At 57.7% G+C, this 57,219-nt stretch carries 52 protein-coding genes and 1 pseudogene (2 of these 53 running past the window's edge); 28 read left to right on the top strand and 25 right to left on the bottom strand.

Annotated features, from left to right (window positions below; translation table 11 throughout):
• Both AP059_RS20265 and AP059_RS20270 read right to left on the bottom strand, forming a co-directional pair.
• Positions 1–2,789, bottom strand: the 5' portion of a protein-coding gene (locus AP059_RS20265; RefSeq protein ID WP_059765736.1) for an RHS repeat-associated core domain-containing protein. 139 nt of this gene lie to the left of the window's left edge; only the first 2,789 of its 2,928 coding nucleotides appear in the window; its start codon is at positions 2,787–2,789; the stop codon falls past the left edge of the window.
• Between the two features lie 107 nt (positions 2,790–2,896).
• A complete protein-coding gene (locus tag AP059_RS20270; RefSeq protein WP_059765738.1) occupies positions 2,897–3,901 on the bottom strand; it encodes an LLM class flavin-dependent oxidoreductase in 1,005 nt (334 codons plus the stop codon).
• Between the two features lie 216 nt (positions 3,902–4,117).
• On the opposite strand from AP059_RS20270, the gene AP059_RS20275 reads away from it, so the two are divergent.
• Positions 4,118–4,549 carry an OsmC family protein gene (locus tag AP059_RS20275; protein ID WP_059765740.1) on the top strand — a complete coding sequence of 144 codons (432 nt, stop codon included), beginning with the start codon at positions 4,118–4,120 and terminating at the stop codon, positions 4,547–4,549.
• 158 nt (positions 4,550–4,707) lie between these two features.
• Complete coding sequence (locus AP059_RS20280) at positions 4,708–4,941, top strand: DUF1161 domain-containing protein (RefSeq protein ID WP_048363943.1); 234 nt, start codon at positions 4,708–4,710, stop codon at positions 4,939–4,941.
• Positions 4,942–4,944: 3 nt separating this feature from the next.
• On the opposite strand, the gene AP059_RS20285 is transcribed toward AP059_RS20280, so the two are convergent.
• Positions 4,945–5,361: a PA0061/PA0062 family lipoprotein gene (locus tag AP059_RS20285; RefSeq protein WP_059765742.1), complete on the bottom strand. Its 417-nt coding sequence runs from the start codon at positions 5,359–5,361 to the stop codon at positions 4,945–4,947.
• A 111-nt stretch (positions 5,362–5,472) separates the two neighbouring features.
• Here AP059_RS20285 and AP059_RS20290 point away from each other — a divergent pair, with 111 nt between their 5' ends.
• Complete coding sequence (locus AP059_RS20290; protein WP_059765744.1) at positions 5,473–6,534, top strand: aminopeptidase; 1,062 nt, start codon at positions 5,473–5,475, stop codon at positions 6,532–6,534.
• Positions 6,535–6,538: 4 nt separating this feature from the next.
• Here AP059_RS20290 and AP059_RS20295 read toward each other — a convergent pair whose 3' ends face one another.
• Positions 6,539–7,180: a dual specificity protein phosphatase family protein gene (locus tag AP059_RS20295; protein ID WP_059765746.1), complete on the bottom strand. Its 642-nt coding sequence runs from the start codon at positions 7,178–7,180 to the stop codon at positions 6,539–6,541.
• Positions 7,181–7,480: 300 nt separating this feature from the next.
• On the opposite strand from AP059_RS20295, the gene AP059_RS20300 reads away from it, so the two are divergent.
• The 3 genes from AP059_RS20300 to AP059_RS20310 are packed head-to-tail and all read left to right on the top strand — an operon-like array spanning position 7,481 to position 11,286.
• The gene (locus tag AP059_RS20300) at positions 7,481–8,227 is read left to right on the top strand and encodes a gluconate 2-dehydrogenase subunit 3 family protein (RefSeq protein ID WP_059765749.1); all 747 of its coding nucleotides are present in this window, start codon (positions 7,481–7,483) and stop codon (positions 8,225–8,227) included.
• Positions 8,228–8,229: 2 nt separating this feature from the next.
• Positions 8,230–10,014: a GMC family oxidoreductase gene (locus AP059_RS20305; protein ID WP_059765751.1), complete on the top strand. Its 1,785-nt coding sequence runs from the start codon at positions 8,230–8,232 to the stop codon at positions 10,012–10,014.
• A 12-nt stretch (positions 10,015–10,026) separates the two neighbouring features.
• A complete protein-coding gene (locus AP059_RS20310; protein WP_059765754.1) occupies positions 10,027–11,286 on the top strand; it encodes a c-type cytochrome in 1,260 nt (419 codons plus the stop codon).
• A gap of 38 nt (positions 11,287–11,324) precedes the next feature.
• Here AP059_RS20310 and AP059_RS20315 read toward each other — a convergent pair whose 3' ends face one another.
• The 4 genes from AP059_RS20315 to AP059_RS20330 form a co-directional block, all read right to left on the bottom strand.
• Positions 11,325–12,065, bottom strand: coding sequence for an SDR family oxidoreductase (locus AP059_RS20315; protein WP_059765756.1), 741 nt, complete (start codon positions 12,063–12,065; stop codon positions 11,325–11,327).
• A gap of 165 nt (positions 12,066–12,230) precedes the next feature.
• Entirely contained in the window at positions 12,231–15,293 is a 3,063-nt protein-coding gene (locus AP059_RS20320; RefSeq protein ID WP_059765758.1) for an efflux RND transporter permease subunit, read from the bottom strand.
• Positions 15,290–16,357: an efflux RND transporter periplasmic adaptor subunit gene (locus AP059_RS20325; RefSeq protein WP_059765760.1), complete on the bottom strand. Its 1,068-nt coding sequence runs from the start codon at positions 16,355–16,357 to the stop codon at positions 15,290–15,292. The genes AP059_RS20320 and AP059_RS20325 overlap by 4 nt, the downstream gene beginning before the upstream one ends.
• On the bottom strand, positions 16,354–17,445 hold the full coding sequence (locus AP059_RS20330; protein ID WP_059765762.1) for an efflux RND transporter periplasmic adaptor subunit: 1,092 nt from the start codon (positions 17,443–17,445) through the stop codon (positions 16,354–16,356). Before AP059_RS20330 ends, AP059_RS20325 begins: the two co-directional genes overlap by 4 nt.
• 186 nt (positions 17,446–17,631) lie before the next feature.
• Here AP059_RS20330 and AP059_RS20335 point away from each other — a divergent pair, with 186 nt between their 5' ends.
• Positions 17,632–18,795 (top strand): AAA family ATPase, encoded by a 1,164-nt coding sequence (locus AP059_RS20335; RefSeq protein WP_059765764.1) that lies wholly within the window; start codon positions 17,632–17,634, stop codon positions 18,793–18,795.
• A 51-nt stretch (positions 18,796–18,846) separates the two neighbouring features.
• Here AP059_RS20335 and AP059_RS20340 read toward each other — a convergent pair whose 3' ends face one another.
• From AP059_RS20340 to AP059_RS20360, 5 genes are all read right to left on the bottom strand, one after another.
• Positions 18,847–19,629: a MetQ/NlpA family ABC transporter substrate-binding protein gene (locus tag AP059_RS20340; RefSeq protein ID WP_059765767.1), complete on the bottom strand. Its 783-nt coding sequence runs from the start codon at positions 19,627–19,629 to the stop codon at positions 18,847–18,849.
• Positions 19,630–19,771: 142 nt separating this feature from the next.
• Entirely contained in the window at positions 19,772–20,665 is an 894-nt protein-coding gene (locus AP059_RS20345; protein ID WP_059765769.1) for a sigma 54-interacting transcriptional regulator, read from the bottom strand.
• 50 nt (positions 20,666–20,715) lie between these two features.
• On the bottom strand, positions 20,716–21,297 hold the full coding sequence (locus AP059_RS20350) for an alpha/beta hydrolase (RefSeq protein WP_059765771.1): 582 nt from the start codon (positions 21,295–21,297) through the stop codon (positions 20,716–20,718).
• 217 nt (positions 21,298–21,514) lie between these two features.
• Positions 21,515–22,465 (bottom strand): homoserine kinase, encoded by a 951-nt coding sequence (locus tag AP059_RS20355; RefSeq protein WP_059765773.1) that lies wholly within the window; start codon positions 22,463–22,465, stop codon positions 21,515–21,517.
• 58 nt (positions 22,466–22,523) lie between these two features.
• Positions 22,524–22,814 (bottom strand): DUF2782 domain-containing protein, encoded by a 291-nt coding sequence (locus tag AP059_RS20360; RefSeq protein ID WP_059765775.1) that lies wholly within the window; start codon positions 22,812–22,814, stop codon positions 22,524–22,526.
• Positions 22,815–22,888: 74 nt separating this feature from the next.
• Between AP059_RS20360 and polA the strand changes: the two genes are divergently transcribed.
• The gene (polA, locus tag AP059_RS20365; protein WP_059765777.1) at positions 22,889–25,657 is read left to right on the top strand and encodes a DNA polymerase I; all 2,769 of its coding nucleotides are present in this window, start codon (positions 22,889–22,891) and stop codon (positions 25,655–25,657) included.
• 268 nt (positions 25,658–25,925) lie between these two features.
• Here polA and yihA read toward each other — a convergent pair whose 3' ends face one another.
• Positions 25,926–26,570 carry a ribosome biogenesis GTP-binding protein YihA/YsxC gene (gene yihA / locus AP059_RS20370; RefSeq protein WP_048402049.1) on the bottom strand — a complete coding sequence of 215 codons (645 nt, stop codon included), beginning with the start codon at positions 26,568–26,570 and terminating at the stop codon, positions 25,926–25,928.
• A gap of 190 nt (positions 26,571–26,760) precedes the next feature.
• On the opposite strand from yihA, the pseudogene AP059_RS20375 reads away from it, so the two are divergent.
• From AP059_RS20375 to AP059_RS20415, 9 genes and pseudogenes are all read left to right on the top strand, one after another.
• Positions 26,761–27,039 (top strand): annotated as a pseudogene (locus AP059_RS20375) (c-type cytochrome).
• Between the two features lie 54 nt (positions 27,040–27,093).
• Positions 27,094–27,714, top strand: coding sequence for a c-type cytochrome (locus tag AP059_RS20380; protein ID WP_048363923.1), 621 nt, complete (start codon positions 27,094–27,096; stop codon positions 27,712–27,714).
• 200 nt (positions 27,715–27,914) lie between these two features.
• A complete protein-coding gene (gene dsbA / locus AP059_RS20385) occupies positions 27,915–28,559 on the top strand; it encodes a thiol:disulfide interchange protein DsbA (protein ID WP_059765780.1) in 645 nt (214 codons plus the stop codon).
• A 15-nt stretch (positions 28,560–28,574) separates the two neighbouring features.
• On the top strand, positions 28,575–29,453 hold the full coding sequence (locus tag AP059_RS20390) for an endonuclease/exonuclease/phosphatase family protein (RefSeq protein ID WP_048402050.1): 879 nt from the start codon (positions 28,575–28,577) through the stop codon (positions 29,451–29,453).
• Positions 29,450–31,483: a GGDEF domain-containing protein gene (locus tag AP059_RS20395; RefSeq protein ID WP_059765782.1), complete on the top strand. Its 2,034-nt coding sequence runs from the start codon at positions 29,450–29,452 to the stop codon at positions 31,481–31,483. The genes AP059_RS20390 and AP059_RS20395 overlap by 4 nt, the downstream gene beginning before the upstream one ends.
• Positions 31,484–31,973: 490 nt before the next feature.
• The gene (locus AP059_RS20400; protein ID WP_059765785.1) at positions 31,974–32,402 is read left to right on the top strand and encodes a hypothetical protein; all 429 of its coding nucleotides are present in this window, start codon (positions 31,974–31,976) and stop codon (positions 32,400–32,402) included.
• Positions 32,403–33,012: 610 nt separating this feature from the next.
• Entirely contained in the window at positions 33,013–33,414 is a 402-nt protein-coding gene (locus AP059_RS20405) for a hypothetical protein (protein ID WP_059765787.1), read from the top strand.
• Positions 33,415–33,517: 103 nt separating this feature from the next.
• Positions 33,518–34,294, top strand: coding sequence for an N-acetylmuramoyl-L-alanine amidase (locus AP059_RS20410; RefSeq protein WP_059765789.1), 777 nt, complete (start codon positions 33,518–33,520; stop codon positions 34,292–34,294).
• Between the two features lie 51 nt (positions 34,295–34,345).
• Positions 34,346–35,983, top strand: coding sequence for an EAL domain-containing protein (locus tag AP059_RS20415; protein WP_256209969.1), 1,638 nt, complete (start codon positions 34,346–34,348; stop codon positions 35,981–35,983).
• A gap of 7 nt (positions 35,984–35,990) precedes the next feature.
• Here AP059_RS20415 and AP059_RS20420 read toward each other — a convergent pair whose 3' ends face one another.
• Together AP059_RS20420 and algB are read right to left on the bottom strand one after the other, a co-directional pair.
• Positions 35,991–37,778 carry a KinB sensor domain-containing domain gene (locus tag AP059_RS20420; protein WP_059765791.1) on the bottom strand — a complete coding sequence of 596 codons (1,788 nt, stop codon included), beginning with the start codon at positions 37,776–37,778 and terminating at the stop codon, positions 35,991–35,993.
• Between the two features lie 10 nt (positions 37,779–37,788).
• Positions 37,789–39,135 carry a sigma-54-dependent response regulator transcription factor AlgB gene (gene algB, locus AP059_RS20425; protein ID WP_059765794.1) on the bottom strand — a complete coding sequence of 449 codons (1,347 nt, stop codon included), beginning with the start codon at positions 39,133–39,135 and terminating at the stop codon, positions 37,789–37,791.
• A gap of 433 nt (positions 39,136–39,568) precedes the next feature.
• Here algB and AP059_RS20430 point away from each other — a divergent pair, with 433 nt between their 5' ends.
• The 5 genes from AP059_RS20430 to AP059_RS20445 all read left to right on the top strand — a co-directional run bounded on the left by AP059_RS20430 (position 39,569) and on the right by AP059_RS20445 (position 43,783).
• Positions 39,569–39,853 (top strand): hypothetical protein, encoded by a 285-nt coding sequence (locus AP059_RS20430; RefSeq protein ID WP_059765796.1) that lies wholly within the window; start codon positions 39,569–39,571, stop codon positions 39,851–39,853.
• 86 nt (positions 39,854–39,939) lie between these two features.
• Entirely contained in the window at positions 39,940–40,104 is a 165-nt protein-coding gene (locus tag AP059_RS22150; RefSeq protein ID WP_019828122.1) for a DUF1328 domain-containing protein, read from the top strand.
• A gap of 2 nt (positions 40,105–40,106) precedes the next feature.
• The gene (locus tag AP059_RS20435; protein WP_059765798.1) at positions 40,107–40,571 is read left to right on the top strand and encodes an inhibitor of vertebrate lysozyme family protein; all 465 of its coding nucleotides are present in this window, start codon (positions 40,107–40,109) and stop codon (positions 40,569–40,571) included.
• Between the two features lie 558 nt (positions 40,572–41,129).
• Positions 41,130–42,449 (top strand): glutamate/aspartate:proton symporter GltP, encoded by a 1,320-nt coding sequence (gltP, locus tag AP059_RS20440; RefSeq protein ID WP_048402053.1) that lies wholly within the window; start codon positions 41,130–41,132, stop codon positions 42,447–42,449.
• 104 nt (positions 42,450–42,553) lie between these two features.
• Positions 42,554–43,783 carry a nucleoside recognition domain-containing protein gene (locus AP059_RS20445; protein WP_059765800.1) on the top strand — a complete coding sequence of 410 codons (1,230 nt, stop codon included), beginning with the start codon at positions 42,554–42,556 and terminating at the stop codon, positions 43,781–43,783.
• Positions 43,784–43,875: 92 nt separating this feature from the next.
• Here the strand turns inward: AP059_RS20445 and AP059_RS20450 are convergent, their stop codons facing one another.
• The 7 genes from AP059_RS20450 to AP059_RS20480 form a co-directional block, all read right to left on the bottom strand.
• Positions 43,876–44,502: an ABC-type transport auxiliary lipoprotein family protein gene (locus AP059_RS20450; RefSeq protein ID WP_059765802.1), complete on the bottom strand. Its 627-nt coding sequence runs from the start codon at positions 44,500–44,502 to the stop codon at positions 43,876–43,878.
• Entirely contained in the window at positions 44,499–45,437 is a 939-nt protein-coding gene (locus AP059_RS20455) for an MlaD family protein (protein ID WP_059765806.1), read from the bottom strand. Before AP059_RS20455 ends, AP059_RS20450 begins: the two co-directional genes overlap by 4 nt.
• A gap of 1 nt (position 45,438) precedes the next feature.
• Positions 45,439–46,230: an ABC transporter ATP-binding protein gene (locus tag AP059_RS20460; RefSeq protein ID WP_162207803.1), complete on the bottom strand. Its 792-nt coding sequence runs from the start codon at positions 46,228–46,230 to the stop codon at positions 45,439–45,441.
• 8 nt (positions 46,231–46,238) lie between these two features.
• Positions 46,239–47,387 (bottom strand): ABC transporter permease, encoded by a 1,149-nt coding sequence (locus AP059_RS20465; protein WP_059766210.1) that lies wholly within the window; start codon positions 47,385–47,387, stop codon positions 46,239–46,241.
• 51 nt (positions 47,388–47,438) lie between these two features.
• On the bottom strand, positions 47,439–48,482 hold the full coding sequence (locus AP059_RS20470) for a DUF5924 family protein (RefSeq protein ID WP_059765808.1): 1,044 nt from the start codon (positions 48,480–48,482) through the stop codon (positions 47,439–47,441).
• A 145-nt stretch (positions 48,483–48,627) separates the two neighbouring features.
• Positions 48,628–49,293, bottom strand: a complete 666-nt coding sequence (locus AP059_RS20475; RefSeq protein ID WP_059765810.1) for a fumarylacetoacetate hydrolase family protein — start codon at positions 49,291–49,293, stop codon at positions 48,628–48,630.
• Positions 49,294–49,425: 132 nt separating this feature from the next.
• A complete protein-coding gene (locus AP059_RS20480) occupies positions 49,426–50,820 on the bottom strand; it encodes an FAD-binding oxidoreductase (protein ID WP_059765813.1) in 1,395 nt (464 codons plus the stop codon).
• A gap of 206 nt (positions 50,821–51,026) precedes the next feature.
• On the opposite strand from AP059_RS20480, the gene serA reads away from it, so the two are divergent.
• Positions 51,027–52,256, top strand: a complete 1,230-nt coding sequence (gene serA / locus AP059_RS20485; protein WP_048363906.1) for a phosphoglycerate dehydrogenase — start codon at positions 51,027–51,029, stop codon at positions 52,254–52,256.
• Between the two features lie 63 nt (positions 52,257–52,319).
• Here serA and AP059_RS20490 read toward each other — a convergent pair whose 3' ends face one another.
• Positions 52,320–52,745: a DUF4399 domain-containing protein gene (locus AP059_RS20490; protein ID WP_059765815.1), complete on the bottom strand. Its 426-nt coding sequence runs from the start codon at positions 52,743–52,745 to the stop codon at positions 52,320–52,322.
• Positions 52,746–52,881: 136 nt separating this feature from the next.
• On the opposite strand from AP059_RS20490, the gene AP059_RS20495 reads away from it, so the two are divergent.
• The gene (locus AP059_RS20495; protein WP_059765817.1) at positions 52,882–53,523 is read left to right on the top strand and encodes a transporter substrate-binding domain-containing protein; all 642 of its coding nucleotides are present in this window, start codon (positions 52,882–52,884) and stop codon (positions 53,521–53,523) included.
• A 91-nt stretch (positions 53,524–53,614) separates the two neighbouring features.
• Here AP059_RS20495 and AP059_RS20500 read toward each other — a convergent pair whose 3' ends face one another.
• Entirely contained in the window at positions 53,615–54,535 is a 921-nt protein-coding gene (locus AP059_RS20500; protein WP_048364281.1) for a zinc ABC transporter substrate-binding protein, read from the bottom strand.
• Between the two features lie 66 nt (positions 54,536–54,601).
• On the opposite strand from AP059_RS20500, the gene AP059_RS20505 reads away from it, so the two are divergent.
• The 4 genes in view from AP059_RS20505 to AP059_RS20520 are tightly spaced (at most 37 nt apart) and all read left to right on the top strand, a layout consistent with a single transcriptional unit that may run on beyond the window.
• Positions 54,602–55,084 carry a Fur family transcriptional regulator gene (locus AP059_RS20505; RefSeq protein WP_048363903.1) on the top strand — a complete coding sequence of 161 codons (483 nt, stop codon included), beginning with the start codon at positions 54,602–54,604 and terminating at the stop codon, positions 55,082–55,084.
• The gene (znuC, locus tag AP059_RS20510) at positions 55,084–55,872 is read left to right on the top strand and encodes a zinc ABC transporter ATP-binding protein ZnuC (protein ID WP_048402058.1); all 789 of its coding nucleotides are present in this window, start codon (positions 55,084–55,086) and stop codon (positions 55,870–55,872) included. The genes AP059_RS20505 and znuC overlap by 1 nt, the downstream gene beginning before the upstream one ends.
• Positions 55,865–56,653: a zinc ABC transporter permease subunit ZnuB gene (gene znuB / locus AP059_RS20515; RefSeq protein ID WP_059765820.1), complete on the top strand. Its 789-nt coding sequence runs from the start codon at positions 55,865–55,867 to the stop codon at positions 56,651–56,653. Before znuC ends, znuB begins: the two co-directional genes overlap by 8 nt.
• Positions 56,654–56,690: 37 nt before the next feature.
• A protein-coding gene (locus AP059_RS20520) for a PA5502 family lipoprotein (protein ID WP_059765823.1) crosses the window boundary here: on the top strand, positions 56,691–57,219 show its 5' portion. Its footprint extends 188 nt past the window's final position; the window shows 529 of its 717 coding nt (coding positions 1–529); its start codon is at positions 56,691–56,693; its stop codon lies off the right edge, out of view.

Raw genomic sequence — 57,219 nt, forward strand, 5'->3', positions numbered from 1 at the left:
GGCCTGATGGTGAAGGTTGTCTTCAGCGCAAATACCCGCTCGGCTTCATCCACCGGTGCGTTCACAACCATCGCACTCGTCCCCTTTACTGTCAGCATGACGGGGTGCAACGGCCCTTGGCGCGAGTCATAGGTGCCCAGGGCAAACGATCGGGCCACGCTGATTTTGTCGCTGACGGACAAAAACTGCTCAGTGCGCAGGGTTTTGCCTTCACGGGCCTGAGCGGTCAAAGCTTTCAAGCCCATATCGCTCACTCTGTGGCCTCGATAAGTGGTCGCCTGCCCTTCGGGATTACTTTTTATCAACCTGTTGAACAAGCTGACCGCTGCCGCCGGGGGGAGACTCAAAGCATCGCTCATACCCGAGCGCTCCGGGTCATAGGCTGACCAATCATCAGGCCGCATTTTTTCATACTTGCTTACAATCTCATGCGATCCCAACTGCATCTCCGGCTCGGGATTAATCGCAGGGTTGGTCAGCCAGCGAGCGGTTTCGTTGAAGTAGCTGGACGACGCAATATAAATATCGCTCAGCCCCTCCATGATATTGGCCGGTCGGGTGGCGCGAATATTTAAAGACGTGTTGTACATTTTAATGTCTTCGTAGCTATAGCCTTGAGCCAGCACCGCATCGAGGACCTGCGCATGTGGCCCGGTGTATGCCGTGTATCGGTGATCAAATGCGTCCAGGGTTTGTAGATAGGTGCCGGGGAAGCTGTCTCGCAAGAAACGGTCCAGCGCTTGAACGCGCTCGGGCCTGGTGTCCGCAAAAGCACCATTCAAACCGAAATTATCGGTTTGGGAGACTGGATTATTGGACACCATGGCGTACACGTTGAGCCCTTCTATATCTCCCGCGGGGTCTGGGCTGACCCAACGTTGCAACCACGGGGCGTAATACCTGAAACCGTAGTAATACAGCCCGCTGGCATCGCGCTCCTTACCTGCATACCGGATCGTTTTGTACGCGGCCTCAGCCTTGTTTTTGGCCGCCCACCACGCGGTGGCACCAAAGGGGTAATAACTCTCCTGGCTCAGTAATTGCGCCTGACCATTGAGTTCCAGAGTGCTGCTGCCCACCTGATCCGTCAGGCTAAAGCGCTGCTGATGATCGGGAATGGCCTGCTCACGATGCTGGTCCCACTGCAACACCCTCACTGAGCACCGCCCTGCCTGAGCGGTAATGACATTCAATTGCTCACCCGTCGCGGTGTCATGGCGCACTTGCAGGCCAGGCAAGTAAAGCACTTGCTGCGTGTGGGAGCGCTGACCGGCCAGGGTTGTACGCACCTTGCGGGCACGCTGCCCGGCTGCGTCATACCCGTAGACTTCTTCGTCGTCACGGCCGTGGTCGCGGCGCACGAGCGTGACCCTGGCCAATTGATTGGCAACTGTCCAATGCATCGTTTGCCCGGCCAGCAACGCGTGCTGGTTGCCATTCAAATCAAACCCGCTGCCCAACCCCGGATTAACTGGCGTGTGTGCAGGATCGATATTGAGCAGCCCATGATTGCTGCCCGCGGCCACTTCCAGGGTGCGGCTATAGCCTTGCCCCGAACTCACTTGATGCTGCAAGTGCGTCAAGTTCCCGGCCTCGTCATAGCGGTAGTTTTGCGTATAACGACGCCACACGCTGTCGTCCGTTGCGCCAAAGCCCACATATGGCGCTAGCGCAGGGCCGGCCCCGTTATGCGCGTTTTCTCGACCCGTGGCGCGGATCAGTTGATACAGCGAGTCATACACATAGGTGCTGTCAGGACTGACTTGCGTGTTGCTCGACCAGCGCACCGGTTGGGCGTCGTCGCTGATGTGCGTGATATTACCGACGTGATCGTATTCATAAGCCAGCGCTTGCAACGGCGCATGCGACTGACCCGCACGGTATGCCACCAAACGCTCCAGACGCTCATCGAACGCACAATAGTGTGCAACCGTCATCACGTTGTTGCCCGCGCGCTCCGACTGGACCCGACCGCTGGCGTTACACACACGTTGATCGAGCAACACTTGGCGCACACCGTCTTTGAGGGTCAGGGCACTCTCACGCACCAACCCGTCAATGCCGTAAACGGTGTGCTGGCAATGGCCCTTGGCATCGATTTGCGCCACCACGTCACCCAACGCATTGTATTGCCACGTCGTGGTGAAGCGCTGTGCGTGCAGGGCCTCATCGCGTTCAAACACTGAGAGCGGCCAGTCCACAGGGTCTAGGGCGCGACGAAATGTGCGCTGCTCGCTCAACAGCGACCCCATGAACGCATAGTGGTCGTAGTGCAAGGTGCCGCACGCGTCATCGTGACGGATCAAACGGCCACAACGGTTGGCGGCCAGGTCCTGGGCGGTACTGCCTGCATAAGACAGTGCCTCGACACAACGCTCCCGCGCTTCGTGTGCGCCGTGTTCAAAGGTCGACGTTAGCCTTAACGCTTGATCGAACTCATAACGTTGCCGCCCGCCACGCGAGTCCCAACGCGTCAGCACATGCCCCGCCGCCCCACGTAAAAACCAGCGCCGACCCGCATCGACACTGCGGGTGAGTAGCAGGTGCCCGCCGAGGCTGAAATGGCTGCCTTGATTTGCGCGGGTGTGTGGTTCGCGCTGGCGTAAGCGATGCAAGCGCGGGTCCCACTGTTCGAGCAGAAACCCGCTGCTCCCATACACCTGACAGCTGACACGCGCTTGGATCTGATCTTCAGATGAGAGTCGGTGATACGCCACGCTGCGAACGTTCAACCCGCGAGGGTCAAAGGCCGCCAGAGCCGGCGTGTGATGGTGCAGGGAAGAAGGCATGCTCATGACCAGAGGAGAACAAGGTCATGCCAGCCTGACGACCCCGAGGGGTCATCAGGTGGTAAATAGTTATCGCTTGAAGGACGAGCTATAAAAACCAGCCGCGTTTAACCCTGCTTCATGACCTGCGCCAGCAATTCATAAGAATGAATGCGGTCGGCGTGCTCATAGAGATCAGAGGTAAAAATCAGTTCATCCGCTCCCGTCTGCTCAATCAGAACGGCCAGTTTGGCGCGGATTTTTTCAGGGCTACCGACCATGGCCAAACCGAGAAAACTCATCACCGCGTCTTTCTCATGGGGCAGCCATAGGCCGTCCATCGTATCGACGGGCGCACGCTGCACCAGACTTTGCCCACGCATCAACGCCAGAATGCGCTGATACACCGACGTCGCCAGATACTGCGCCTGCTCATCCGTGTCAGCGGCCACTAAGGGTACGCCGAGCATCACGTAGGGTTTATCGAGTACGGCTGAAGGTTTGAAGTGATTGCGGTAAACGCGGATAGCCTCGTGCATCAGGCGGGGCGCGAAATGTGAGGCGAACGCGTAAGGCAAGCCGCGCTCACCTGCCAGTTGCGCACTGAACAAACTGGAACCGAGCAACCAGACCGGCACATTGGTCCCAGTGCCAGGCATGGCAATCACGCGCTGATCCGGGGTGCGGGGGCCTAAATAACGCACCAGCTCGGCCACATCTTCGGGGAAGTCATCGGCGCTTCCCGACCGTTCCCGGCGCAGTGCGCGCGCCGTCATTTGGTCGGAACCCGGCGCACGCCCCAGACCGAGGTCGATTCTGCCCGGATAGAGACTTTCAAGGGTGCCAAATTGTTCAGCAATGACCAGCGGCGCATGGTTGGGCAGCATGACGCCGCCCGACCCAACACGAATGGTCGACGTACCGCCCGCCAGATAGCCAATCAGCACCGAAGTGGCCGAGCTGGCGATGCCGTCCATGTTGTGGTGTTCAGCCACCCAAAAACGGTTGTAGCCGAACTTTTCAACATGCTGCGCCAGATCCAGCGAATTGCGCAGCGCTTGCGCAGGGCTGCCACCTTCACGCACAGGCACCAGGTCAAGGGTCGAGAATTTGATGTCGGACAGGGTTGTCATCAGCCAGCTACTCCTAGTGGGACGCAGGCCAAGACGCTCGCCAAAACCTGCCAGTGTTCTTTGCAATATGGGCATATACCCGAGTTTCAATAGCAACCTATGAAATGAGCTACTAAAAAAGACGATTGGTCTGACAGGATGAACTTTGTGCCGCCGACTAACCTCACAACTCTACATAAGGCGTGAAACCTTCACGCCGCTCTTCAGGAGGCACGCATGAGTATTAAAAAGACAGCATCGGCTCATTGGGCAGGCGATCTTAAAACCGGCATCGGCTCCATCTCCACTGAAACCGGCGTATTGCGTGACGCGCCCTACGGCTTCAAGGCCCGATTTGAAGGCGGCAAAGGCACCAACCCGGAGGAACTGATCGGCGCCGCCCATGCCGGCTGTTTCTCGATGGCTTTGTCAATGATTCTTGGCGATGCCGGCCTCACAGCCGACAGCATCGACACCACGGCCGAAGTCACACTGGATCAAGTCGAGGGTGGGTTTGCCATCACTGCCGTGCATTTGGTGCTCAAAGCCAAAGTGCCGGGCGCCACCCAGGAAAAATTCGCCGAATTGACCACCAAGGCTAAAGAAGGCTGCCCGGTGTCGAAGGTTCTCAACGCAAAAATCACCCTCGACGCAACCTTGCTGAGCTGATTGGACATGGCGCCATCGGCCCGCCTGCTAGGGTACGGGCCGATGACGACATGGCTTGCGATGCCTTGGATCAGTCATAGATGTTGCCAAATGTGATCGAATGAGCCGCATTGGCGTCAACCTATGACGTTGCATTTTGCTATCAAGGGAGTCTCACCATGAAACGTATTGCTCTGGCTGTCATCTGTAGCGCCTTGGCCACTTCCGTATGGGCAGCACCCAAGCCTTGCGAAGAATTGAAAGCGGAGATCGAGGCCAAGATCCAGGCCAACAATGTGCCCTCTTACACGCTTGAAATCGTGAGCAATGAAGAGGTCCACGATCAGAACATGGTGGTCGGGACCTGCGAAAACGGCACCAAAAAAATTATCTACCAAAAGAACGACAATTGATCGCTACGGCAAGCAGTTGACCAGCCGCTCTTGTGCCAACACCTTGCCCTCGGCGCTGTAGAGCCGGGCGTAGGAGTTGAACCCCAAAGAGCGCGCTTGCAAACGGTAGCGCTGGCCAGGCTGGAAGTCGGCGTAATTGAGCGTGATGTAGCACAGCCGTTCTTGTGGGTTACTGAACTGGCTCATCCCCCCGATAAACACCTCGTAATCAAAGCGCACCATCAGCTCATGGCTACCTGGTGAAACCTGAAAATAGCGGCCGTCGGTCATGCGTTGATGATCCAGGCGTTCAGCCATCACCAGCCTGCCGGTTTGCGTTTCGAGGTCAACCCACGCCAGGCTCGGGTCCGGCTTGGGCAGTGGCGTACTGACACACGCACTCAGCAGACAAGCCATCCCCAGCAACAAATACGTGCGCATAGTCATTTTCCATAAGGGATTGAAGTGCCAGCATAGCGCCGATCCGCAATGCTGTGGCGTGCAGCCCTGCTCAGGCGCTAGGCTTGCGGCAGTCTTCTTCTGGATTGTTGTATGACACCACTTGCTCGCCGTGCGCTGACCCTCGTTGCACTGGCCTTACTCAATGGCTGCTCCAGCCTGGGCTACTACTCGCAACTGGCCAGCGGCCAACTGCACGTTTTGCAGGCCCGCGAACCGGTGGCCAAGGTGATCGCAGACCCGCAACGCCCTGCGGCCCTGCGTCAGCAACTGGTCAAAGCCCAGGCAGCGCGCACCTTTGCCAGTCAACACTTGCACCTGCCAGACAACCCGAGCTATCGCGTGTACGCCGACCTCAAACGGCCCTATGTGGTGTGGAACGTGTTCGCCACGCCGCCGTTTTCACTCAACCCCGTGACCCATTGCTTCCCGATTGCCGGGTGCGTGGCCTACCGTGGTTATTACTCCGTGGGCGGCGCGCGGGGAGAAGCCGCCCTGCAAAACCAACAAGGCATGGACGTATTTGTGGGGGGCGTTGAAGCGTACTCAACGCTGGGCTGGTTTGATGACCCCATCCTCAACACCATGCTCAGTTGGGGCGATGAGCGCCTTGCCAGCGTGATATTTCACGAACTGGCGCACCAGCGTTTTTATGTCAAAGACGACACTGAATTCAACGAGTCCTTCGCCACCTTCGTCGAGCAAGAGGGCACCCGCCAATGGCGTGCCCGGCAAGGCTTACCTTCGCCAGATATGCGCGCAGTGCAGCAACGTGATCAATTCATTGGCCTGGTGCTGCAAACCCGACAACGTTTGCAGCAGCTTTACGCTCAGCCATTAACAGCCCCGCAGATGCGCCAACGTAAAGCTGAAGAATTTGAGCGAATGCGCGAAGCCTACCGTCAGTTACGTGATCAGCAGTGGGGGGGTAACACGCGCTTTGACGCGTGGGTCTATGCCCCTATGAATAACGCCAAGTTGCTGCCTTTCGGCCTCTACGACCAGTGGGTGTCAGGCTTCGCAGCCTTGTTTAAAAACAGTGATGGCGACTGGCAAACGTTTTATCACGCGGTTGAACAGCTGGCGAAACTGCCCGCTGAGCAGCGTAAAGCCACGTTGCGCCAGCTGGCAGCCGCCCAATCTGCAACGTCCTGAAGCCTCACGCCTTGCCCGGCTTTAACCAATTCATGACCACGCACGAAGCAAACGGGCTGGTGCTGCAAGCACCACTGCTCAAAGCAGAACGCAGTTGGGGAATGTCGGCGCTCATCATGTAGTTGGCCCCGTCCTTGTAATGCGAGTTGTCTCCAAAGCCGCCTTGCGTCATTTCTTTGAGAGCGTCTTCCTTGCTCCAGTCCTGCACCACCACCCGGTACATCGCCGACATCAAACCTGTGCGGTCAGCGCCATGCTTGCAGTGCATCAACACCGGGCCCTGTGCCTGGGCCGTTTGAATCGCCCGTAAAGCCGCCAACACGTCTTGGTCGTCCACATGGTTGGTGCGATAAGGCAACTGCACTTGATTGACGCCGGGGGTTTTCAACCAGGTGCTATCAGCCTCGGGCAAGAAATTGATCACGGTCGCAATCTGCAACGTTTCCAGCAGGGGCTGGGCAGCGCTGTCGGGCAATGCGCTGCGGTACAGCGTGGGAGACATTTGATACAGGTTGTACTGCGTGGCAACGGGTTGCGCCCATTGTTGCGGCCGTAGCACCGGACTTTCATCCGCCTGAGCCTGTGGCTGTGCTCCAAGCACCAGGAAGGTCAGGCACAACGCAGGGAAAATCCGTTTTTTCGCCATATCAGTTCGACCGTTTTTATAGGGATCAGGGAAAGTACGGCGATCGTGCGTTAAACCGGATAAAAACTCTGTGAGCCATTTGTCAAAAAAACGTCATGACGCAAACACTTAAAATCAATTGGCCATGGGTGCGGCAAAATTACGCACGAAACGGTTCATCAAGGCGAATGGCCTGTTAGAATTTGTAACCAATTTTTGCCTGCGTGTTTTTTTTAGGTTGTTTTCGACCCCGTACCGCCTGCCAAAACGAGAAGCTGCCCATGAGCAGCTGTAATCCGTGACTGCCTGATGAGGTGCCTCATGTCTGAGCAAGACAACCCGCGGCGTGAGTTTCTGCGCAAAACCCTGACCCTGATTCCTGTTGTAACGGTGGCCAGCACCAGCCTTGGCGGCTCTGTGCTCATGGCCACCGCCAACGCTGACGCACAGACCGCTTCGCCGGCTGAGGGCCGCACGCCGGCGCCCGGCAAAGCCTATGAACCGACATATTTCACCGCTGAAGAATGGGCGTTTGTGAATGCTGCCGTGGCGCGTTTGATCCCGGCCGACGAACAAGGCCCCGGTGCTCTGGAAGCAGGCGTGCCGGAATACATCGACCGCCAAATGAATACACCTTATGCCAGCGGCGCGCTGTGGTTCATGCAAGGCCCGTTCAATGCTGACGCCCCTGCCGAGATGGGCTGGCAGAGCAAATTGGTGCCCAACCAGATTTATCGCCTGGGCATTGCCGCTACGGATGAGCACTGCAAAAAGGTACATGGTTCAGTATTTGCTGGCCTAGACAGCGCTACCCGAGACGAAGTACTCAAACAGCTGGAAGCAGGCGCCCCGCAATTCGAGAGTGTCCCGGCCAAGATGTTCTTCAGCTTTTTGCTGCAAAACACCAAAGAAGGCTTTTTCTGCGACCCGATTCACGGGGGCAACAAAGGCATGGTCGGCTGGACCTTGATCGGCTTTCCCGGCGCGCGCGCTGATTTCATGGACTGGGTTGAACGCAACGAACCGTACCCCTTCCCGGCAGTCTCCATTCGCGGCGAGAGGGCTTGAGCATGACCACCGTAATGAAAAAAGTTGATGCAGTTATCGTCGGTTTCGGCTGGACCGGCGCGATCATGGCCAAAGAGCTGACCGAAGCAGGACTGAACGTTGTCGCCCTTGAACGCGGCCCGATGCAGGACACTTACCCGGATGGCAACTACCCGCAAGTAATCGACGAACTCACTTACAGCGTTCGCAAAAAACTCTTTCAAGACGTATCGAAAGAAACTGTCACCATCCGCCACAGCGTGAATGACGTCGCTTTGCCTAATCGCCAGTTGGGTGCCTTCCTCCCCGGCAACGGTGTGGGTGGGGCGGGTTTGCATTGGTCGGGGGTGCACTTTCGTGTCGACCCGATTGAGTTGCGCATGCGCAGCCATTACGAAGAGCGTTACGGCAAACACTTTATCCCCAAGGACATGACCATCCAGGACTTCGGCGTGAGCTATGAAGAGCTGGAGCCGTTCTTCGATTACGCCGAAAAAGTGTTTGGCACCTCGGGTCAGGCATGGACGGTAAACGGTCAATTGGTCGGCGAAGGCAAAGGCGGCAACCCGTATGCGCCGGATCGCTCGCATCATTTCCCGCTGGAGTCGCAGAAAAACACCGTTTCTGCACAGCTGTTTCAGAAGGCCGCCAACGAGGTGGGCTACAAGCCCTACAATCTGCCTTCAGCCAACACTTCCGGGCCGTATACCAACCCCTACGGCGCGCAGATGGGGCCGTGCAACTTCTGTGGTTTTTGCAGCGGCTACGTCTGCTACATGTATTCCAAAGCATCGCCCAACGTAAACATCCTGCCTGCGCTCAAGCAGGTGCCTAATTTTGAGCTGCGCCCCAATGCCCACGTGATTCGCGTGAACCTGGACAGCACCAAGACCAAAGCCACGGGCGTGACGTACATCGACGCATTGGGCCGCGAAATCGAGCAGCCTGCCGACCTGGTGATTTTGGGTGCGTTCCAGTTCCATAACGTGCGTTTGATGCTGCTCTCCGGGATCGGCAAACCCTACGACCCGATTACCAATGAAGGGGTGGTGGGCCGTAACTTTGCCTACCAGAACATGGGCACGATCAAGGCGTACTTCGACAAAGACGTGCACACCAACAACTTCATCGGCGCTGGCGGTAATGGCGTGGCCATCGATGACTTCAACGCCGATAACTTCGATCACGGCCCCCACGGTTTTGTGGGCGGCTCGCCGATGTGGGTCAACCAGGCAGGTAGCCGCCCGATTGCGGGTACGTCCAACCCGCCCGGCACCCCGGCGTGGGGCAGCGCCTGGAAAAAGGCCACCGCCGATTACTACACGCATCAGGTATCAATGGACGCTCACGGTGCGCATCAGTCTTACCGTGGTAACTACCTTGATCTCGATCCGGTTTACCGCGACGCCTACGGCCAGCCACTGCTGCGCATGACGTTCGACTGGCAAGAAAACGACATCAAAATGAACCGTTTCATGATGGAAAAGATGGGCAAGATCGCCGAAGCGATGAACCCGAAAGCCATCGCCTTGATCGGTAAAAAAGTCGGTGACCATTTCAACACGGCGTCCTACCAGACCACTCACCTCAACGGTGGCGCAATCATGGGCACCGACCCCAAAACCAGTGCCCTGAACCGCTACTTGCAGAGTTGGGATGTGCATAACGTGTTTGTGCCAGGCGCCTCGGCGTTCCCACAAGGTTTGGGCTACAACCCGACAGGTTTGGTAGCTGCATTGACGTACTGGTCAGCCCGGGCGATTCGTGAGCAGTACCTGAAAAACCCCGGCCCACTGGTTCAGGCATAAGGAGCGATGACCATGAAAACATTTGTTATCGCGATCTTGGCCCTGTTGGGCAGCACTGCGGCAATGGCCGCCCAAGACAGCTCGCATGCACTGATCCAGCAAGGTGAATACCTGGCGCGCGCCGGTGACTGCGTGGCCTGCCACACCGCAAAGGGGGGCAAGCCATTCGCCGGAGGCCTGGCGATGGAAACCCCGATTGGCCTTATTTACTCGACTAACATCACGCCCGATAAAAGCGGTATCGGCGAGTACAGCTTTGAAGACTTCGACAAAGCCGTGCGTCATGGCATCGCTAAAAACGGCAGCACGTTGTACCCGGCGATGCCTTATCCGTCCTACGCGCGGGTCAATCAGGCTGACATGCAAGCGCTGTATGCCTACTTCATGAACGGGGTTAAACCCGTCGCGCAAGAGAATCAGGCCGTGGATATTCCTTGGCCGATGAGCATGCGCTGGCCGCTGGCCATGTGGCGCTGGATGTTTGCGCCTGCGGTTGAAGATTTCACACCCGTGGCCCAGCAAGACCCTGTGGTCAGCCGCGGTGCGTATCTGGTGGAGGGACTTGGCCACTGCGGCGCATGCCACACGCCACGCGCACTGACTATGCAGGAAAAAGCCCTGAGCGCTACCGATGGCAGCACCTTCCTGTCTGGCAGTGCCCCCCTGGAAAGCTGGATCGCGAAGAACCTGCGCGGCGATCATAAAGATGGCCTGGGCAGTTGGAACGAAGCGCAACTGGTGCAGTTCCTGAAAACCGGTCGCAGTGATCGCAGTGCAGTTTTCGGCGGCATGAGTGACGTGATCGTGCACAGCATGCAGTACATGTCTGAAGCTGACTTGACCGCTATCGCACGCTACTTGAAGTCATTGCCTGCTGTTGACTCAGCTGACAAGCCGCATCAGTACGATCCGGCCGTGGCAGATGCCTTGTGGAACGGTGACGACAGCAAACGCGGCGCAGCGGTGTATATCGATAACTGTGCGGCGTGCCATCGCACTGACGGTAACGGCTACACCCGTGTATTCCCGGCCTTGGCCGGCAATCCTGTGTTGCAGTCTGAAGACCCGACCTCCTTGATTCATATCGTGCTCAAGGGCGCAACATTACCGGCAACGCACACGGCGCCTTCGACCTTCACCATGCCGGCTTTTGACTGGCGCTTGTCAGATCAGGAAGTGGCGGATGTGGTGAATTTCATTCGCACCAGTTGGGGCAACCAGGCGGGTGAAGTCAAGGCGACGGATGTGAAGGGTTTACGCTCGGACAAGTGACGCGCAAACCCTGACCCCCTTCGCTACCCGCTGACTGCTTAGACCAACCCGCCATTCGCTCGCAGCACTTGCCCGTTGACCCAGTCAGCGGCAGTGCTGACCAGAAACGAGACGATGCGGGCGATGTCTTGCGGCTGGCCCAAGCGCTCCAGCGGCGGCATTTTAGCGAATGCCTGGATTTGCTCCTCGGTCTTGCCCTGCAAGAACAGCTGCGTGGCCACTGGTCCCGGTGCAATGGCGTTGACCGTGATCTGCCGTCCGCGCAGCTCTTTGGCAAACACCTGGGTCAGTGATTCGACGGCAGCCTTGCTCGCGATGTACACCGCATAACCCGGCAGGTTCATGCCCACGGTGCTGCTCGAAAAATTCACAATGCGTCCCCCGCTGTTCAGCCGCGTAGCCGCCTCACGCAGGGTATTAAACGTGCCTTTGGTGTTGATATTGAAAGTCTGGTCGTACAGCTCGTCGCTGTGTTGTGCCAACGGCATCACGGTGAGCATGCCCGCGTTGTTGATCAGCACATCCACCTTGCCCAGTTGCTGCTCGGTTTCAGTGAACAGGCGCGCCACGTCAGCGGCGTTGGCGACGTCTGCCTGCACAGCCATCGCTTTATGCCCGGCCTGGCGCAACTCAACCACCAGCGCAGACGCTTCGCGGGCGCTGCTGGCGTAGTTGATGGCGACGGCAAACCCTTCGCTGGCCAGTTGCCTGGCAATGACGGCACCGATGCCGCGCGAGGCGCCGGTGATGATGGCAACGCGCGTGTGTGTAGTGGTCATGGCAACACTCCAGAGTGGAAAAGGTGTGCTGCTAGATTCACAGATCGGTCGGCGCGGATAAAGCCTCATAAAGTGATACCAGTATTCTGAAATTCTAAACAATCCAGTGGTGTAGCCGTGCTTGCTCGCGACAAATCCTCGCAAGCAAGCAGGCGCGGGCACAGATTATTTAGCCACCGGGCTTGGCTCCTTCGATTCTTTGATTTTGTACCAGGCCACATACAGCGCAGGCAGGAACAGCAACGTCAGCAAGGTTGCCGATATGATGCCGCCGATCATGGCGTAGGCCATCGGCCCCCAAAATACTTCGCGCGCGATAGGGATCATGCCCAGACTGGCAGCGGCTGCCGTGAGCAAGATCGGCCTGCGACGGTGCTCGGTGGCCTGTACCACGGCATGCCAAGGGTCGTAGCCATCGCGTTCGAACTGATCGATTTGGGTGACCAGGATCACCGAGTTACGAATGATGATGCCCACCAGCGCCAGGATTCCCAGGATGGCCACAAAGCCCATCGGCGTGCCGGTTGGCACCAGCGCCAACACCACGCCGATCAGGCCCAGCGGCGCCACACTGGCCACCAAAAACATCTTCTGCACGCTCTGCAACTGGATCATCAAGAAGGTCGCCATCAAAAACAGCATCAACGGCACCACTCTGGCGATCGGGCCTTGTGCCTTGGCGCTTTCCTCCACCGTACCGCCGGTTTGCAGCGTATATCCGTGCGGCAAGTTGGCCGCGAACTTCTCGATCTCGGGTTTGAGATCCGCGACCAGATCGGTGGGTTGCAGGCTGCCGCGCACCGAAGCTTTGAGTGTCAGGGTCGGAATGCGGTCACGGCTCCAGATCAACGGTTGCTCCAGTTCGTAGCGCACTGACGCAAAAGCCAACAATGGGATGGAGGTCCCGCTCGGGGTGGTGATTTGCAGGTTGAGCAAGGTTTCAGGGCTGCCGCGTTCGCTGCCCACCGCCCGGCCCACGATGTTGATCAGGTAGATGTTGTCTTTGACCTGGCTGACGGCCGCACCCGTGACAATGCTGTTCATCACGTGAGCCACATCTTCGGACGACAAACCGTATTGGCGTGCTTTGTCTTGCGCGATATCGATGCGCAACACTTTGCCCGGTTCGTTCCAGTTGAAGTTGATTTCACCGACATTTGGATTGGCGTCCAGCACCGTGGCCAGATCAATCGCCTGCTTGCGCACTTGGTCAATGTTGGGGCCGCTGACGCGGTATTGCAGCGGTTGCCCCACCGGCGGTCCCAGCTCAAGGGTATGCACGAAGGTGCCCACACCGACAAAGTCATCACGCAGGCGTTTGTTCAAGCGCTCCATCAAGGCATCGCGATTTTCCAGGCCGGTGCTGACGATGACCAACTGTGCAAAGAACGGGTTTTGCAGTTGTTGGTCCAGCGGCAAGTAAAAGCGAATGGCCCCTTCGCCGATGTAACTGCTCCAACGCACGATGTCCGGGTCGCCCTTGAGGGTTTGCTCGAACCGTTGGGTGACTTTTAAGGTTTCCTCGATGGATGCGTTTTGTGGCAGGTTCAAATCCACCAGAATTTCGGGGCGGTCCGAGGACGGAAAGAACTGGTTTTGCACCAGTCCCAAGCCAAACACCGAGAGCACAAACATCAGTACCGTGGCACCAATGGTCATCCAGCGATGACGCATGCACCACAGCAAACCGGTGTCGAAGGCATGGGCCAGTCGTCCCGGTTTTTCTGGTTTGGGTTTGACCTTGGTGCTCAGGATATGCACGCCCAGCACCGGCGCAAACAGCACGGCCACCACCCACGACACCAACATCGCCACGGCAATCACTGCGAACAGGGTGAAGGTGTATTCCCCCGCCGAGCTGTTGTTGAGGCCGATGGGGACGAAGCCTGCGACGGTCACCAGGGTGCCGGTGAGCATGGGGAAGGCCGTGGAATGGTAAGCGAATGTCGCTGCCTCCTCTTTGCTTTCGCCCATTTCGAGTCGTGTGATCATGACCTCCACCGTGATCATGGCGTCATCCACCAATAACCCCAGCGCGATGATCAGCGCACCCAGCGACACGCGCTGCATGGCGATACCCGCAAACTCCATGAACACAAACACCAGCGCCAGCACCAGCGGGATCGAGATGGCGACGACCAGACCCGCGCGCAAGCCGAGGCTGATGAAACTCACCCCCAGCACGATGATGACCGCTTCAAACAGCGCGCTGGTGAAGCCACCCACGGCCACTTCAACCACCTGCGCCTGATCGGACACCATGTGCACATCCACGCCCACCGGCAGCTCGGCGGTGAGTTCGTCGATGCGTTGATGCAGTTGTTTGCCGAACGCTTGAATGTTGCCGCCATCGTTCATGGCAATCGCCAGACCGATAGCCGGTTTACCGTTGTAATGGAACATGGGTGAGGCCGGGTCGACGTAGCCGCGAGTGATTTCGGCAACATCCGCCAGTCGATAAAAACGGTCGTTGACCCGCAGGTTGACGGCCTCAAGGTCTTCGGTGGTTTGGAACTGGCCCGAGGTGCGCACCGACATGCGCTCCGGCCCCGCTTCGATCACCCCGGCCGGGGTGACGGCGTTTTGCGCTTGCAGGCTTTCGAGCACGTGTTGCTGGTCGAGGCCCAGGGCGGCCAGCTTACGGGTGGAGAAGTTCAGATAGAACGTTTCGTCCTGCTCACCAATGGTCGTCACCTTGCCGCGATTGGGCACGTCACGAATGCCGGTGCGCACATGTTCCACGTAATCGCGCAATTGGCGCATGGTAAAGCCGTCGCCGGTGAAGGCATAGATTGTGCCGTACACGTCTCCGAATTCATCGTCGAACCCCGGGCCTTGAATGCCCTGGGGGAAATCGCCACGAATGTCATCGATCTTCTTGCGAACCTGATACCAGATCTGCGGGATGGCCTTGGCGTTTGTGGTGTCCTTGAGGAACACAAACACCGTGGATTCGCCTGGGCGGGTGTAGCTTTGCACGTAGTCGAGCGAGTCGAGTTCTTCGAGTTTTTTCTCGATGCGGTCGGTGACCTGAAGCCGGGTTTCATCGACCGTGGCACCCGGCCAGCGCGTCTGGATCACCATGGTTTTGATCGCGAAACTCGGGTCTTCGGCACGCCCCAGGTTCATGTACGAAAAAATCCCGGCGAGCACAGACACAAACATCAAATACCAGACAAACGACTGATGCTTCAGGGCCCACTCAGACAGGTTGAACTTCCCATTCATTGCGAGCTTTCCTTATCGAGTCTGACTTTCTGCCCGGGGGTGAGGCTGTTCACGCCGGCAATGACTACTTTGTCGCCTGCCTTGAGGCCACCGCTCAGCAGTGCATTGCGGGTATCGCGACTGAGCACGGTCACATCCTGCGGGCTGACGCTTTGCGTCTGCGTGTCAATGACCCACACGCGGGTTTTGCCATCGACGTCCTGTAACGCGGTGACGGGCAACTCGAAGTGCTCGGCAATCGGGGTGCTCACGGTCACGCTCACGGAGCTGCCCAAACGAAACGCGGGAGGGGTTTGGTCCAGTGTCAGCCGTGTACGACGGGTACGGGTGGCACTGTCGGCTTGCGGGGCGATTTCACGCACGCGAGCTGTGGTTTTGACATTGGGATCAAGCTGCCCCGCGACCTGAAATTCAATGCCTTTGGGCAGCGCCTCGGCCAAAGGACCGGGCAGGTCGATCACCGCTTCCTTGATTTCGGGCCGCGCCAGCGTCACCACCTCTTCGCCGATGCTGACCACTTGGCCTGCTTCGGCTTTCCAGTCGGTAATGACCGCGTCATGGTCGGCGCGCAGGTTGCAGTAACTGAGTTGGTCTTGCGCCTGATTCACCGCAGCGACGGCCTGCTGCATCGAGGCAGCAGTGGTTTTGAGGTCAGCCTGAGCGGTGTCCAGTTGTGCTTGCGCGCCGACACCGCGGTCGAACAGTTCTTGCTGGCGGCGGGCGTTAGCCTGTGCGTTGATCAACTGTGCCTGCACTTTGGCCAAGTCGCCTTGGGCTGCGCGCAATTGGTTTTGCTGATCGGTCGGGTCCAGGTTAGCCAGGATATCCCCCTGTTTAACCACTGCGCCCACGTCGTAGAAGCGGCGCACGATGCGCCCCGGTACGCGGAAGCCCAAGGTGCTCTCGTAGCGGGCTTCGATATTGCCGGCAAAACGCCCAAGGTGCTCTGACCGTTCGGGCTGCACCACCACGTATAAGGCGGGGCGTACCGCTTGCGGGGGTTTTTCTTCAGAGCAGCCGACCAGCAGCGCGGCAGCGAACGGCACTATCCACAAACGCTTCATAGTTGGGCGCCCCCGCTAGGCATAGGCGCAATTTCGACCTGCATGCCGGGGTTGAGCAGTTGCCCGCCTGCGACCACCACGTTCTCTCCGTCCTTGAGGCCTTCACTGATGATCACGCTACCGGTCAGATAACGCCCGACCTTGACCCGCTTCAGGTACACGCTGTTTTTGTCGTCAACCAGCCAGACGGCAGGCTCACTGACGTCTTTGGTCAGTGCCGACCAGGGCAGTTCGATGCTGCGGGTGGTGGCCGGCGTGAGGTTAACGCTCACGATAGCGCCCAGATCCATGCCCTTGGGCAGCGCCTCCAGCTGCACTTTGATTTGCAGCGTGCCGCTTTGCGCTGCCACCGTTGGAGTGATTTCGCGGATCTTGCCGTTGACCTTGATCTGCGGATCACTCAGCAGCGTGACCTGCACCGTCGGGTCTTTGGGGGGTTCGATAAACAATGACTCGTAGACGTTAAACACCGCATCACGAGCACCGTCGCGGGCCAAGGTGAATATCGGCATGGTGGCCTGCACCACTTGCCCGACTTCGGCCTGGCGCGCAGTAATAACGCCCGGCGCTTCGGCTTCGAGGTTGCTGTAACTCAGTTGTTCACGGGCATTGGCCAATTGCGCTTGCGCGGCCGCTAACGCGCTTTGTGCGCTGCGTTGCGCAGCATTGGCCGCGTCGTATTCGCTTTGGCTGGTATAGCCTTTAGGCAGCAATTTTTGCTGACGAATAAACGCGGCACGGGTTTGGACCACTTGCGCCTGCTGGGCATTGACGCTGGCCTGAGCGCTAGCAACCTGGATTTTCAAGTCTTTGGGGTCCAGACGCGCCAACACCTGATTGGCCTGAATGTGATCACCCACATCCACCGAGCGCTCGATGATTTTGCCGCCGACGCGAAATGAAAGTTGGGTTTCGACCCGCGCCTGTATGTCTCCGCTGAGCTGAATGGGCGGGGCAAACTCGCGGGTGCTGACTTGCTGCACATACACCCGTGGCGACAAAGGCTCTTGGGGGGCCTCTTTGCCGCACGCGGTGAGTAGCACCAACAGGCTCATGCCCAATACAACCTGACTTCGTGGACCAGCCATGCAGGCTCCTTTGCGTGATGCTGATTTAGCTGACGATACGACTGACAGCGTAGAACAGGGTTCAGTGTCTGTGGGACTCTGTGTACGAAACATCTGTAGTGATTGCCGAAGGCTGCGATATAAACACACAGCAGCCTCAGGCGGCGACTGGGTCCATAATGTCCGCATGTTTCCAGGAGGTCACCGATGCTTACAACCCTGGCGGTGGCCAACTACCGCTCCATTAATCAGTTGGTCATCCCGCTGGCGCGGCTCAATCTCATCACCGGTCCCAATGGCAGCGGCAAATCCAACCTGTATCGCGCCTTACGGCTGTTGGCTGAAACCGCACAAGGCGGGGTCATCAATGCGCTGGCGCGTGAAGGTGGCCTTGAATCGACCTTTTGGGCAGGCCCCGAAGTCATCTCGCGGCGCATGCAACAAGGGGCCGTGGCGATTGAGCCCAACGTGCGCCAAGAGGTCAAACGGCTGCGGCTGGGATTTACCGGGGAAGATTTCAGCTACGCGATTGCATTGGGGTTGCCCATCCCGCAAATGTCAGCGTTTGCCCTCGACCCGCAAATCAAGCATGAAAGCATTTGGGCTGGCCCGTATTACCGGCCGGCCAGCGAGTTGGTAGAGCGCAAAGGCCCGATGATTCGTGCGCGCGCCGAGCGCGAGTGGCAGGTGCTGGCCCAGCACACGCCGATGTTCGACAGCCTGTTCGATCAGGTCGGCAGCCTGCATGCCTCGCCCGAAGTGCTGCGCCTGCGTGAAACCATTCGCGGCTGGCGTTTTTATGATCACTTTCGCAGCGATCCCGATGCTCCCGTGCGCCAGCCGCAATTGGGCACGCGCACCCCCGTGTTGCATCACGATGGCCGCGACCTGGCCGCCGCACTGCAAACCATCCTTGAAATCGGCGACCCCAGGGCTTTGCATGCGGCCATCAGCGATGCGTTTCCCGGCGCGCGCCTGAACATCGACGTACTGGCGGGCGGGCGGTTTGGCATTCAATTGTTTCAAGAAGGGCTGCTGCGCCCGCTCTCGGCGGCCGAGTTGTCGGACGGCACGTTGCGCTACTTGCTGCTGATTGCCGCCCTGCTCACCCCGCGTCCGCCGACCATGATGGTGCTCAACGAACCCGAAACCAGCCTGCACCCCGACCTGTTACCGGCACTGGCGCGGCTGATTGTTCGTGCCTCGCAACACACGCAAGTGTGGGTGGTGTCCCACGCCCGCCGCTTGATCGCAGCGTTGCAGCAAGACCCGGAATGCAATTGCATCGTGCTGGAAAAAAACCTCGGCCAGACCGAAGTCGTCGGCCAGCGCCTGCTGGATCAACCCGCGTGGTATTGGCCAGACAAATAAAAACGCCGACGCAGTGCAAGCCGTCGGCGTTTACAGTGAAGCAGCGCGGGTTTAGAACGCGGGCAGCACGGCACCTTTGTATTTTTGAGCAATGAACGCTTTTACTTCAGGGCTGGTCAGGGCTTTGGCCAGTTTCTGGATGGCGTCGCTGTCTTTGTTGTCTGGGCGTGCAACCAGGAAGTTCACGTAGGGCGAGTCAGCGCCTTCAATGATCAACGCGTCGGTGGCCGGGTTCAGGCCCGCTTCCAGCGCGTAGTTGGTGTTGATCATGTCCAAATCAACCTGATCCAGAACACGAGGCAGCATGGCGGACTCAAGCTCCTTGAACTTGAAGTTGTGCGGGTTTTTAGCGATGTCCTTGGGTGTGGCGACAGCGTTTTTCGGGTCTTTCAACTCGATCAGGCCGGCCTTTTGCAGCAGGATCAACGCACGGCCGCTGTTGCTGCCCTCGTTCGGGATCGCAATGGTGGCGCCGTCTTTGAGTTCGCTCAAAGATTTAACTTTCTTGGAGTAGCCACCGAACGGTTCAACATGAACGCCAATCACGGTCACCAGATCAGTGCCTTTACCTTCATTGAAGCTTTTGAGGTACGGCAGGGTCTGGAAGTAGTTGGCGTCCAGGCGCTTTTGATCGACTTGCACGTTGGGTTGCACGTAATCAGTGAAGACCTTGATTTCCAGATCCACGCCTTCTTTGGCGAGGGTCGGCTTGATCAGTTCAAGGATTTCAGCATGGGGAACCGGGGTCGCGGCGACCACCAGTTTCTCGTTAGCCTGTGCCAGGCCTGCCGTCAAAGCAGCCGCCAGTGCGGTAAACAACAGAACCTTTTTCATGCAATGCCCCTAGTGCGAGTGACCGTTCGGATGACGGTTTTTATGTGAAGACGCTGCGGACAATACCGAGATTCTTTATTCCCGAACAATAATATTTATTCAGCTTCTTATTCCATTTTGTTCACTTGCAAGTCGCCACTCTTTAAAGCAGGTCTTTAAGCGCTGCCAGCTCCTGCGCCGTTGCCCCTTTGATAAACAAGGCGATCTGGCTCAGTGCATCCGGCAGATTCAAGTGCTCGGGTTCAATCTCCTCCCCCGTACTCACCAACAACGCAAAATGGATCACGTTCTCCAGCTCGCGGGTGTTGCCCGGCCAGCTGTGACGCTCCAATACCCGTTGGGCGCGCTCGCTGATAAACGGCACGGCGAGGTTCAGTCGCTGGCTGTAGATGCCCAAAAAGTATTCAGCCAGCGACAAAATATCCCCCGGCCGCTCGCGCAACGCGGGCAAGTCCAGTCGCCCTTCGCTTAAATAGTGATACAGCCGTTCGTGGAACTTGCCTGCTGCCACGGCCTGCGCCAGATCAATGCTGGTGGCCGCGACTAAGCGCACATCCACCGGACTCGGTTGATGCGCGCCCACGCGGGTAACTTCATGGGTTTCCAGCGCGGCCAATAACTTGGTCTGAATGGCCAGTGGCAAGTCCCCGATTTCATCCAGGTACAAGGTGCCGCCATTGGCCGATCCGAACCACCCGGCACGGCTGCTGGCCGAGCTGCTGTGGGCGCCGGCAGCGTATCCAAACAACTCGGCGTCGGCATACGTCGGGCTGATCGCCCCGCAGTTGACCGATACAAACAGGCCGGTGCGGTCGCTGGCGCGGTGAATGTGGCGGGCGAGCAACTCTTTGCCGCTGCCGGTTTCGCCACGGATCAGCACGGGCAGCGCACGCGGCGCCAACAGTTCCAGATCGTTACGCAGTTGGCGTGAACGCGGGTCGACAAACACCAGCGCCTTGGCGCGGATGCTGAGCGGGCTTTTTTCAGCGTCGGGAAAGGTCAAAAGCGGCTGACCAAAGGTTTCGTGCAGGCTCATGGCAGGCTCCCGCCCGCCGCCGAAGGGTGGGCGCGGGCGTTACAAATAATTCACGCGCGGCGGAGGGCGTCGTGCTCGATGCGGGTTTGCAGGCGATACAGGAAGGCGAAGCCTTGCTCCCAGCGCTGATGCCCGGACTTGACGTTGATGTGGCCAGCACCGCTGATAATTCCGACTTCGGCGCCCCAGTTGCGAGCAAATTCCAACGCCCGCGGGGCGCTGACAGCGGCGTCGTTGTCGGAGCTGACAATCTGGCTCGGGAACGGCAAAACGCTCGTCGGGATGGGTGCAAAGTTGCGCAGGGCAGGCGCGCAGGCAGGCCGTTCGACATCGGCCGGAGCCACCAAAAGCGCGCCGCGTACCTGGCTTAACAGGCTGGCAGGTGCGCGTTCGGCCCAATGAGCCACCGTGATGCACCCCAGGCTGTGTGCGATCAGAATCACCGGCGTGCTGTCGGCCGCAATGGCTTCGGCCAGCGCCGCAATCCAGTCTTCGCGCCGTGGCGTCAACCAGTTGGCCTGCTCCACACGGGCACCGTTGGGCAGGCTGTTCTGCCAGTGGGTTTGCCAATGATCGTCGGCAGAACCTTGCCAGCCCGGCACTATCAAATAGCGAATCGACTCGTTGCCCATGGGTGTGCGCCTCCTGCTTTGTGTGCGTTACCGGGCCAGTATAGGGAGGGTTTTTAGATTCGCTAAGGAATAAGAAGCTATTTATTAATAACCAAAAAGTCAGTAAAGCCCGCGCCTGCTGGAACGGACCCCACCTGATGTTGGGGATTGGGATGAAGATCTGCGGGCGACACTACAGCCCGCAGCACCTGTGTAACTTCAAGCGGCGTGGCGCAATTTACAGCGCAAACGGCAACTGGATGCTGACCTTTTGGTGAGCGGCCAACCGTTGTTCAAACTCGCCTGGGTCATGAATCAGCACGTCCTGGCCGGCAAAGGCGTGTGCGGCGATCAAGCGCGATAGCCAGAAGCGCACACAGGCGACGCGCAACAAAGTGGGCCACAGCTCGGCCTCGCTGGCCGTAAATGGGCGCAACGCCGCATAAGCACCCAGCAAGGCGCGGGCACGTGGGGCGTCGATGTTGCCTGCGTCGTCTGCGCACCAATCATTCAGGGCAATGGCCACGTCGTACAGCATCGGGCCTGAGCAGGCGTTGTAAAAGTCGATCAGCCCGGTCAGGTGTGTCCCTTCAAACATGGCGTTATCGCGAAACAGATCACCGTGCAAATTAGCCCGTGGCAGCGCCAAAATGTGCGCTTTGCGCGCGGTCATTTCGTCGAGCGCTTTTTGCAGCAGGTCGGCGGATTCGGGGGCCAGGTCCGCTTTCAGCGCAGGGCCTTCGGCCAGCATCCAGTCTAGTCCACGGTCGGTTTTGCGCTCCAGCACTTTGTCACGGGTCGCTAAATGCAGATGCCCGAGCAATTCACCCACTTGCGTGCAGTGCTGAGCGTTGGCGAGGCGAATGTGCTTGCCCGCCAGGCGTGGTTGAAGCAGCGCGGGCTTGCCTTTCAATTCGCGCAGGGCCTGCCCGTCTTGGGTACGCAGCGCATAGGGCACGGGTAAATCCGCGTCGTGCAGCACATCCAGCAGTTCAATAAAGAACGGCATTTCATTGATAGGACCACGCTCAACCAGAGTCAGGACGTATTCGCCCTTCTCCAGGCTAATGAAATAGTTGGTGTTTTCGCTACCCGCGGCGATCCCCTGAAAATCCAGCAGTCGGCCGAGCCCATAAGGTGCAAGAAAGGTTTCCAGCTCGGGACGAGCCAGTTGCGTGAAAACAGACATGGTTTAAAACTGCCAGTACGGGCGCCGCAGGCGTGCGGCGCCGATTAAAGTTAAGACGCTACTTCCATTCGAAGATTTTCCACGAAGGAATCAGCATATCCGGCTGGTCGGAGCGGATGAAATTGGCATCAGTACCATCAGCACGCACTAAAAAGTACGGCGGCGCTCCTTTTGGGGTGACCTTGATGGCATATAGGAAACCGTTTTGACGGTACTCCTGAATGGTTTTATCGCCTTCCGTGCGAATGGTGACCTCTGGCTCCGCGCCAGTTGCGTCATCGGCCGCAAAGGTTACCAGCGGAATGGCTGCAATCAAGCCGGTGAGCAACAGGCGATTAAGTGTGCGCATGATAACCTTGTCCCTTTGTCGTCATTGGTCCGGGCATTCTAGCGCCGGACTCGCCGAAAAGGTTGATCCTGCTCATGAGCCAAGCACCCCTCGTCCTGGTGGACGGTTCTTCATATCTGTATCGCGCTTTCCACGCGCTGCCACCGCTGACCACGTCCAAGGGCCTGCCGACAGGTGCCGTGAAGGGCGTGCTGAACATGCTGAAAAGCCTGCGCAAGCAGTATCCGGACAGCCCATTTGCGGTCGTTTTCGATGCCAAGGGCGGTACATTTCGCGATGACATGTACGCCCAATACAAGGCTAATCGCCCCAGCATGCCCGATGACATGCGGGTGCAAATCGAGCCGTTGCATGCCAGCGTGATCGCGCTGGGCTTCCCGTTGTTGTGCGTTGAGGGCGTTGAGGCCGACGATGTGATCGGTACGCTGGCGCGCAGCAGCGCCGCAGCCGACCGCCCGGTGGTGATCTCGACCGGCGACAAGGACATGGCGCAACTGGTCGATGGCCACATCACGCTGGTCAACACCATGACCGGCAGTGTGCTGGACATTGAAGGCGTCAAAGAGAAGTTCGGCGTTTCGCCGGAGCAGATCATTGATTACCTCGCACTGATGGGCGACTCGTCCGACAACATCCCTGGCGTGCCGGGCATTGGGCCGAAGACAGCATCTGGCTTGCTGGTAGGTGTAGGCGGCGGCCTGGCGGACTTGTACGAGAAGCTCGATATCGTGCCGACGTTACCGATTCGCGGCGCTAAAAATTTGCCGGCCAAACTCGAAGAACACCGAGAAATGGCATTTTTGTCGTATCAATTGGCCACGATCAAAATAGATGTGCCGCTGGATATCGGCCTTGACGACCTGCACCTCAAGGCCCCCGATTGTGAAAAGCTGATTGAGCTGTACACCGTACTGGAATTCAAAAGCTGGATTGCCGACGTCGAGCGTGAAGCCAAGCGTGCCGGGCAGGTGATTACCCAGGAAGCGCCGGTGGTGGTGGCTGAAGCTCAATCCCAGTACGAAACCCTCCTCGATCAGGCCCGTTTCGATGTATGGCTGAAGAAGTTGCAGGCCGCCAAGCTGATCGCCTTTGACACCGAGACCACCGGGCTGGACGCTCAGCAAGCTCAACTGGTAGGCATATCGTTCGCAGTCAAACCGGGCGAGGCAGCCTACATTCCGCTGACGCATTCCTACATGGGCGTGCCTGAGCAGTTGGACCGGGACACGGTGTTGCTCGCGCTCAAGCCCCTGCTTGAAGACCCAAACAAAGCCAAAGTCGGCCAGCACGCCAAATTTGATATCAATATCCTGGCCAACTGCGCCATCGGTGGCGATCAGGCGTGCGGGATCATGGTGCAAGGCGTTGCCTTCGACACGATGCTTGAATCGTACGTACTCGATTCCACTGCCACGCGCCATGATATGGACAGCCTGGCGCTCAAGTACTTGGGTCACACCACCACCAGTTTTCAGGACATCGCGGGTAAAGGTGCCAAACAACTGACCTTCGACCAGATTTCGTTGGAGCAGGCTGGCCCCTACGCAGCCGAAGACGCGGACGTGACGCTGCGCTTGCACAACACGCTGCACGAAAAACTGGCCGCCATCCCAACGTTGAACAGCGTACTGACGGACATTGAAATGCCGCTGGTGCCTGTGTTGGCGCGCATTGAGCGCCAAGGCGCGCTGGTGGATGCCAAGCTGCTGGGCGTGCAGAGCGTTGAGCTGGGCGACAAAATGGTCGCGCTTGAGCGTGAGGCATTTGAGATTGCAGGCGAAGAATTCAACCTCAGCTCACCTAAGCAATTGGGGGTGATCCTGTACGAAAAGCTGGGTTTGCCGATTATCAGCAAAACCGCAAAAGGTCAGCCATCCACCGCCGAAGCCGTGCTCGCGGAGTTGGCCGAGCAAGACTTCCCGCTGCCTAAAGTGCTGATGCAGTACCGCTCGATGAGCAAGCTGAAAAGCACCTACACCGATCGCCTGCCAGAGCAAATCAACCCGCGCACAGGCCGGATTCACACGTCCTATCACCAAGCAGTCACGGCGACCGGGCGCTTGTCGTCCAGCGATCCTAACCTGCAAAACATCCCGATTCGCACGGCGGAAGGGCGTCGCATTCGTCAGGCGTTCGTGGCGCCTAAAGGCTACAAGCTGTTAGCAGCGGACTATTCGCAAATTGAATTGCGGATCATGGCCCACCTGGCCAAGGACGAAGGTTTACTGCATGCCTTCCGTAATAACCTTGACGTGCACAGCGCCACGGCTGCCGAAGTCTTCGGTGTTGAATTGGCTGACGTCACGACCGATCAGCGGCGCAGTGCCAAGGCGATCAACTTCGGCCTGATTTACGGCATGAGCGCGTTTGGCTTGGCCAAGCAGATTGGTGTCGACCGCAAACAGTCGCAGGCGTACATCGACCGCTATTTCGCACGTTATCCCGGCGTATTGGACTACATGGAGCGCACGCGGACTCAAGCAGCCGAGCAAGGTTACGTCGAGACCATTTTTGGTCGTCGCCTCTACTTGCCAGAGATCAACGCCAAAAACCCTGCGCTGCGCAAAGGTGCTGAACGCACAGCGATCAACGCGCCGATGCAAGGCACGGCAGCAGACATCATCAAGAAAGCCATGGTGTCTGTGGATAACTGGTTGAGCGCCTCTGACCTCGATGCACGCGTCATCTTGCAGGTACACGATGAATTGGTGCTGGAGGTGCGCGAAGACCTGGTGGACCAGGTACGCGACGAAGTGCGCAAGCACATGAGCGAAGCGGCCAAGCTCGACGTGCCGCTGGTGGTTGAAGTCGGCGTGGGCAACAACTGGGATCAAGCGCACTAACAGTGCGAAAAGCCTGCGGCCAATAGTCGCAGGCAATATGCCATTAGTTGTAAAGGGTATGGGCTTAGATCAAATCGTTTTTAGGCGTTTTGAACTAAATCTGCCTTCACCACTCAGATCTACTGAATGGGTGGTGAAGCCCTTCAATGCTCCTAATGTTGTGTTAAGTGTTGGCAGAATTCTGAACCCCGCCCTAGCGGTTCAGTACTTGAACCCCGAACTTCCCCCTCCCCATACGAAGTCCGGGGGTTTTTTTGCCTGCGATTTGTTACTCGCCGGTCTCTTCTTCGCCTTTATTAGGCAATTCCATCCATTTGGCGAGCACGGTGTACGCCTCTTCCAGGCCCATGCGCTTAGGGGTGGAGAACAACTGGATGGTGACGCTGTCGCCCCACTTCTTGCGAATTTCTGCCTGAATTTTGAGCAGGGTATTTTTCGCAGCGCCGTACGTCAGTTTGTCGGCTTTGGTCATCAAAATATGCATCGGCATGCCGCTGGAGACGGTCCAGTCGAGCATTAACAGGTCGAAATCGGTCATTGGATGACGAATATCCATCATCAAAATGACGCCTTTGAGACTTTCCCGGCTGCCGAAATACGCTTCAAGGTGACGCTGCCAGTGCATTTTTAGCGGGATAGGCACTTTGGCGTAGCCGTAACCCGGCAAGTCGACCAGACGACGATCTTCATCGAGCTGGAAGAAGTTGAGCAGTTGAGTACGGCCCGGCGTTTTTGAGGTTCGCGCCAGGCTGGCGTGGGTCAACGTGTTCAGGGCGCTGGATTTACCGGCGTTGGAACGCCCGGCAAAGGCGACTTCAAAGCCCTCGTCGTCAGGGCATTGATCGACTTTGGCAGCGCTGAGCATGAAGGTAGCCTGTTGGCACAGGCCGAGGATGGGGTTCTTGAGTTGCATGGGATTTCCGATGTGAGCGGCGTCAGGAATGGACGCGGCGAGCGTGTCGTTTCCGTTTCAGTGGCGCCAGTATATAATGCCGCAGATTTTGTGTGCGCTTTGTCCCAGCGTAGGATGAAGTACACGGGAGCGATAGACCTAGGTTGCGCATTAGAACGCAGCAAGCTCCCAACCCTGAAAAGGTCGTTTTATGACGAAATGGCTGCTAGCTGCCGGTATCTTGATGCCGTGAATAGCGCTCAGGCTACACAGGATCCGGAAGCCGTGTACAACCGCGTTTGTATTGCCTGCCATACTGGCCAGTTGCCAACCGAGCCGAAACCGGTCGTCGCAAAGCCTGGAGCCAGCTAGAGAGCAGGGTATGGAAGCGCTGGTGCGACACGTGCCCCAGGGTTTCAAGGCGATGCCGCCGCGTGGTTTGTGCATGGACTGCAGTGTCGAGGTTTACCGATTGATCATCGTGCGATGAATGAGTAAACCCGGCCCATAACTCTTTAACCCTTAGCCGTAGTTGGATTAGCTGATGAACAAATTACTCGTGAGTCTGCTGTTGACCTTGGGCGTCACCGGTGTTGCCCAGGCCGCAGGCACTGCTCTTGTGGGCGATGCTGCTGCCGGTCAGGCAAAAACCGTTGTGTGTGGCGCTTGTCACGGTCCAGACGGCAATAGCATGGCGCCAAACTTCCCAAAACTGGCCGGGCAAGGTGATAAATACCTGCTCAAGCAGTTGCACGAAATCAAGGACGGCAAGCGTCAGGTCCTGGAAATGACTGGCCTGCTGACCAACCTGAGCGATCAGGACCTGGCTGACATCGCGGCCTACTACTCCAGCCAGAAAAACAGCGTGGGTGCAGCTGACCCGGCACTGGTCGAGCGTGGCCAGGCGTTGTTCCGTGGTGGGGACGTCGAGAAAGGTCTGCCTTCTTGCACCGGCTGCCATTCGCCCGATGGTCAAGGCAATGCACCTGCCGGTTTCCCGCATCTGGGTGGCCAGCACGCCAGCTACATCGAGAAACAACTGACAGACTTCCGCGAAGGCGACCGTACCAACGACGGCGACGCGATGACCATGCGCACCATCGCGGCCAAGCTGAGCAACAAGGACATCAAAGCACTGGCCCAATACATTCAAGGCCTGCACTAAGGCAAAAACGGTCGGTACCGCCAGGGCTTGACGCTTTTGGCAACGTTAACGATCGTTTAATCCTTGCATGTGAGTTTAAAAGGGCAGCTTTGGCTGCCCTTTTTTATGGCATCTGCCGTTACACTACCGAACTCAAGCCAGCACGGACCTGTCTGAATACAGGTCACGTGACTGCGACCTTATTTGCCCAGGAGTAAAGCATGCGTAATCTGATCCTCAGCGCCGCTCTCGTCAGTGCCAGCCTGTTTGGCATGTCCGCTCAAGCCGCCGATGTGCCGCTTGTAGCAGGTGAAACGTACGTTGAGTTGAGCAACCCCGTTCCTGTTGCCGAACCTGGCAAGATCGAAGTCGTTGAGCTGTTTTGGTATGGCTGCCCGCATTGCTATTCGTTTGAGCCGGTGATCAATCCGTGGGCGGAAAAACTCCCTGCCGACGTGCATTTCGTGCGCATTCCAGCCATGTTCGGTGGTCCGTGGGACGCTCACGGTCAGATGTTCCTGACCCTTGAAGCGATGGGCGTTGAGAACAAGGTTCACTCAGCTGTTTTCAACGCGATTCAAAAAGAAGGCAAGCGCCTGACCGACAAAAACGACATGGCTGACTTCCTCGCGACTCAGGGCGTGGACAAAGACAAATTCCTGGCCACTTTTGACTCATTCGCCATCAAGGGCCAAATCTCAAAAGCCAAAGAACTTGCCAAGAAATACGAAGTTTCTGGCGTTCCAACCATGATCGTCGACGGCAAATATCGCTTCGACCTCGGCACTGCCGGTGGCCCGGAGCAAGCCTTGAACGTGGCCGACCAGTTGATCGCCAAAGAGCGCGCAGCCAAGGCGGCGAAGTAAGCGGCGCCCTCCCCCGTGCGGCGCTGGAAAAGCGAGCGCATTGTTGGCCTGCATGAACCGCAGGTTAACGAGGATCATCTGGCGGCCAGCGGGCTGTCGGATGATCGACGTTTGCGTTTGCTCAGCTTCAATATCCAGGTCGGTAACAGCACCCAGAGTTACCGCCACTACCTGACCCGCAGCTGGCAGCACGTGCTGCCACACAAAGGCCGGACCGGTAATCTGGACAAAATTGGCGACTTGTTGAGCGACTTCGATCTGGTCGCTCTGCAAGAAGCGGACGGTGGCAGCCACCGATCCGGCTACATCAATCAGGTTAAATACCTGGCCCAACAGGGCGAATTTCCTTACTGGTATCAGCAGCTCAATCGCAATCTTGGTCGACTGGCCCAGCACAGCAATGGTGTGCTCAGCCGTTTGCGACCTACCGCGATTGAGGATCATCCCCTGCCCGGCCCCGCTGGTCGTGGCGCTATTCTGGTACGTTTTGGCGAAGGTGCCGACGCGCTGGTCGTGGTCATGATGCATCTGGCGCTGGGTGCCAAGACCCGAACCCTGCAACTGGCCTACGTACGCGAGCTGATTGGTGGTTATCAGCACCAAGTATTGATGGGCGACATGAACACCCATGCCAGTGATCTGTTACAAACATCCCCTTTGCGGGATTTGGGTTTGCTGGCGCCACAAATGCAAGCCACCTTCCCCAGTTGGCGCCCGCAACGTTGCCTTGATCATATTTTGCTCAGCCCCAGCCTGACCCTTGAACGGGTGCAAGTGCTGGATCAGCCCATTTCAGACCATTTGCCGGTCGCGGTTGAAATCCGTTTGCCGGGCTCTATTGGTGGAGATTCACTGCCAGTGTTGAGTCCTTCCGCCAGTGAGCCCCTTGCATGACCGCCGACGACGCAAAACGCTGGAAAGAGAAGTACCTCAAAAGTATCGAGCAACAAGAAAAACTCGAACGTCGCTGGAATGCCCGCCTCGACTTACTGCGTCGCGGCTTGGTGCGCAGCACCTTGGCGGCCGAGGGCACTGACCGCACAGTCGACCAATGCATGAAAGAAATGCGCGAGGCCGTGCGCACAGACGAAATGGACGCGGCATTGGCGGCATTGATGCCGCGCCTGGAAAAAGCCGTGCTCGACTCCGAGCAGCGCCGCGAAACCCGGGTTGAGCAAATCAGTACCGCGCTCAGTACCTTGGTGACTCAGCTGCAAGCGCTACCGTTACCGCGTGAAGTCAGCAAACCGCTTAAGACATTCGCCAAGCAGCTCGACAGTCGCGTCACCCAGGCGCGTGAAATACCGCTGCTACTGGGCGAACTGAGCCAATTACAGGGCCAGGCACTGGCACCGCAACTGCACAATGCAGAACCCGCCAAACCGGGCTTGTTGCAGCGTCTGTTTGGCAGTGGCGAAGCCGATAAAGCCGTGCCAGAGCCTGTCACCGTGCAACCCCCGCAAGCGGCGGCAGCCGTCGTCGTGTCAGTGGCGAACCACGAGCCTGTCGATGAGGCGGTTGCGGTTCAAGCCGCTGCTATTGAGGTTGCTCAAGACACGGCCCCTCAACCGGTCGTGACGCCGCCTGTTGTTGAAGCGCAAGAGCCGCACAACCTCCCCTTGTCGCACGTTGACGACGACATCAAATCGCTCCCCCCCCTGGAACCCCCCTCACCTGTGCAGGCAGTTGACGTGCAGGAGGTGATGGATGCCGTTGACGATGGTGCGCAAGGCGCGCTGGAGTCAGTGGTCGCGTTGGCGCAAGCGCATATCAGCCAAACTCAAGCACCAGAAGACAGCCGTGCTGACCTTGATCAGCTTGAGCCACTTGAAGAAGACCCGACTTACGCGCTGCCAAGCACGCCCGAGCCATCCTACAGCTCGGTCGCGACCCACATCGAATCCACGTTGCTGGGGCTGTTGAGCGACCTTTCGCTGCCCGAACATCATCGACCGCAAGCCGAAGCCATGCGCAGCCGTCTTGAAAAAGGGCTTAACTGGTACGAATTGCTCCCTATCCTCGATGATCTTGCCGTGCTGATGCTGGCCATTACTGACAGCGGTCAACATGAGTTCGAGGCTTACCTCAAGCAACTCAACGAACGCCTGGAGTCGTTCCAAGGCAACCTCCAGGCCGCCAGTGAAGGCCATGCAGAAGGCCGAACGGCGGCCGATGACTTGCACACCCAAATGCGCGAGCACGTCGACGACCTGCAAAGCAGTGTGCAAGAAGCCTGCGACCTCAGCAGCCTCAAGCACATCCTTGAAAGCCGCCTGGAAGGCCTGTTGGGCACAATGGACCAGCACCAGCAACAGCGCGATGCACGCGAACAAGAAGTCGCGGCGCACCTGCAAGGGCTGGCCGAGCGTGTGGCGCACATGGAGCAGGAGGCCCTGGGCTACCGTGAACACCTTGAAGAGCAGCGCCAAAAAGCCCTGATCGACCCGCTTACCGGTTTGCCCAATCGTGCGGCCTGGGGCGAGCGTTTGGCCCATGAGGTTGAACAGTGGCAACTTCACGGCAACCTGCTGCTGGTGGCCATGCTCGACCTGGATCACTTCAAGCGCATCAATGATGGCTATGGCCATTTAGCAGGCGATAAAGTGTTGAAGATCATCGCCACGCAACTGCGCAAACGCCTGCGTCCCACAGACTTCATTGCCCGCTTTGGGGGTGAAGAGTTTGTGTTGCTGATACCCAATACCTCGATGGCCATAGGCTTGCAGTTGGTCGAGAAACTGCGCGCGGCGATTCAAGCGTGCCCATTCCACTTCAAAGGTGAGCCGGTCACCGTTACGGTGTCTATCGGTCTGGCAGCGTTCAAGCCCGGTGATCGCAGTGATCAAGTGCTTAAACGCGCCGATGAAGCGCTGTACCGAGCCAAGAACAAAGGCCGTAACTGCATAGAAACGCACCCCTCTTAAGTGATGGGCGGGCTTGTCATTGATCGACGCGAATCGCCAGTCTCAGAACCAAGGTCGCCGTTTGAGCGGCCATACGTGCCCTGTGAGCCAGCACTCGAAGGTTGCGCGTGATCCTCTGAACATCACCCTGGCGCCGGAACACTTGTGACTCTCTTGACCTCGACTACCATGTTTTTCACGCTGCGAAATGCACAACCGCTGAATGTTTGCGGATCTATCAGCGTCTCCATTAATCGCTAGACACAACAAAAACCTGTCAACTCTGACAGGTGCGACGTTCGAAAAAATCTTTCACACTGGTGTTGAAAATCGGATTCGATAAGGTGAATCCACTCGGGCAATTCGAAATTCACTTTATTCAACAATCATTAAAGAAGGCGCATGCAGATGCGAAGGTTGCCTGTGCGCGTAAAACATCCCGCTGCACTTAGACGCTGAGCACACGTAACCAACACCATGATTAAACATTGAATTTATTGAGGATACAGAGATGGAAAGTACTGTTATTCCCACTAAACCCACCGGAAAGAACGTTGAAAATGCGACAGCCAGGTTTGACTGGAACCGCCCAGATAAACCTTATGAGTTCTATCATGGAAATAATGTAAGCATCGACTATACAGACGACCTTATTCAAATAGTGGTGACGTACGCCGAACATAGATTCTGGCTAGCCGCCAGTATTCCAAACGACTACGCTGACGGCCAATACCAAGTTATAAATTCGAGAGAGTCCAGCGAAGGCAAAAAAGGCATCGTAATAGGGCGTGTTTTGGGCCAAGAGTTCTTTTCGTCTGATCATACCGGCTCGATATCATTCCAGCGTAACGAAAAATTCACCATCACCTTTTCAGCATTACACAACAAAGGTTACAACCTTCTAAATGGCTTTATTGAATTTGATTATAAAGCCCCCTAGTGAATTCATAATTAGCCACTGCGCTCTACGTCGGACCAGGCCAGCAACTAGAACGCGAGTGATTATGGCTCGATGTATAGCCACCGGTGTCGGTGATTTACCGGGGCCGGTGCGTCACCTGTCCTCCTGCTGCGCAGCCTCAGAAGCCCTGGCAGGGCTGAGATGCCGCGTTCAAGCAGCCAACCAGCGTCAGCGCGCTGGTAGTAATGCGCAAGTGGTCAACCCTCACATTGAACAGTCCCGCTGGCGAGCGGCCCCCATCATTCTAAGACGGCACATTAGAGCCAAGACCATTGGCGTAGTGCCCTTTACTCAATGAAGCTGTCGTAGTTTTCAGGCAGCCCGGTAGTTTATTGAGTCCATGAATGTAGCCTTCTTCGCTTTTTATCAATCTCAATCATTATTCCAGTCGCTCACTTGACGCTCATGAGTATGCCTACTTACCTGTAAATGGAAGCGGTGCAATGTGATTGCACCGGCTCAGCCACCCACACTGTCTTCAACCCCATAAACCGCTCAGAGTCCTGCCGGTTGTGTTAAGCAGCCCCTGACCAACAGTCCCGGGACGATTCCCGCTGTCAGTAGCGTGTACAAATTTCAAGGGAATGTTATGAAAGCGCTCATTGCTCTAGTCTCCGTACTAAGTTTTATATTAGGCAGCCTGTCTGTTCAGGCGGCCAGTCATCCCCGTACCTACACAGCAACAATAAATAAAGACGGCACCGTTTTGACTCAAACACCGCAGTGGATCGCGACGGTAGAACATACCAATCAAGAGGATTACGCAGCCCTTTACAACGTCAAGTTAATGCCCTCCGCATTTAAAAAGGCACCGGCCTATTGCAACGTTTCAACTTATGATTACTCCAGTTATGAACACACCCTTCACGGCATCGCAAAGTTATCAAGCAAGCCCACAAAAAGTGAAGTCAATGTGATTGGGCTTATGCTGGGTTTAAACCAGCCTGCCGGCGACTCATCCATGAGTTTTTATCTGGTGTGCGGCCAATAATCATTGCCTCTGTCTGCACGCGGACAGGGGCATTATGTTTGCGCTCACGGGTAACTCAGTGAGGTATGCTGGCGCGTAAATAATTGCCAGTGCTGCCCTGCCCATGAAAATCTTAGTTTCTGTCTTATCTTTCCTGCTGTTGGCCGGTTGCGCCAGCGGACCGCGCATGGACACCCGCCATCCTTCGGTCAACCATGACAGCCGTGTGCAATTTATTGTGCTGCATTACACCTCGACGTCTCTTGAGCACTCCCTCGAACTGCTGACCCACGGCCCCGTAAGCAGCCATTACCTGATTGGTGACACGCCGCCGACGCTTTACAAACTGGTGGATGAAAACCAGCGCGCCTGGCATGCGGGCGAAAGCCAATGGAAGGGCCGTACCTGGTTGAACTCAAGCTCCATCGGGATCGAAATCGTCAACAAGGGTTTCCGTGATACGCCCCAGGGTCGGGTTTGGTATCCGTACACCGAAGGTCAAATTCAAGCCTTGATCGTCTTGCTCAAAGACATCTCCACGCGCTACAAAATTGACCCGCATAACATCATTGGTCACAGCGATATTGCTCCGCTGCGCAAACTTGATCCGGGACCGCTGTTCCCGTGGCAACGACTGGCACAAGCCGGTTTTGGCGTTTGGCCAAATGCGCAAGCCGTCGCCCGCGAGCAAGCGCTGTATGCCAATCAATTGCCGAGCATCACCTGGTTTCAACAACAGTTAGCGTTACTGGGTTACGAAACCCCGCAAACCGGTGAGCTTGACGTCGCTACACGGCACGTATTGGCTGCGTTTCAAATGCATTTTCGCCCCACCCGTTTCGATGGCACCCCGGATGCCGAAAGTGCAGCTATTTTGAAGGTGTTAAACACCGCCAAATAACAGCAGTGAAAGCCCCAGCCACCGTCAGCACGTTATCAGGAGCAAGGATTGGTGCCAGGACGCAGAACGCCGCGCACATTTATCAAGCGTGTACGTAACCGGCTGTATCGCCCTTGGTCGCTGGCGATTGTCGCGACGTTACTCAGTGCCAGCTTTTTATTGGCGCTGAGTGTCCCCGTCGTCATGCAGCAAGTGCACCAGCGTGAGCGCGAACGGATGAGTGTGGATGGCGAGCGCTTGCTTGAACGGCTCGAACAGTTGTTCACCCAGCTTCGCAGAGGGCTGGACGACTTGAACAAGCAACCGCTGCGCGAATGCAGCCCGTTGATGACCTCGCAGCTGCAAAAGACCAGCTTCAAGTACCGCTTCATTTATGAAGCCATCTTCTATGACGGCACGCAGGTCTGCTCCAACTGGCCTGCGAACCTCAGCCTGACGCCTTCGCCGGGCCGTGAGCCCGATATCAAAGGGCCGGTCTATCGCTATTGGCTGAACACCGCTGAACAACCCGACGACAACCTGGCCGGCTTGATGCTGGGCCGTGGCGACTTCGAGGTGACGACATCTCGCGGGCATTTGAGTGATGCGGTCGATCTGCCGCCCGGCGGGAGCTTGCTGGTGGTGGTCGATGATGATCAGCGGGCGCTGCCGGTGTTGGGGCAAGCACAGGATTGGCCGCCCAGCCCCGGTTGGCCGCCGAGCGATGGAGAGGTGGTCGTCACTGACTATCGCGTGCTCTATCGCTTGCCCACCGACAATTCAGATTACCAATTGGTGTTGAGCATGCCGCGTGCCGACACCTCGCAGTACCTGTCGCAGCTGGGGTGGATGTTGCCAGGCATTCTATTGATCGCCCTGTGCCTGGGCGCGCTGGCCTTGCATATGGCACGCCAGCGTCAATCCTTGGGCGGGGAGTTGCAGGGCGCTCTGCGCCGGGGCGAATTCACGGTGCATTATCAGCCCATTGTTGACCTCAACACGCGCCAGTGCGTGGGCGCAGAAGCGCTGATTCGCTGGCGGCATGCGGATGGCACGATGACCAGCCCCGAGCTGTTTATTCCCGTGGCCGAAAGCACCGGGCAGATCCGCCAGCTGACCGATTTCGTCCTGCAACGCACACTGGAACAACTCGGCCCGCTGTTAAGGGCCAACCCGCAGCTGTATGTGTCCATCAACCTGTCAGCGTGCGACGTGATGGTCCCGCGCATCGGCAAGGTGGTAGCGCGCTTGCTGGCCCTGCATGACGTGGCGCCCCGACAGATCGCGTTTGAAGTCACTGAGCGCGGCATGGTTGATGTAGAAATCGCAAAGCTCAAGCTTCAGGCCCTGCGAGACGAAGGGCACCGGATTCTCATTGATGACTTTGGCACCGGTTACAGCAGCCTGGCTTACCTGCAAACCTTGCCGGTGGACTGCCTGAAGATCGACAAGGCGTTTATTGATGCGCTGGGTTATGACGCGGCCAGCAGCGGAGTGGCGCCGCACATTATTCGCATGGCGCACGCACTGAACCTGACAGTGATTGCCGAAGGGATTGAGCACGAGTACCAGGCACAATTGCTGCGCAGTGAGGGCGTGCGCTATGGCCAAGGCTGGCTGTTCGACAAACCGTTGAACGCCCACCAATTTCGCGAGCGCATCACCGGCGGGCGCCGACAAGGCCCACGCCGCGCAGAAGATCAGGTGTGAGCCACGCCTATAACGGCAGCGCCATATAAAACTGCGTCCCCTGAGCAGGACGCGAGTACACGCCGATTCGTCCGCCGTGCAGCTGCACAATTTCCTTGCACAAGGCCAGGCCAAGGCCCGCGCCGCCCTTTTTGCGTCCTACTTGCACGAAGGGCTCGAAGATCCGGCCTTGCTGGCTGTACGCGATGCCTTCGCCATTGTCCTCAACGCTGATGATCACGCGTTCGCCATGACGCCGGGCCTGCAAGCGAATTTGCCCACCAATCGCGGTGTGGCGCAGGGCGTTATCCATCAAATTGTCCAGAACGCGTTCAAGCTGGGCCTGATCGGCATTCAAGCGCGGCAATGGCGGTTGCAGGTCAATCAGGATCTCGACATCTTTTGCCACCGCCCGATCAGCGAAGCGTGCGCGCGCCTGTTCGAGCATTTCTTGCAGGTCGCAAGGTGCCAACGTCAGTTTTTGCATGCCGTTCTGGTAACGAGAAAAATTCAGCAGGTCGTTAATCAGCTGCATCAGCCGCTGCATTTCTTCGTTGACCGTGTTGAGCAAGTCGGTTTCGCGCGATTGCGGGTCAAAGCGCGCCCGCTCCATAAACAGCCCGAATGCCATGTGCATACCGGTGACCGGCGTGCGCAGTTCGTGAGAGGCGCGCAACACAAACTCACTGCGCACGCGCTCAAATGCGCGCTGCTCGGTCACGTCATGCAGCACCATGACCGCACCCAGAATCGGCCCTTTGGGTTGACTGACCGGGGTCAGGCTATACGTCAACAAGCGCGTTTCACCTTCGATATCCACGCTCAGGTCCTCGGGCAAACGCTCCAGGCTCCCACCGCGCAAGACCGTCAGCAGTTGTTGATCGAGTTCGGGCCGTTGCAAGGCTTCACCCAATGTCTGTCCCAACCGCGCTTCGTCCCAGCCCAACTGGCGCTGTGCCACTGGGTTCAAGTGTTCGAGGCGACCTTGTTGATCAATCATCAGCAAGCCGTCATCAATACTGTCGAGCACGGCCTGCAAGCGTTGCTGACCGGCGAGCAACTCGTCCACGTTGGTGGCCTGATGCTGGCGCAACGCTTCGGCCATAATGCCGAAACGCCGCGTCAGCAGGTTCATTTCGGTGGCCGAGGAGAGCGGCAACACCACTTCAAAGTTACCTTTGCCAATGTTGTCCGCCGCTTTGGCCAGCGCCTCGATGGGGGCGCCAAAACGTCGGGCAATACCGTGCGCCGTGATAAAGCCAATGATCAATACCGCAACACCCACCAGGCCCAGCACCGTCGCAATCACCAGTGCCCGGTCGCGTGCCTGGGCTTGGGCATGGTTGATGCTTTCCAGCGCTTTACGATGCTCATCAATCAGCCCGTTACGCAACGCATTGAAACGTGTGGTGAGATCGTTGTCGTTGCTGAGGTTGATACCCCTGTGATGCGGCTGGTTAAAGGCCTCTAAAAAGCTTTGGTAGTCGGCCCGCGCCCGGATAAAACCGCTGGGCAGATTGTTTTTTTGTTCATGCGCAATGCCTTCTTCGAGCAACTTCATGTACTGCTCGGACGAGGCTTTGAGCGCCACTGTGTCAGGCTCGTTGTGCAACATCAGAATCAATTGGTCGCCCAACGTCTGGCGCAACTTCAAACCCAGATCAAGGGTGATGAAGTTGTTGCGGATCAAGGCTTCCTGGGTTTTAGCCATTTGCATCACGCCGAATACGCCGAGCACCAATCCCATCAGCGCGACCGTGATCAGCGCTGAGATGCTCAGAAACAGGCGTGTTCGCAGCTTGATAGCGAGTTTCATCGCGGCCTGCTCACAAGTTGTACTGCTTGCGTTTGCGATACAGCGTGGACGCGTCAATGCCCAGGGTTTTGGCCGCTTGGTCGAGGGTGTCACTGGTGGCCAGCACGGCGCCGATGTGTGCCTTCTCCAACTGGTCGAGACTTAACGCTGCACCAATGCGCGGGGCGTTCGGGATGGTTTGCTCGGCCATGCCCAAGTGGCTCACCTCAACCACTTCCTGCGGGCAAATAATGCTCGCGCGCTCCACCACGTTGCGCAGTTCACGAATGTTGCCCGGCCAACGGTAGTTCGCCAGCGCCAAGCGGGCTTCTTCGCTGAAGCCGCGGGCAGGGCGTGCATACTCTTTAACGAAACGTGCAAGAAAGCGGTCCGCCAGCGTGAGGATGTCTTCGCTGCGCTCACGCAACGGTGGCAAGTGCAAAGTGATGACGTTCAGGCGGTAGAGCAAGTCTTCACGGAAGCGGCCATCGCGCACCATGTCTTCAAGGTTGAGGTTGGTGGCCGCCAGAATGCGCACATCGGCGCGGCGCGTCACGGGGTCGCCCACGCGTTCGTATTCTTTGTCCTGAATAAATCGCAGCAGCTTTGGCTGCAAAGCCAGCGGGAAATCACCGATTTCGTCGAGGAACAACGTACCTCCATCGGCCTGGTTAACCCGGCCCAGGGTACTTTCACTAGCCCCGGTGAACGCACCTTTGGTGTGACCGAACAGCTCGCTTTCCATCAGCTCGGCGGTTAAGGAGGGGCAGTTAATCGTCACACAGGACTTTTTCGCCCGTTTGCTCCAACCATGAATTGCCCGGGCGAGTTCACCCTTACCGGTGCCGGACTCACCCAGAATCAGGATGTTGGCATCCGTGCCAGCCACTTGGCGGGCTGTCTCCAGTACCACCATCATCGCCGGACTATGAGAATCAAGGCCGTCCTTGGGCTTACGCACTTCACCCTCAAGGGCTTCGAGGCGAGCGGACAGTTGGCGCACTTCCAGTTGCTTGGCCGTGGCCAGTCGCAGTTGATCCGGGCTGCACGGTTTGACCAGATAGTCGGCGGCGCCTGCCTGAATCGCGTCCACGGCCGTGTCGACCGCAGAGTGGGCGGTCACAATCACCACACGCATCCACGGCGCTTGAATACGCATTTGGGCCAACACATCCAGGCCATTGTCTTCGCCCAGGCGCAGGTCCAAAAAGCACACATCGAATACTTGGCGCTGCAACAGGGCATCGGCTTGAGCGGCACTGTTAGCGGTGGCGACGGTGTAACCCTCGTCTTCGAGGCAATAGCGGAATGTACGCAGGATGGCGGACTCATCGTCGACCAGCAGAATGCGGCCTTGGTGCTCTTTGGCAGATTCCATTTCCTACGTTCCTTAATGAGTGATGTTGGTTAGTGTCGGAATAATCGGGCAAGTTGCATGATTTTTCACGATTCATTAAGAGGCTAGCAGGGTAGCCACTTGCCTGCATGCTGTAACTGTCTGATTTAACACTATTTAGAGCCGATTTGATTCGACGTTTGCTGGGCAAAACAGTTCTGTTTTTTGCCCCCTCTATAAAAGAACGGTTAGAGGTCTTGGCCAATCGTGCAGAACGCCCGACGCTTGAAGAGTCCATCGTGCAGGATGCGTGTAGAGCTGTACTCACGCCAGCTATAAACCATTGATTTATATGGCTTTTATTAAGGATCACGACTTGGCATGCCACCTGCAATAACTCATGTAACCCAGTCATTCAGCGCTAACGGGCTGAAGGCAAATCCAACAATGACCACCGAGTGGCAGGAGTCTGAGCATGAATCGTCAAGGTTTCCCCCGCATTCGCCTTACTTCGCTGCACCTTCAACAAGGTCTGTTCGCCAGCCTCGCGTTGTTGGTGACATTGATCGGTGGTCAGCAACTTGTGCGTTTTGAACAGGCACCACAGCCGGTTCAGACCGTATTGCATCAAGCCGCCCCGCAAACACACTTCAGTGCGATCAGCTCAAACAATCAGGCGACCAACGGCTATGCGCTGGCGGCTGCCGATGACACGCAAATCGCATCTTCAGACGTGCCGCAGGAACGTTGGGTGTTTTAAGTGTTCACAACCTTGAGGCCCTTGCAGGGCGTTAAGACGCAGCAGTGGCATCACCACGCTTTCCCACAGTAATAAGGAGAATCACCATGTTGAGTTGGGCAATTACCTTCCTGATTATCGCCATCATCGCAGCCGTTCTGGGCTTTGGTGGTATCGCGGGCACCGCCACCGGTATCGCCAAGATTCTCTTTGTCGTCTTCCTGGTGATGTTCGTTGTGTCGTTCATCTTTGGCCGCCGTGGTCGAGGGTAACCATGTTTAGCCGATCCTTTAAGGCCATGGCTGCTGCCCTGTTGATGGGCAGCAGTGCCATGGCGCTGGCCGCAAACGATGGCCAGGCGCGTGTCAACGAACTGTTAAACGATGCTGATTATCGTGATGCCTGGCAAAAAGTGGTCAAAAAAGAAGATCGCTTGCCTGAGTGGGTGATGAACCTGTCGGGCAGTGCCGAACAGATGAACGCAGTCACTGAAGATGACGATCAGTATTTGGTCGGCCCCTTGTGCGAAACCGCTCAGACCTGTTTGAACAAACGCCTGATCGTTGCCGTAAGCCTGGACAAGAAGCACGCCTACGCCATGTTGGTCGAAGTCCCGGCAGGTTTGCCGGCCGACAAGTCGCCAACACGTCATGCCGATTACCGATTCTTGGGCCAACCTGATGAAGGTATGAAAGCGCTGCTCGAAGAACAATTGAAGAAAGACCCTAACTGGTACTGATCATTTGGGCAGTTTCTTCAGCTGTTAAACACCAAAAAAACCAAGCCATTGCCTTGGTTTTTTTGGGTCTTAAAAAAGGTTTTTTTAGTCGTAAAACCTTATCACTGCTCATTTTTTTAAAAACAAATGTGGCTCGGATGGCCCCTGAGAACGTCGACCATCTATCGACTAATAGCAAAATGATTTCTTCTCTCTATTCGATTTGTGTTGTCGGATATTTCTGAGTGCTGGACGTGATTTACAACGTCCCGCCTGCGGCAAAAAGACCTTGAAACAGCCGGTCTGCGGCGCTTATGTCGTCTATTCTGTGACTTTGATACCCCGTGAATTTGAGCTCTTGTCGGACAATATCCATGCCGATTCGGCATAGGGTAGGCGTTTACGGCATTAGACGGCTTCCTCTTGCATGGGAATAGTTGCGCCTTTTTTCGCCTGCCAAAGAGCCTCTCTGGCTCGATTTGGGCGACCTTCTACGGGGGCAGAGGTTGTAGAATTCAGCGCTTCAAAGCGCTCTAGTCTGAGCCTCTTCCCGAGTCCACTTGAAGTAAGGGTAATGACATGAAGAAGGCAAAACTTAGCCTCGCCTGGCAGATCCTAATCGGTCTGGTCCTGGGTATTGCAATCGGCGCGCTGCTTAACCATTTCAGTGCTGAAAAGGCCTGGTGGATCAGTAACGTCTTGCAACCCGCTGGCGATATCTTTATCCGTCTGATCAAGATGATCGTAATCCCAATCGTGATTTCCTCACTGGTTGTCGGGATTGCAGGCGTGGGAGATGCGAAGAAACTTGGTCGCATCGGTCTTAAAACCATCATTTACTTCGAGGTGGTGACCACCATCGCGATCCTGGTAGGCCTGGTGCTGGCCAACGTGTTCCATCCCGGCGCCGGGATCGACATGAGCACGCTGGGCACGGTTGATATTTCTAAATATCAGGCCACTGCCGCAGAAGTTCAGCATGAACATGCGTTCATCGAAACCATCCTCAACCTGATTCCATCCAACATCTTCGCAGCCATGGCTCGCGGTGAGATGCTGCCGATCATCTTCTTCTCGGTACTGTTTGGCCTCGGTTTGTCGAGCCTGAACGCCGAACTGCGCGACCCGCTGGTGAAAACCTTCCAGGGCGTGTCCGAGTCGATGTTCAAAGTGACTCACATGATCATGAACTACGCGCCAATCGGTGTGTTTGCGCTGATCGCCGTGACCGTCGCCAACTTCGGTTTTGCTTCGCTGGTGCCGTTGGCCAAGCTGGTGATACTGGTTTACGCCGCCATCTTGTTCTTCGCCTTTGCGGTACTGGGCCTGATCGCCAAGCTGTTTGGCTTCTCCGTGATCAAGCTGATGCGCATCTTCAAAGATGAGCTGGTACTGGCTTACTCCACCGCCAGCTCCGAAACCGTGCTGCCGCGCGTGATCGAGAAGATGGAAGCGTACGGCGCGCCAAAAGCTATTTGCAGCTTCGTGGTGCCGACCGGTTACTCGTTCAACCTTGATGGCTCGACCCTGTACCAGAGCATCGCGGCGATCTTTATTGCCCAGCTGTATGGCATCGACTTGTCGATCAGCCAGCAACTGCTGCTGGTATTGACCTTGATGGTCACCTCCAAAGGCATCGCCGGTGTACCGGGCGTGTCCTTCGTGGTACTGCTGGCCACCCTGGGCAGCGTCGGCATCCCACTGGAAGGTTTGGCCTTCATCGCGGGTGTTGACCGTGTGATGGACATGGCACGTACCGCGCTGAACGTCATTGGTAACGCCTTGGCGGTACTGGTGATTTCCCGTTGGGAAGGCATGTACGACGACGCCAAAGGCGAGCGCTACTGGAACTCGCTGCCGCACTGGCGCAGCAAGGAAGCCCTGCCAAAAGGCGAGTAATCGCCCCCCGCACGCTTCGCCCCCCAAACCCCGGACTTGTCCGGGGTTTGTTGTTTCTGGGGGTTGGCCGCTATCATTCGCGGCATCTTTAAGGAGTTCTTTCGATGCTTAACGGCCTATGGCTCAGCTTTTTCGTGGTCGCGGCCGTGTCGGCGCTTGCCCAATGGCTGGTGGGGGGCAACGCCGGGATCTTTGCGGCGATTGTGGAAAGCATCTTCGCCATGGCCAAGCTGTCGGTTGAGGTGATGATCCTGCTGTTCGGCACGCTGACCTTATGGCTGGGTTTTTTGCGCATCGCCGAAAAAGCCGGGATCGTGGATTGGCTGGGCAAGGCGCTGGGCCCGCTGTTTAAACGCTTGATGCCTGAAGTGCCGCCCGGTCATCCGGCATTGGGGTTTATCACCCTCAACTTTGCCGCCAACGGTCTGGGCCTGGACAACGCCGCCACTCCCATTGGCCTTAAGGCGATGCGGGCACTGCAAGAGCTCAACCCCAACCCGACCAGCGCCAGTAACGCGCAAATCCTGTTTCTGGTGCTCAATGCCTCCTCGTTGACCCTGTTACCCGTCACCATCTTCATGTACCGCGCTCAGCAGGGCGCTGCTGACCCGACGCTGGTCTTCCTGCCGATCTTGCTGGCGACCAGCGCTTCAACGCTCGTAGGGCTGCTCTCAGTGGCCTTCATGCAGCGTTTGCGGCTATGGGACCCGGTGGTCTTGGCGTACTTGCTGCCCGGCGCGCTGATACTGGGCGGCTTTATGGCATTGCTGGCGGGTTTGTCAGCGACGGCATTGGCCAGTTTGTCGTCGATCCTCGGCAATTTGACCCTGTTCGGGCTGATCATGCTGTTTCTGGTGATTGGCGCGCTGCGTAAGGTCAAGGTCTACGAAGCGTTTGTCGAAGGCGCCAAAGAAGGCTTCGACGTGGCCAAAACCTTGCTGCCTTATCTGGTGGCGATGTTGTGCGCGGTGGGCGTGCTACGGGCGTCGGGGGCTTTGGATTTTGGCCTGGACGGCATTCGCCATGCGGTCCAATGGTTGGGCTGGGACACGCGCTTTGTCGACGCCTTGCCGACGGCGATGGTTAAACCGTTCTCAGGCAGTGCCGCACGGGCCTTGCTGATCGAAACCATGCAAAACCAAGGTGTGGACAGCTTCGCGGCGTTAGTGGCGGCAACTGTGCAGGGCAGCACTGAGACGACGTTCTATGTGCTGGCGGTGTACTTTGGCGCCGTGGGCATCCAACGCGCCCGTCACGCGGTAGGCTGCGCGTTATTAGCGGAGTTCTCAGGCGTAGTCGCTGCCATTGCCGTGTGTTACTGGTTCTTCGGTTAACGAACCCGTACTCAGGCTTTGCGATCGCTGCGCAATCGGACGCAGCCTGCGCCAGCGGCTACGCAATCGCGTACCTCGCCTACAACGTGGGGTTAGCGCTGTGCCTGGCCTTGTTGCAGCACCCATTGCACAACCTGCGGCATCAGCACGTCGCTCGCTTGGCCAAAACCTGCAACAACCCCCGGTACCAGCGGGTTGTTGAGCGGCTGACGCACGTCAAAGCGTTTGGAGGCAATCACCCGCTGGTCGCTGGTGCGCACCAGCCGCGCGTTGTACTGCACCAGCACCTGCGGGTTTTTGCCGTTGTAGTGGGTCTGAAACGCCAACAATTCCCCACCCAGTTCGTAATCGGCCTGCAGGTTGCTGTCGTCTGTGCTCAGGCCCTGAATGCGGCCGTCCTGCAAGAACGCATCCAGCAAGCGATTGCGCAGCAAGACCGGTGCCGGGTCGCTCCAACGCGCACCTTTGTAGTTGCTGATCAAGTTGCCTTCGGGCACCACGGCAATGTTCTGGCTGTTCAGCGCATTGCTCGCCATCGGCTTGTCGAGGCGCAGCGACCAGTTCACTGGCGCGCTGTGGCTGGCAGCCATCGGGGTTTGCGCATACGGCAACCAATACACATCCACCTGCTCGGGCTTGGGCAGGATCGAGCAGGCGCTGAGCAGGCTCAGGCTCGCCGCCAATACGATTGAACCGGCCAGGCGATAAGTACGACTCATGGCGTGAATTCCTTGTTCTGTTCGCGGCCCAGCAAGTAACCGCTTGGATTGGCTTCCAGACGCCGCGATATCGAGCGCAGCGTGCTCAGGGTTTCACGCAGCTCATTGACCGCCGGGCCGAGCTGATTGAGCCCCTGCATGCCACTGTTCAATGATTCCTGATTATTGTTGAGCAAGGTGTTGATGGTGGCCGCGCTGTGTTCCAGCGACTGCATCGCTTGCTCGGCACTGCCGAACATCTGTTTGCCCTGGGTACTCAACAGCCCATTGGCGTTACGCATCAGCGCCGTGGTTTGTTCGAGCGTGATGCTGGCTTGTTTGCCCACTTGAGCCAGTTGCTTAAGGGTCTGGGAAATATCCCCGCGCTGACTGGCAATGGCCGTCGTGGTTTGTTCAAGGTTGTCGAGGGTCTTGCCCACGCGGTCGACGTTATCGGGTGAGAACAGGCGATTGGCGTTGTGCAGCAGCATGTTGACGTTGGCCATCACGTCGGAGCCGTCTGTCAGCAGGCGGGCAATCGGGGAGGGCGAGGCCACGATTTCGGGCAGTTTGCCGTCTTTACCCTTGAGCGGCGGGCTGTTGGGGTCGCCGCCGCTGAGCTGAATGATCGAGGTGCCGGTCACGCCGGTCAGAGCCAGCTTGGCCTTGGTATCGACCTTGACCGGTGTGTTGGCCGCCAGACGGATGCGCGCCAGTACCCGGCGCGGGTCTTTGTCGTCGAGCCGCAGTTCGATCACATCACCGACCTTGATGCCGTTGTACTGCACCGAACTGCCCTTGGACAAACCGCTGACGGCTTCGTTGAACACCACTTCGTAATCCTTGAAAGTGCTGTCCATGCTGGCTTTGGCCAGCCACAGGCCAAACAACATGGCCCCCACGATAACCAACACGCTGAACAAGCCAATCAATACATGATGGGCGCGGGTTTCCATGTCATTGCTCCTTACGCTGGGTTGCCGCTTCATACGCGGCGCGGCCACGGGGGCCATGGAAATACTCATGAATCCACGGGTCGTCGTAATCTTCGACCTGCTTGATCGGTTCGGCCACCAACACGCGTTTTTGCGACAACACCGCCACGCGGTCAGTGATGGTGTACAGCGTGTCGAGGTCGTGGGTGACCAAAAACACGCTCAATCCCAGCGCATCGCGCAAGGTCAAAATCAGTTGATCGAACGCGGCGGCGCCAATCGGGTCAAGCCCGGCGGTGGGTTCGTCCAGAAACAGAATGTCCGGGTCCAGTGCCAATGCGCGGGCCAGCGCTGCGCGCTTGACCATGCCGCCCGACAGCGAAGAGGGGTATTTGTCGGCCGAAGACAGCGGCAAACCGGCCAGGGCCAGCTTGACCAGCGCCAGGTGTTCGGCGTCCGGGCGGCTCAGGCCCGCGTGTTCAATCAGGGGCAGGGCGATGTTTTCAGTCACCGTGAGTGACGAAAACAGCGCACCTTTCTGGAACAACACGCCAAAACGTCTCTCGATCAGCGAGCGCTTTTCTTCAGGCAAGCTCAGCAGGTCCTGACCGAAAACCCTGACCTCGCCTTCGGTGGGTCGACGCAAGCCCACAATACTGCGCAACAGCACGGATTTACCGGTGCCGGAGCCGCCCACCACGCCCAGAATTTCGCCTTTGTACACATCCAGGTCGAGGTTTTCGTGCACGGTCTGGCTGCCAAAGCGATTGCACAGGCCGCGCACTTCAATCACCGCCTCGCGGTTTTTTTGCACAGACGCACTCACCAGCCCATCTCCATGAAGAACAACGCCGCCACCGCATCAAGCACGATAACGATAAAGATCGATTGCACCACGCTGGACGTGGTGTGCGCGCCCACGGACTCTGCACTGCCAGTGACTTTGAAGCCCTCAAGGCAACCGACCGCAGCGATCAGAAAGGCGAAAAACGGCGCTTTGACCATGCCCACCAAAAAGTGCTGCACGCCGATGTCCGAGTGCAGCAGCGAAATGAACATGTCCGGTGAAATGCCCAACGAAATAATGCACACCATCGCGCCACCCAAAATGCCCGCCATCATGGCCAGGAAGGTCAACAGCGGCAGGGCGATCAGCAGCGCGAGCACCCGTGGCAGCACCAACAAGTCCATCGGGTCGAGGCCCAGGGTGCGAATGGCGTCGATTTCTTCGTTGGCTTTCATCGAACCGATCTGTGCGGTAAATGCACTGGCGGTACGGCCTGCGAGCAGGATGGCGGTCAGCAACACGCCAAATTCACGCAGGAAGGAAAAGGCCACCAGATCGACGGTGAAAATCCCCGCGCCGAAGTTGGCCAGCACCGTAGCCCCGAGAAACGCCACCACCGCGCCGACCATGAACGTCAGCAGCACCACAATCGGGGCGGCGTTCAACCCGATTTGCTCGATGTGCGCCACCACCGGAGTGATGCGCCATTGTGTGGGCCGAAAAAAGTTGCGCGTCAGGGTTTGCAGGATCAAACCAATGAAACCCAGCAGTTGCAGGCAGTCTTGCCACAGCTTGTCGACGGCGCAACCAATACGGCTGAGTACCTGAATGCCGGTGTTTTGCTCGGGTTCTTTGACCGGCACGCAAAAGTCGCGCATCGAGGAATAAACCGTTTGCAGCAAGGCGCGGTCGGCGGCAGGCAGCTTGGGCGTGGTCTCGGCCAACTGGCTGACACGTTCCGAGCCTAGCAACTCCACCAGCAGCGAAGCACCGGCCGTATCAAGGCGGGTGACATCATTGAGATCAACCTGAGTGCTGTCGTCGTATTTACCCGCCAACTGGTCGGTCAGTTGTTTGAGGCGCGCATAATTGGCCAGCGTCCATTCGCCACTGATGTGCAGCTTGGCCGCAGTGCTTGAAGTGTCTAATTTGGCGTCGCCAGCCTTAGCAGTAATGATCGTCAGCTCCAAGCTCGGTTCGCGAATACGCAGACCATAGGTAATAGCACAATTGCGTCAGTTTGCCTGACTCGATGCTGAAGAGGATTGATCTGCGTCGGTTACCCGAAAGCGCAACACGCCAATCATTTGCCCGTCTTCGGTCAGCACCCGCACTTGCCAGCGGCCCACCGGGTTGGGCGGGAAGTTCTGTTTATGGGTCCAGGCGCGGTAACCCTCTTTGCGACCGCCCTTGATGTCCAGCGCGATGCGGTCCACTTCCTGGCCATTGAGTTGCCACACGTGATAGATCCGCTCGTTTAGGCCGCGCGGGGCATTGATCGAGGTGTAGGCATACAGGCCACGCGCGCGCAGTTCATTGACGCTGATGTGCTTGATGCTCTCACCGGGCGTGCGGTCTTGCAGTTGTGGGGTAACTGCCACCTCGGTCATCCACAGCGTGGCGGGCGGCACCCATGAACGCAGCCACCAGCCGGTGCCGCCGAGTGCGAGTACGATCAGCGGCAATATCAGCCAGCCACGCAGGGTTTTGAGCGGCAAGCTCACGGCCAGGCTAGGAATGGACAAGAGCACGGCGGTGCCCAACGCCAGTTTGTAGCTCTGGGAAGTGGTGAGGTTGAGGATGATCGGCAGCGCGGTCAGCAGCGCAGCAAACAGCGCAAGGGTGTGCAGCGCCAGATACAGCCAGCGCTTGGGCGCCAGCCATTTGTAATACAGCGGGTCGGTAATCGTCACCAGTGCCGTGGCGCCGAGCAACCCGGTAAACACCAATTGGCCGCTGTTCCAGGTGGTGGTGATGAAGAAAAACGGCAACACGAAAAACAGACTTTCCTGATGAATCATCTGCGTGGCGTAACGCAGCAGCGGCGGCGGGATTTCGCGTTTGAACACCCGCGTAAACAGCTGGGTGAAGGTGTTTTCCAGCATCAGCCAGACCCAACTGACCAACAGGATGACCGCGATCCAGCGGGCCATGCCTTGCTGGCGGTCCACCAGAATGAAACTGCCCACACCCGAGCAGAAACCAAACAGCGCGATCAGCCCTGGATAGCGCTTCATCAACTCAAGGATGCGCTGTACGTAGTGGTTCCAGTTTGGCATTCGGCGGTTCACATTCTGTGTAGGAAAAAACCTCAGCAGAATAGCGTTTTAAGGCTGTCGCGTCCGCGACTACTGATATCTGACGGGCGAATCTCCGCGTAGGCACTGGCGCAGGCTGCGCCAGTGCCTACAAAGCTTCGTCAGATTAGCGAACGTTGCTTTCGAAACGGCTCACGCCCGGCAGCTCCAGCACCAGTTCATCCCCGATATTCAGCGGGCCAACGCCCACCGGGGTGCCGGTCATGATCACGTCGCCGGCTTGCAGCGAAAAGCAGGCCGCCATGTGCTGAATCATCGGCACAATCTTGTTGAGCATCAGGGCGCTGTTGCCGTCCTGACGCACTTCACCGTTGATGGTCAGGCGGATGCCGATGTCTTCCAGATCAGGGAAGGTGCAGCTCGGTACAAACGGCGCCAGCACGCAGGCGCCGTCGAACGACTTGGCGATTTCCCACGGCAGGCCTTTGCTTTTCAGCTCGGCTTGCTTGTCGCGCAGGGTCAGATCCAGGCCCGGCGCGAAACCGGAGATGGCGTCCAGTACTTCTTCGGCGCTTGGGTTGTTGGACAACGGCTTGCCGATCAGCACCGAAATTTCGGCTTCGTAATGCACCGAACCGCGCTCGGCCGGGATGGCGAAACCGCCTTCAAGCGCCACCACACAACTGCCGGGCTTGATAAACAACAAAGGTTCAGTAGGGATCGGGTTATCCAGCTCTTTGGCGTGCTCGGCGTAGTTACGTCCGATGCACACCACTTTGCCGATAGGAAAGTGAATCCGGGTACCGTCGAGATACTGGTGCTGATAGCTCATTGACCGACTCCGCTGTTGGATGCTGTTTCTTGAGTCGCTGGCGCAGGTTGCGATGGGGGTTGCCAGGCCATCGAGGGAACGGATGGCTTCGCCAGCCTTCGCAGCCTGCGGCAGCGACTACACCTTCATGGCTTAAATCGCAAAAATCTTGCCGGGGTTCATGATGCCGTTCGGGTCGAACGCGGCCTTGATCGCCTTCATGTACTCGATCTCCACCGGCGAGCGGCTGTAGGTCAGATAGTCACGTTTGGTCATGCCCACACCGTGTTCGGCCGAGATCGAACCGTTGTATTTCTCAACCGTCTCAAATACCCACTTGTTCACCGTCGCGCACTTGGCAAAAAATTCGTCCTTGCTCAGGTTTTCAGGCTTGAGGATGTTCAAGTGCAGGTTGCCGTCGCCGATGTGACCGAACCAGACGATTTCGAAATCGGGGTAGTGTTCGCCGACAATCGCGTCAATTTCTTTCAAAAAGGCCGGGACTTTCGACACAGTGACCGAAATGTCGTTTTTGTACGGCGTCCAGTGGGAAATGGTTTCGGAGATGTACTCGCGCAGTTTCCACAGGTTTTGCAGTTGGGTTTCGCTCTGGCTCATCACGCCGTCCAGCACCCAGCCTTGTTCCATGCAGTGCTCGAAGGTTTCCAGCGCCGCGTTGGCCACCTCTTCAGTGCTCGCTTCAAACTCCAGCAACGCGTAGAACGGACAGTCGGTTTCGAACGCGGCAGGCACATCGCCACGCGCCATGACTTTGGCCAACGCTTTGTCAGAGAAAAACTCGAACGCGGTCAGATCCAGCTTGTTTTGGAAGGCGTGCAGTACCGGCATGATCGAGTCAAAGTCGGCCGTGCCGAGCACCATCGCCGTCAGGTTTTTCGGCGCACGGTCCAGGCGCATGGTGGCTTCGACCACAAAGCCCAGCGTGCCTTCAGCCCCGATAAACAGTTGACGCATGTCGTAGCCGGTGGCGTTTTTGATCAGGTCTTTGTTCAGCTCCAGCACGTCGCCCTTGCCCGTGACGACTTTCATGCCCGCCACCCAGTTACGGGTCATGCCGTAGCGAATCACCTTGATCCCGCCCGCATTGGTACCGATGTTTCCGCCAATTTGGCTGGAACCCGCCGACGCGAAATCCACCGGGTAGTACAGGCCATGGTCTTGCGCGAGGTTTTGCAGGTGTTGAGTCACAACCCCCGGCTGGCAGACCACGGTGCGATCAGTCAGGTTGATGTCCAGCACCTGGTTCATGTAGTCGAATGACACCACCACTTCGCCATTGGCCGCCACGGCGGCTGCCGACAAACCGGTGCGCCCGCCTGAAGGCACCAATGCCACGTTGTGCGCGTTGGCCCACAGCACAATGGCCTGCACTTGCTCAGTGGTTTTGGGGAACACAATGGCCACGGGGGCCGGGGCGAAATGCTTGGTCCAGTCCTTGCCATAAGCATTGAGGGAATCGGCGTCGGTCAGAACCTTGCCAGGCTCTACCAGGGTCTTTAGCTCATCAATTACGGCAGGATGGGTCATCAACAGAACTCTCGAACAATTCATGGTCATCCTGAGAACGCTTCACGTCGCAGGAATGGGTGTTTAGCGGGGCGCTTATGCTAGCATACGGCCCCCCCGTAGAATCGAGACGTAGGACGATTCTCGGTGCCGGTCTTCACGCCGGCCAGGTCAGCTCAGGCTGTCCACTTCCCTGCCATTTTTCTCTGGGACACAGGTTTACGCAGATGAGCAAGACTTCTCTCGATAAGAGCAAGATCAAGTTCCTTCTTCTTGAAGGCGTCCACCAATCCGCTGTTGATGTTCTCAAGTCCGCCGGGTACACCAGCATTGAGTACATCACCAGTTCCTTGCCTGAAGCCCAGCTGAAGGAAAAGATCGCCGATGCCCACTTTATCGGCATCCGTTCCCGTACTCAGCTGACCGAAGAAGTGTTCGATTGCGCCAAGAAGTTGGTGGCTGTTGGCTGTTTCTGCATCGGTACCAACCAGGTCGACCTCAACGCTGCTCGCGAACGCGGTATCGCTGTTTTCAACGCCCCTTACTCCAACACCCGTTCGGTGGCCGAGTTGGTGCTGGCAGAAGCGATCCTGTTGCTGCGCGGTATTCCTGAGAAAAACGCTTCCTGCCACCGCGGTGGCTGGATCAAAAGCGCAGCCAACTCCTTCGAAATCCGGGGCAAAAAGCTGGGTATTGTCGGCTACGGCTCGATTGGTACACAGCTGTCGGTCTTGGCTGAAGGCTTGGGCATGCAGGTGTTCTTCTACGACACCGTGACCAAACTGCCGTTGGGTAACGCCACGCAAGTGGGCAACCTGCACGAGCTGTTGGGCATGTCGGACATCGTGACCCTGCACGTTCCAGAAACCGCCGCCACCCAGTGGATGATCGGTGAGAAAGAAATCCGTGCCATCAAAAAGGGCGGCATTTTGATCAACGCTGCCCGTGGCACCGTGGTTGAACTGGACGCCCTGGCCGACGCGATCAAGGACAAGCACCTGATCGGCGCCGCCATCGACGTGTTCCCGGTGGAGCCGCGCTCCAACGACGACGTGTTCGAAAGCCCGCTGCGCGGCCTGGACAACGTGATCCTGACCCCGCACATCGGCGGTTCCACCGCTGAAGCGCAAGCCAACATCGGTCTGGAAGTGGCAGAGAAGCTGGTCAAGTACAGCGACAACGGTACGTCGGTATCGTCGGTCAACTTCCCGGAAGTGGCCCTGCCGGCTCACCCTGGCAAGCACCGTCTGCTGCACATCCACCAGAACATTCCGGGTGTGATGAGCGAGATCAACAAGGTCTTCGCCGAAAACGGCATCAACATCTCCGGCCAGTTCCTGCAAACCAACGAGAAAGTTGGCTACGTGGTCATCGACGTCGACGCCGAGTCCTCGGACCTGGCGCAAGAGAAGCTGCAAAGCATCACCGGCACCATCCGTTGCCGCGTGCTGTTCTAAGCAGCAAAGCGCTGTACGAAAAAGGGAGACCCTCGGGTCTCCCTTTTTTATGCGCGGGCGTTATTACTTCACGTTGACCGTGATTTTTTTCGACACGATCACCGGTTCGAAGGCCATGTGGTTTTTATCAGCCAGCTCCAGCTGCAACGTGTGCTTGCCGGGGGCCAGGGTCACTTCGGTTTCGGTCTGCGCTTTGCCGAAGTGAACGTGGTTGGCATCTGCCGGGATCACCTGGCCCGCCGCAATCGGCTGGTCGACGTCGATCAACAGGTGATGATGGCCCGTGTGGGGGGTCTGGTCGCCAGCGGGGGCCAGCTTGATGCCTTCAACACCGAATTTGACGGTGAAGGTTTTGTCCACGGTGGCGCCGTCAGCCGGGGAAATGATGGAAACTTTTGCGCCTTCAGGGGCCGCAGTAGCAGCCATCGCCATGACCGAAGCGCCCATCAACATAGAAGCCAGTGCAACGCGAGACAGTAGATTTTTCATTTATTTCTCCGTTTTTCACAAAATTCATAGGGTTAAGACAACTTCGCGTCGCTACGCTGTCCAACCCGCAGTTGACCAACATAAAGCAAAGTGAGCGCTTATTGCGAATCGCTTGCATCCGTTCAAAGGAGTGACCATGCGCCTTTTGCCTGGCCTGATGCTGTTATTGCCACTGGTGAGCCCTTTGGCTCAAGCCGAATTAATCGATGACGTTAACGATCGGGGCGAGCTGCGCATTGCCCTTGAAGCTGACGTGCCGCCCTACAGCTTCAAACAGGACGGGCACTTGACCGGCTTTGAAGTGGAATTGGGCGAGCTGCTGGCGCAGGAGCTGGACGTGAATGCCTCCCTGCTGGTGACCGACAGCAACGACCTGCTGCAAGGGGTTGAGAGCGGTAAATACGATGTCGCGCTCAACCACATGGCTTTGACCCCGGACCTTGAGAATCGGTTCGATTTCAGTGAGCCTTACGGTTACACCCAACCGCGCGCAATCAATCGAGCTGCGCAACCACAAACGCCTACGGCCCTTGAAACCTTTCAGGGTCAGCTCATAGGCGTAGTTCAGGGCAGCCCGTTGGTCGAACATCCGCCACGGGTAACCGTCAAGGACACACGCCCGGTTGAAGATCAGAGGGGGACGTTGGCGATCCCGTTTCAGAAAGGCAACCCGGCGTTCCACAACAGCCTGGACAAAGCGCTCCAGCGGATAAAGGCAGATGGCCGGCTAGCGGCCCTGTCGCAGAAATGGCTGGGGCCGCAAACGCCTCAGCCGTAGGCGTGGCCCACTCAACCCCCCTCGCCATCAGGCAGATGCCCTGAAAGCGGGGGGGTTGACGGGTAACCTGGTGAGCTTGCGTCTACACGCCTTACAGGCTTTCCAAACAACTCGCCAAGTCGTTACCCAGTTTTTCCAGCAACTGCTCGTACCCTTGGGCCGTCGCAGGGGTGAAGCCACCCAAAGCATCCAGCTCTGCCAGTTTGACCGGCATCCCGGCCGTCAGGGTTTCAGCCAAACGCGGACGCAAGGGCGGTTCACTGAACACGCACGTCTTGCCCACTTCCTCCAGACGTTTGCGCATGGCCGCCACGTGCTGCGCACCCGGCTGTACTTCGGACGCCACACTGAACACGCCCGCATGTTTGAGGCCGTAAGTGCTTTCGAAGTAGTCATACCCTTCGTGGAAGACGAAGAACGGCTTGTCGGCGATCCCGGCCAGACGCGCTTTCAGGCGGGCATCCAATGCGTCAAGGCGCTCATTGAACGCTTTCAGGTTGCGCTGGTATCTGGCCGCGTTCGGCGCGTCTATCGCGCTGAGGTCCGCGGCCATTTTTGCAGCGATGACCCGGGCGTTGTCTGGCGCCAGCCACAGGTGGGCATCCAGGGTGCCGGGGCGATGATCGTGATCATGCTCGGCCGCATCCTCATCATGCGAATGACTGTCTTCAGCAAAATGGCGCAGTTTGAGACCCGGCAAGGTCTGCACAGATACCGAAGGCGCGGCACGCCCCGTCAGCACCCGCGGCAAGAACCCTTCCATGTCCGGGCCAATCCAGTACAGCAGGTCTGCGGACTGCACCCGCCGTACGTCGGAGGGGCGCAGCGCAAAGCTGTGGGGCGATGCATTGGGTGGCAGCAGCACTTCGGGCTGGCCCACACCGTCCTGTACAGCCGCGGCAATCAATTGCAGAGGCTTGATGCTGGTCAGCACGTTAACGTCCGCTTGAACCGGGCCAATCACCAGAAAACTGGCACTGAAAGCAAGAAAAATCGAAAAAAGACGAGACACGATGAGCACTCAGAGTGGTTGAAACGGGTAACATAATAACGTCTCTCTCAAAGATCGTCGCCGCCCATGCCTATTACGCCGCTTGCCAGCCGTCCTCACGACCATTCCCATTGCGTTCACAGCGCCCTCAGCGAGGCCGATACCTTGTGCGCGCAAAAGGGCCTGCGCCTGACCGCGCTGCGCAAACGTGTCCTGGAACTGGTGTGGCAGAGCCACAAACCGCTGGGCGCCTATGACATTCTGGCCGTGCTCAGCGAACAGGACGGGCGCCGCGCCGCGCCGCCGACCGTTTATCGGGCACTGGACTTCCTGCTGGAAAACGGCCTGGTGCATCGTATTTCGTCGCTCAATGCGTTTGTGGGGTGCAGCCATCCTGAGCACCCGCATCAGGGTCAATTCCTGATTTGCCGCACCTGCCACGCGGCCATTGAGCTTGAACAAAAGTCCATCAGTGACGCCATCGTCAACAGCGCACGCGATGTCGGCTTTACTGTCGAAGGCCAGACCGTCGAAGTGGTCGGGCTTTGTTCGGGTTGCCGGGAGGCCTGATGAGCACTGCGTTGATTCGTCTTGAACACGTCACCGTGACGTACTCCGGGCAAAACGTGCTGGACAATATCGAGCTGACGGTTGAGCCGGGCCAGATCGTGACCCTGATTGGCCCCAACGGCGCCGGTAAAACCACATTGGTCAAGGCGGTGCTCGGCTTGCTGAAACCGACGAGCGGTAGCGTATGGCGCAAACCCAAACTGCGCGTGGGTTATATGCCGCAAAAGCTGCACGTTGACCCGACGCTGCCCTTGTCGGTGCTGCGTTTTTTGCGACTGGTGCCCGGCGTTGATCGCGATCAAGCCTTGGACGCACTCAAAGAAGTGGGTGCCGAGAAGGTCATCGATAGCCCGGTGCAAAGTGTCTCGGGTGGCGAGATGCAGCGTGTCCTGCTGGCCCGGGCCTTGTTGCGCAAACCCGAACTGCTGGTGCTCGACGAACCGGTGCAAGGCGTCGACGTAGCAGGCCAGTCCGAGCTGTACGCGCTCATCACCCGCCTGCGTGATCGTCATGGCTGCGGCGTGTTAATGGTGTCTCACGACCTGCATCTGGTCATGAGCACCACCGACCAGGTGGTGTGCCTCAATCGCCATGTCTGCTGCTCGGGCCACCCGGAACAGGTCAGCGGCGACCCTGCTTTCGTTGAGCTATTCGGCAAAAACGCACAAAGCCTGGCGATTTATCACCACCATCACGACCACGCCCATGACTTGCATGGCTCGGTGGTCAACGAAGGTGCCGCACCGGCACCGGCACACGTTCATGGAGAAGGCTGCAAGCATGGCTGATTTTCTGTTTTACGCCCTGCTGGCAGGTTTGGCGTTGGCTGTGGTCGCAGGCCCCCTGGGGTCATTCGTGGTGTGGCGACGCATGGCCTACTTCGGCGACACGTTGTCCCATGCCGCCCTACTGGGCGTCGCCCTCGGCTTTTTGCTGGACATCAGCCCCACCATTGCCGTCACCGTCGGTTGCCTGCTGTTGGCCATCTTGCTGGTTACGTTGCAACAACGTCAGCCACTGGCTTCCGACACATTGCTCGGAATTCTCGCACCCAGCACCTTGTCCCTCGGGCTGGTCGTACTAAGCTTCATGCATGAAGTGCGGATCGACCTCATGGCCTACCTGTTTGGCGACCTGCTGGCGATCAGCCCCACAGACTTGATGTGGATCATCGGCGGCAGCGCCGCCGTACTGGCGCTATTGGTCGCATTGTGGCGACCGCTGCTGGCCATTACAGTGCACGAGGAGCTGGCCACCGTTGAAGGCTTGCCCGTTGCCGCATTGCGCATGACCCTGATGCTGTTGATTGCCGTCGTGATTGCGGTCGCGATGAAAATCGTCGGGGTGCTGTTGATTACCTCGCTGCTGATCATCCCGGCGGCCGCTGCACAACGTCACGCCCGTTCACCTGAACAGATGGCGTTGGGCGCCAGTTTACTGGGGATGGTGGCCGTGTGTGGTGGCCTGGCGTTGTCATGGTTCAAAGACACACCCGCCGGGCCGTCAATTGTGGTGTGTGCCGCTGCACTGTTTCTGCTGAGTTTTGTTCTGCCCCGTCGAGGGGTGTAGACTTGCTCGTTTTTTGCGCACTTAGAGAGCCGCAGGAATGAAGCTGTTCAACTATCGATATATGCTCCTGGCCGCATTTTGTGTGCTGCTGGGTGCTTGCCAAAGCACACCGACTGCCGACCAGATCGCGCAGCAACAACGTGCTGCGGCCATCGCTCAGCTGGAGCAAAACCTGGCCAGCAGCGAACTTGCCACCGCCGAAGACGAATTGGCGACCTTGCAAGCCCAAACCCCGGACGACCCGCAGTGGGTGCAGTACCAGCGCCAACTGGCTGAAGCCTACTTGCAACGCAGCCAGATCTTCCTGCAAAAGGGCGATGTGAATGCAGCCGCCACGGCGCTCAGCCGTGCCCGCACCTTGATGCCCAAGGCGCCTGCACTGACCAGCGGCGTCAACAGTGCCATTGCCCATGCACGCAAGGCCGAACTGGACAAAGCCGAAGCCGCCCTCAAGGCTGCCGAAGCGCGCCCACCGGCCAAAGTCATCGACCCCGCCGCCGAAAGCACCACGGTGTCGTTGAACATCGCCGATATTAAGAAACTTCGCCATCAACTGGACTTGATCG

Source organism: Pseudomonas sp. TAA207 (assembly GCF_001529285.1).
Taxonomy (GTDB): domain Bacteria; phylum Pseudomonadota; class Gammaproteobacteria; order Pseudomonadales; family Pseudomonadaceae; genus Aquipseudomonas; species Aquipseudomonas weihenstephanensis.

Excerpts from the sequence above, each read along its gene's own strand:
- AP059_RS20330 (WP_059765762.1), bottom strand. The coding sequence starts at position 17,445 with ATGGCTGGTCCACGAAGTCAGGTTGTATTGGGCATGAGCCTGTTGGTG.
- AP059_RS20420 (WP_059765791.1), bottom strand. The coding sequence starts at position 37,778 with ATGAAACTCGCTATCAAGCTGCGAACACGCCTGTTTCTGAGCATCTCA.
- serA (WP_048363906.1), top strand. The coding sequence starts at position 51,027 with ATGAGCAAGACTTCTCTCGATAAGAGCAAGATCAAGTTCCTTCTTCTT.
- AP059_RS20305 (WP_059765751.1), top strand. The coding sequence starts at position 8,230 with ATGACCACCGTAATGAAAAAAGTTGATGCAGTTATCGTCGGTTTCGGC.
- AP059_RS20295 (WP_059765746.1), bottom strand. The coding sequence starts at position 7,180 with ATGGCGAAAAAACGGATTTTCCCTGCGTTGTGCCTGACCTTCCTGGTG.
- AP059_RS20355 (WP_059765773.1), bottom strand. The coding sequence starts at position 22,465 with ATGTCTGTTTTCACGCAACTGGCTCGTCCCGAGCTGGAAACCTTTCTT.
- AP059_RS20290 (WP_059765744.1), top strand. The coding sequence starts at position 5,473 with ATGACACCACTTGCTCGCCGTGCGCTGACCCTCGTTGCACTGGCCTTA.
- AP059_RS20335 (WP_059765764.1), top strand. The coding sequence starts at position 17,632 with ATGCTTACAACCCTGGCGGTGGCCAACTACCGCTCCATTAATCAGTTG.
- AP059_RS22150 (WP_019828122.1), top strand. The coding sequence starts at position 39,940 with ATGTTGAGTTGGGCAATTACCTTCCTGATTATCGCCATCATCGCAGCC.
- znuB (WP_059765820.1), top strand. The coding sequence starts at position 55,865 with ATGGCTGATTTTCTGTTTTACGCCCTGCTGGCAGGTTTGGCGTTGGCT.
- AP059_RS20455 (WP_059765806.1), bottom strand. The coding sequence starts at position 45,437 with ATGGAAACCCGCGCCCATCATGTATTGATTGGCTTGTTCAGCGTGTTG.
- AP059_RS20430 (WP_059765796.1), top strand. The coding sequence starts at position 39,569 with ATGAATCGTCAAGGTTTCCCCCGCATTCGCCTTACTTCGCTGCACCTT.
- AP059_RS20325 (WP_059765760.1), bottom strand. The coding sequence starts at position 16,357 with ATGAAGCGTTTGTGGATAGTGCCGTTCGCTGCCGCGCTGCTGGTCGGC.
- AP059_RS20345 (WP_059765769.1), bottom strand. The coding sequence starts at position 20,665 with ATGAGCCTGCACGAAACCTTTGGTCAGCCGCTTTTGACCTTTCCCGAC.
- AP059_RS20320 (WP_059765758.1), bottom strand. The coding sequence starts at position 15,293 with ATGAATGGGAAGTTCAACCTGTCTGAGTGGGCCCTGAAGCATCAGTCG.
- AP059_RS20395 (WP_059765782.1), top strand. The coding sequence starts at position 29,450 with ATGACCGCCGACGACGCAAAACGCTGGAAAGAGAAGTACCTCAAAAGT.
- AP059_RS20475 (WP_059765810.1), bottom strand. The coding sequence starts at position 49,293 with ATGAGCTATCAGCACCAGTATCTCGACGGTACCCGGATTCACTTTCCT.
- AP059_RS20360 (WP_059765775.1), bottom strand. The coding sequence starts at position 22,814 with ATGCGCACACTTAATCGCCTGTTGCTCACCGGCTTGATTGCAGCCATT.
- AP059_RS20340 (WP_059765767.1), bottom strand. The coding sequence starts at position 19,629 with ATGAAAAAGGTTCTGTTGTTTACCGCACTGGCGGCTGCTTTGACGGCA.
- AP059_RS20315 (WP_059765756.1), bottom strand. The coding sequence starts at position 12,065 with ATGACCACTACACACACGCGCGTTGCCATCATCACCGGCGCCTCGCGC.
- algB (WP_059765794.1), bottom strand. The coding sequence starts at position 39,135 with ATGGAATCTGCCAAAGAGCACCAAGGCCGCATTCTGCTGGTCGACGAT.
- AP059_RS20495 (WP_059765817.1), top strand. The coding sequence starts at position 52,882 with ATGCGCCTTTTGCCTGGCCTGATGCTGTTATTGCCACTGGTGAGCCCT.
- AP059_RS20310 (WP_059765754.1), top strand. The coding sequence starts at position 10,027 with ATGAAAACATTTGTTATCGCGATCTTGGCCCTGTTGGGCAGCACTGCG.
- dsbA (WP_059765780.1), top strand. The coding sequence starts at position 27,915 with ATGCGTAATCTGATCCTCAGCGCCGCTCTCGTCAGTGCCAGCCTGTTT.
- AP059_RS20450 (WP_059765802.1), bottom strand. The coding sequence starts at position 44,502 with ATGAGTCGTACTTATCGCCTGGCCGGTTCAATCGTATTGGCGGCGAGC.
- AP059_RS20470 (WP_059765808.1), bottom strand. The coding sequence starts at position 48,482 with ATGCCAAACTGGAACCACTACGTACAGCGCATCCTTGAGTTGATGAAG.
- AP059_RS20435 (WP_059765798.1), top strand. The coding sequence starts at position 40,107 with ATGTTTAGCCGATCCTTTAAGGCCATGGCTGCTGCCCTGTTGATGGGC.
- AP059_RS20300 (WP_059765749.1), top strand. The coding sequence starts at position 7,481 with ATGTCTGAGCAAGACAACCCGCGGCGTGAGTTTCTGCGCAAAACCCTG.
- AP059_RS20405 (WP_059765787.1), top strand. The coding sequence starts at position 33,013 with ATGAAAGCGCTCATTGCTCTAGTCTCCGTACTAAGTTTTATATTAGGC.
- polA (WP_059765777.1), top strand. The coding sequence starts at position 22,889 with ATGAGCCAAGCACCCCTCGTCCTGGTGGACGGTTCTTCATATCTGTAT.
- AP059_RS20285 (WP_059765742.1), bottom strand. The coding sequence starts at position 5,361 with ATGCGCACGTATTTGTTGCTGGGGATGGCTTGTCTGCTGAGTGCGTGT.
- AP059_RS20400 (WP_059765785.1), top strand. The coding sequence starts at position 31,974 with ATGGAAAGTACTGTTATTCCCACTAAACCCACCGGAAAGAACGTTGAA.
- AP059_RS20480 (WP_059765813.1), bottom strand. The coding sequence starts at position 50,820 with ATGACCCATCCTGCCGTAATTGATGAGCTAAAGACCCTGGTAGAGCCT.
- AP059_RS20445 (WP_059765800.1), top strand. The coding sequence starts at position 42,554 with ATGCTTAACGGCCTATGGCTCAGCTTTTTCGTGGTCGCGGCCGTGTCG.
- AP059_RS20410 (WP_059765789.1), top strand. The coding sequence starts at position 33,518 with ATGAAAATCTTAGTTTCTGTCTTATCTTTCCTGCTGTTGGCCGGTTGC.
- znuC (WP_048402058.1), top strand. The coding sequence starts at position 55,084 with ATGAGCACTGCGTTGATTCGTCTTGAACACGTCACCGTGACGTACTCC.
- AP059_RS20275 (WP_059765740.1), top strand. The coding sequence starts at position 4,118 with ATGAGTATTAAAAAGACAGCATCGGCTCATTGGGCAGGCGATCTTAAA.
- AP059_RS20270 (WP_059765738.1), bottom strand. The coding sequence starts at position 3,901 with ATGACAACCCTGTCCGACATCAAATTCTCGACCCTTGACCTGGTGCCT.
- gltP (WP_048402053.1), top strand. The coding sequence starts at position 41,130 with ATGAAGAAGGCAAAACTTAGCCTCGCCTGGCAGATCCTAATCGGTCTG.
- AP059_RS20280 (WP_048363943.1), top strand. The coding sequence starts at position 4,708 with ATGAAACGTATTGCTCTGGCTGTCATCTGTAGCGCCTTGGCCACTTCC.
- AP059_RS20350 (WP_059765771.1), bottom strand. The coding sequence starts at position 21,297 with ATGGGCAACGAGTCGATTCGCTATTTGATAGTGCCGGGCTGGCAAGGT.
- AP059_RS20490 (WP_059765815.1), bottom strand. The coding sequence starts at position 52,745 with ATGAAAAATCTACTGTCTCGCGTTGCACTGGCTTCTATGTTGATGGGC.
- AP059_RS20505 (WP_048363903.1), top strand. The coding sequence starts at position 54,602 with ATGCCTATTACGCCGCTTGCCAGCCGTCCTCACGACCATTCCCATTGC.
- AP059_RS20380 (WP_048363923.1), top strand. The coding sequence starts at position 27,094 with ATGAACAAATTACTCGTGAGTCTGCTGTTGACCTTGGGCGTCACCGGT.
- yihA (WP_048402049.1), bottom strand. The coding sequence starts at position 26,570 with ATGCAACTCAAGAACCCCATCCTCGGCCTGTGCCAACAGGCTACCTTC.